General features: G+C 70.2%; 52 protein-coding genes and 1 tRNA gene (2 of these 53 cut by a window edge). 11 read left to right on the top strand and 42 right to left on the bottom strand.

Translation table 11 applies throughout. From position 1 onward, the window contains the following. The 5 genes from CU044_RS03850 to galT form a co-directional block, all read right to left on the bottom strand. On the bottom strand, positions 1-48 hold the 5' portion of the coding sequence (locus CU044_RS03850; protein ID WP_129766996.1) for a type II toxin-antitoxin system VapC family toxin. The gene continues 327 nt to the left of window position 1, outside the view; the window shows 48 of its 375 coding nt (coding positions 1-48); its start codon is at positions 46-48; its stop codon lies off the left edge, out of view. Continuing rightward, a complete protein-coding gene (locus CU044_RS03845) occupies positions 48-290 on the bottom strand; it encodes a type II toxin-antitoxin system prevent-host-death family antitoxin (protein ID WP_129766995.1) in 243 nt (80 codons plus the stop codon). The genes CU044_RS03850 and CU044_RS03845 overlap by 1 nt, the downstream gene beginning before the upstream one ends. Before the next feature lie 167 nt (positions 291-457). After that, positions 458-1,606: a galactokinase gene (galK, locus tag CU044_RS03840; RefSeq protein ID WP_129767037.1), complete on the bottom strand. Its 1,149-nt coding sequence runs from the start codon at positions 1,604-1,606 to the stop codon at positions 458-460. A 119-nt stretch (positions 1,607-1,725) separates the two neighbouring features. After that, entirely contained in the window at positions 1,726-2,718 is a 993-nt protein-coding gene (gene galE, locus CU044_RS03835; RefSeq protein ID WP_129767036.1) for a UDP-glucose 4-epimerase GalE, read from the bottom strand. Positions 2,719-2,726: 8 nt separating this feature from the next. Next, positions 2,727-3,770 (bottom strand): galactose-1-phosphate uridylyltransferase, encoded by a 1,044-nt coding sequence (galT, locus tag CU044_RS03830; protein WP_129766994.1) that lies wholly within the window; start codon positions 3,768-3,770, stop codon positions 2,727-2,729. Between the two features lie 248 nt (positions 3,771-4,018). Here galT and CU044_RS03825 point away from each other — a divergent pair, with 248 nt between their 5' ends. Together CU044_RS03825 and CU044_RS03820 are read left to right on the top strand one after the other, a co-directional pair. Then, positions 4,019-5,689 carry a sodium:solute symporter family protein gene (locus CU044_RS03825; protein ID WP_129766993.1) on the top strand — a complete coding sequence of 557 codons (1,671 nt, stop codon included), beginning with the start codon at positions 4,019-4,021 and terminating at the stop codon, positions 5,687-5,689. Between the two features lie 66 nt (positions 5,690-5,755). Next, on the top strand, positions 5,756-6,058 hold the full coding sequence (locus CU044_RS03820) for a hypothetical protein (protein ID WP_129766992.1): 303 nt from the start codon (positions 5,756-5,758) through the stop codon (positions 6,056-6,058). 22 nt (positions 6,059-6,080) lie between these two features. Here the strand turns inward: CU044_RS03820 and CU044_RS03815 are convergent, their stop codons facing one another. The 15 genes from CU044_RS03815 to rsmI form a co-directional block, all read right to left on the bottom strand. Further along, positions 6,081-6,800, bottom strand: coding sequence for a LuxR C-terminal-related transcriptional regulator (locus CU044_RS03815; protein ID WP_129766991.1), 720 nt, complete (start codon positions 6,798-6,800; stop codon positions 6,081-6,083). 264 nt (positions 6,801-7,064) lie between these two features. Then, positions 7,065-8,978 carry a PQQ-binding-like beta-propeller repeat protein gene (locus CU044_RS03810; RefSeq protein ID WP_129766990.1) on the bottom strand — a complete coding sequence of 638 codons (1,914 nt, stop codon included), beginning with the start codon at positions 8,976-8,978 and terminating at the stop codon, positions 7,065-7,067. A 130-nt stretch (positions 8,979-9,108) separates the two neighbouring features. Further along, a complete protein-coding gene (locus CU044_RS03805; RefSeq protein ID WP_129766989.1) occupies positions 9,109-11,016 on the bottom strand; it encodes a PQQ-binding-like beta-propeller repeat protein in 1,908 nt (635 codons plus the stop codon). Positions 11,017-11,255: 239 nt separating this feature from the next. Beyond that, positions 11,256-13,115, bottom strand: a complete 1,860-nt coding sequence (locus CU044_RS03800; protein WP_129766988.1) for an ABC-F family ATP-binding cassette domain-containing protein — start codon at positions 13,113-13,115, stop codon at positions 11,256-11,258. Positions 13,116-13,242: 127 nt separating this feature from the next. Continuing rightward, a complete protein-coding gene (locus CU044_RS03795; RefSeq protein ID WP_129766987.1) occupies positions 13,243-14,079 on the bottom strand; it encodes a formyltransferase family protein in 837 nt (278 codons plus the stop codon). Between the two features lie 37 nt (positions 14,080-14,116). After that, positions 14,117-14,740 carry a DUF6879 family protein gene (locus CU044_RS03790; RefSeq protein WP_129766986.1) on the bottom strand — a complete coding sequence of 208 codons (624 nt, stop codon included), beginning with the start codon at positions 14,738-14,740 and terminating at the stop codon, positions 14,117-14,119. Then, a complete protein-coding gene (locus CU044_RS03785; protein ID WP_129766985.1) occupies positions 14,709-15,002 on the bottom strand; it encodes a hypothetical protein in 294 nt (97 codons plus the stop codon). The genes CU044_RS03790 and CU044_RS03785 overlap by 32 nt, the downstream gene beginning before the upstream one ends. A 121-nt stretch (positions 15,003-15,123) precedes the next feature. Next, complete coding sequence (locus CU044_RS03780) at positions 15,124-17,265, bottom strand: tetratricopeptide repeat protein (protein WP_129766984.1); 2,142 nt, start codon at positions 17,263-17,265, stop codon at positions 15,124-15,126. After that, entirely contained in the window at positions 17,262-17,624 is a 363-nt protein-coding gene (locus CU044_RS03775; protein ID WP_345790113.1) for a hypothetical protein, read from the bottom strand. Before CU044_RS03775 ends, CU044_RS03780 begins: the two co-directional genes overlap by 4 nt. Before the next feature lie 150 nt (positions 17,625-17,774). Then, positions 17,775-18,746 carry a 4-(cytidine 5'-diphospho)-2-C-methyl-D-erythritol kinase gene (locus tag CU044_RS03770; RefSeq protein ID WP_129766982.1) on the bottom strand — a complete coding sequence of 324 codons (972 nt, stop codon included), beginning with the start codon at positions 18,744-18,746 and terminating at the stop codon, positions 17,775-17,777. A 41-nt stretch (positions 18,747-18,787) separates the two neighbouring features. Beyond that, positions 18,788-19,630 (bottom strand): 16S rRNA (adenine(1518)-N(6)/adenine(1519)-N(6))-dimethyltransferase RsmA, encoded by an 843-nt coding sequence (gene rsmA / locus CU044_RS03765; RefSeq protein WP_129767035.1) that lies wholly within the window; start codon positions 19,628-19,630, stop codon positions 18,788-18,790. 161 nt (positions 19,631-19,791) lie between these two features. Continuing rightward, positions 19,792-21,171 carry a resuscitation-promoting factor gene (locus tag CU044_RS03760; protein ID WP_240045319.1) on the bottom strand — a complete coding sequence of 460 codons (1,380 nt, stop codon included), beginning with the start codon at positions 21,169-21,171 and terminating at the stop codon, positions 19,792-19,794. 168 nt (positions 21,172-21,339) lie between these two features. Further along, positions 21,340-22,209 (bottom strand): TatD family hydrolase, encoded by an 870-nt coding sequence (locus CU044_RS03755; RefSeq protein ID WP_129766980.1) that lies wholly within the window; start codon positions 22,207-22,209, stop codon positions 21,340-21,342. 74 nt (positions 22,210-22,283) lie between these two features. After that, positions 22,284-22,682 carry a hypothetical protein gene (locus CU044_RS03750; RefSeq protein ID WP_345790112.1) on the bottom strand — a complete coding sequence of 133 codons (399 nt, stop codon included), beginning with the start codon at positions 22,680-22,682 and terminating at the stop codon, positions 22,284-22,286. A 186-nt stretch (positions 22,683-22,868) separates the two neighbouring features. Continuing rightward, positions 22,869-23,762: a 16S rRNA (cytidine(1402)-2'-O)-methyltransferase gene (gene rsmI, locus CU044_RS03745; RefSeq protein ID WP_129766978.1), complete on the bottom strand. Its 894-nt coding sequence runs from the start codon at positions 23,760-23,762 to the stop codon at positions 22,869-22,871. A gap of 62 nt (positions 23,763-23,824) precedes the next feature. Between rsmI and CU044_RS03740 the strand changes: the two genes are divergently transcribed. Together CU044_RS03740 and CU044_RS03735 are read left to right on the top strand one after the other, a co-directional pair. Beyond that, the gene (locus CU044_RS03740) at positions 23,825-25,543 is read left to right on the top strand and encodes a phospholipid carrier-dependent glycosyltransferase (RefSeq protein ID WP_129766977.1); all 1,719 of its coding nucleotides are present in this window, start codon (positions 23,825-23,827) and stop codon (positions 25,541-25,543) included. A 172-nt stretch (positions 25,544-25,715) separates the two neighbouring features. Continuing rightward, positions 25,716-27,359, top strand: a complete 1,644-nt coding sequence (locus CU044_RS03735) for a penicillin-binding transpeptidase domain-containing protein (RefSeq protein WP_129766976.1) — start codon at positions 25,716-25,718, stop codon at positions 27,357-27,359. 101 nt (positions 27,360-27,460) lie between these two features. Here the strand turns inward: CU044_RS03735 and CU044_RS03730 are convergent, their stop codons facing one another. From CU044_RS03730 to CU044_RS03720, 4 genes are all read right to left on the bottom strand, one after another. Further along, positions 27,461-28,600, bottom strand: coding sequence for a methyltransferase domain-containing protein (locus CU044_RS03730; RefSeq protein ID WP_129766975.1), 1,140 nt, complete (start codon positions 28,598-28,600; stop codon positions 27,461-27,463). Between the two features lie 19 nt (positions 28,601-28,619). Further along, positions 28,620-29,486: a radical SAM protein gene (locus CU044_RS03725; protein WP_129766974.1), complete on the bottom strand. Its 867-nt coding sequence runs from the start codon at positions 29,484-29,486 to the stop codon at positions 28,620-28,622. 125 nt (positions 29,487-29,611) lie between these two features. Beyond that, positions 29,612-29,697: transfer RNA gene (locus tag CU044_RS38325), tRNA-OTHER, on the bottom strand. Positions 29,698-29,913: 216 nt separating this feature from the next. After that, complete coding sequence (locus CU044_RS03720) at positions 29,914-30,171, bottom strand: helix-turn-helix domain-containing protein (protein WP_240045318.1); 258 nt, start codon at positions 30,169-30,171, stop codon at positions 29,914-29,916. Between the two features lie 1,084 nt (positions 30,172-31,255). On the opposite strand from CU044_RS03720, the gene CU044_RS03715 reads away from it, so the two are divergent. The 3 genes from CU044_RS03715 (at position 31,256) to CU044_RS03705 (ending at position 34,416) form a co-directional block, all read left to right on the top strand. Beyond that, positions 31,256-32,095, top strand: coding sequence for a helix-turn-helix transcriptional regulator (locus CU044_RS03715; protein ID WP_129766973.1), 840 nt, complete (start codon positions 31,256-31,258; stop codon positions 32,093-32,095). Beyond that, positions 32,092-32,301 carry a DUF397 domain-containing protein gene (locus tag CU044_RS03710; protein WP_129766972.1) on the top strand — a complete coding sequence of 70 codons (210 nt, stop codon included), beginning with the start codon at positions 32,092-32,094 and terminating at the stop codon, positions 32,299-32,301. The genes CU044_RS03715 and CU044_RS03710 overlap by 4 nt, the downstream gene beginning before the upstream one ends. Positions 32,302-33,279: 978 nt before the next feature. Then, on the top strand, positions 33,280-34,416 hold the full coding sequence (locus CU044_RS03705; RefSeq protein ID WP_129766971.1) for a DUF1259 domain-containing protein: 1,137 nt from the start codon (positions 33,280-33,282) through the stop codon (positions 34,414-34,416). A 142-nt stretch (positions 34,417-34,558) separates the two neighbouring features. Here CU044_RS03705 and CU044_RS03700 read toward each other — a convergent pair whose 3' ends face one another. From CU044_RS03700 to CU044_RS03680, 5 genes are all read right to left on the bottom strand, one after another. Next, complete coding sequence (locus CU044_RS03700; RefSeq protein ID WP_129766970.1) at positions 34,559-35,329, bottom strand: SDR family NAD(P)-dependent oxidoreductase; 771 nt, start codon at positions 35,327-35,329, stop codon at positions 34,559-34,561. Then, positions 35,316-36,554: a serine hydrolase domain-containing protein gene (locus tag CU044_RS03695; RefSeq protein ID WP_129766969.1), complete on the bottom strand. Its 1,239-nt coding sequence runs from the start codon at positions 36,552-36,554 to the stop codon at positions 35,316-35,318. Before CU044_RS03695 ends, CU044_RS03700 begins: the two co-directional genes overlap by 14 nt. Positions 36,555-36,630: 76 nt before the next feature. Beyond that, positions 36,631-37,413, bottom strand: a complete 783-nt coding sequence (locus CU044_RS03690) for an ABC transporter ATP-binding protein (protein ID WP_129766968.1) — start codon at positions 37,411-37,413, stop codon at positions 36,631-36,633. Then, positions 37,410-38,171, bottom strand: coding sequence for a cobalt ECF transporter T component CbiQ (cbiQ, locus tag CU044_RS03685; RefSeq protein ID WP_129766967.1), 762 nt, complete (start codon positions 38,169-38,171; stop codon positions 37,410-37,412). Before cbiQ ends, CU044_RS03690 begins: the two co-directional genes overlap by 4 nt. A gap of 1 nt (position 38,172) precedes the next feature. Then, the gene (locus CU044_RS03680) at positions 38,173-39,222 is read right to left on the bottom strand and encodes an energy-coupling factor ABC transporter permease (protein ID WP_129766966.1); all 1,050 of its coding nucleotides are present in this window, start codon (positions 39,220-39,222) and stop codon (positions 38,173-38,175) included. 275 nt (positions 39,223-39,497) lie between these two features. Here CU044_RS03680 and CU044_RS03675 point away from each other — a divergent pair, with 275 nt between their 5' ends. Next, positions 39,498-39,911, top strand: a complete 414-nt coding sequence (locus CU044_RS03675; RefSeq protein WP_129766965.1) for an SsgA family sporulation/cell division regulator — start codon at positions 39,498-39,500, stop codon at positions 39,909-39,911. A gap of 136 nt (positions 39,912-40,047) precedes the next feature. On the opposite strand, the gene CU044_RS03670 is transcribed toward CU044_RS03675, so the two are convergent. Further along, positions 40,048-42,285, bottom strand: coding sequence for an MMPL family transporter (locus CU044_RS03670; RefSeq protein ID WP_129766964.1), 2,238 nt, complete (start codon positions 42,283-42,285; stop codon positions 40,048-40,050). A 104-nt stretch (positions 42,286-42,389) separates the two neighbouring features. Next, positions 42,390-42,962: a TetR/AcrR family transcriptional regulator gene (locus CU044_RS03665; protein ID WP_129766963.1), complete on the bottom strand. Its 573-nt coding sequence runs from the start codon at positions 42,960-42,962 to the stop codon at positions 42,390-42,392. Positions 42,963-43,435: 473 nt separating this feature from the next. Here CU044_RS03665 and CU044_RS03660 point away from each other — a divergent pair, with 473 nt between their 5' ends. Then, positions 43,436-46,819, top strand: a complete 3,384-nt coding sequence (locus CU044_RS03660; RefSeq protein ID WP_129766962.1) for a S41 family peptidase — start codon at positions 43,436-43,438, stop codon at positions 46,817-46,819. A 111-nt stretch (positions 46,820-46,930) separates the two neighbouring features. Here the strand turns inward: CU044_RS03660 and CU044_RS03655 are convergent, their stop codons facing one another. The 4 genes from CU044_RS03655 to CU044_RS03640 form a co-directional block, all read right to left on the bottom strand. Further along, positions 46,931-47,260 carry a hypothetical protein gene (locus CU044_RS03655; RefSeq protein WP_129766961.1) on the bottom strand — a complete coding sequence of 110 codons (330 nt, stop codon included), beginning with the start codon at positions 47,258-47,260 and terminating at the stop codon, positions 46,931-46,933. 94 nt (positions 47,261-47,354) lie between these two features. Beyond that, positions 47,355-48,272 (bottom strand): SDR family oxidoreductase, encoded by a 918-nt coding sequence (locus CU044_RS03650; RefSeq protein WP_129766960.1) that lies wholly within the window; start codon positions 48,270-48,272, stop codon positions 47,355-47,357. Next, complete coding sequence (locus CU044_RS03645) at positions 48,269-49,222, bottom strand: alpha/beta hydrolase (protein WP_129766959.1); 954 nt, start codon at positions 49,220-49,222, stop codon at positions 48,269-48,271. The genes CU044_RS03650 and CU044_RS03645 overlap by 4 nt, the downstream gene beginning before the upstream one ends. Further along, positions 49,219-50,913: an NAD(P)/FAD-dependent oxidoreductase gene (locus CU044_RS03640; protein ID WP_129766958.1), complete on the bottom strand. Its 1,695-nt coding sequence runs from the start codon at positions 50,911-50,913 to the stop codon at positions 49,219-49,221. The genes CU044_RS03645 and CU044_RS03640 overlap by 4 nt, the downstream gene beginning before the upstream one ends. 276 nt (positions 50,914-51,189) lie before the next feature. Between CU044_RS03640 and CU044_RS03630 the strand changes: the two genes are divergently transcribed. After that, a complete protein-coding gene (locus CU044_RS03630; RefSeq protein WP_129767033.1) occupies positions 51,190-51,855 on the top strand; it encodes a MerR family transcriptional regulator in 666 nt (221 codons plus the stop codon). 37 nt (positions 51,856-51,892) lie between these two features. On the opposite strand, the gene CU044_RS03625 is transcribed toward CU044_RS03630, so the two are convergent. The 7 genes from CU044_RS03625 to CU044_RS03600 all read right to left on the bottom strand — a co-directional run bounded on the left by CU044_RS03625 (position 51,893) and on the right by CU044_RS03600 (position 57,012). Continuing rightward, the gene (locus tag CU044_RS03625; RefSeq protein WP_129766957.1) at positions 51,893-52,699 is read right to left on the bottom strand and encodes an exodeoxyribonuclease III; all 807 of its coding nucleotides are present in this window, start codon (positions 52,697-52,699) and stop codon (positions 51,893-51,895) included. A 304-nt stretch (positions 52,700-53,003) separates the two neighbouring features. Continuing rightward, the gene (locus CU044_RS38320) at positions 53,004-53,171 is read right to left on the bottom strand and encodes a hypothetical protein (RefSeq protein ID WP_165371769.1); all 168 of its coding nucleotides are present in this window, start codon (positions 53,169-53,171) and stop codon (positions 53,004-53,006) included. A gap of 165 nt (positions 53,172-53,336) precedes the next feature. After that, on the bottom strand, positions 53,337-54,788 hold the full coding sequence (locus CU044_RS03620) for a DUF2079 domain-containing protein (RefSeq protein ID WP_129766956.1): 1,452 nt from the start codon (positions 54,786-54,788) through the stop codon (positions 53,337-53,339). A gap of 54 nt (positions 54,789-54,842) precedes the next feature. After that, positions 54,843-55,358, bottom strand: a complete 516-nt coding sequence (locus CU044_RS03615; protein ID WP_129766955.1) for a hypothetical protein — start codon at positions 55,356-55,358, stop codon at positions 54,843-54,845. Continuing rightward, positions 55,351-55,857: a SigE family RNA polymerase sigma factor gene (locus CU044_RS03610; protein ID WP_129766954.1), complete on the bottom strand. Its 507-nt coding sequence runs from the start codon at positions 55,855-55,857 to the stop codon at positions 55,351-55,353. The genes CU044_RS03615 and CU044_RS03610 overlap by 8 nt, the downstream gene beginning before the upstream one ends. Before the next feature lie 162 nt (positions 55,858-56,019). Next, positions 56,020-56,427: a rodlin gene (locus CU044_RS03605; RefSeq protein WP_129766953.1), complete on the bottom strand. Its 408-nt coding sequence runs from the start codon at positions 56,425-56,427 to the stop codon at positions 56,020-56,022. Between the two features lie 174 nt (positions 56,428-56,601). Continuing rightward, positions 56,602-57,012, bottom strand: coding sequence for a rodlin (locus CU044_RS03600; protein WP_129766952.1), 411 nt, complete (start codon positions 57,010-57,012; stop codon positions 56,602-56,604). A gap of 255 nt (positions 57,013-57,267) precedes the next feature. Between CU044_RS03600 and CU044_RS03595 the strand changes: the two genes are divergently transcribed. Next, positions 57,268-57,671, top strand: the 5' portion of a protein-coding gene (locus CU044_RS03595) for a rodlin (protein WP_129767032.1). Its footprint extends 7 nt past the window's final position; only the first 404 of its 411 coding nucleotides appear in the window; it begins with the start codon at positions 57,268-57,270; its stop codon lies beyond the right edge, outside the window.

The following is a 57,671-nucleotide window of genomic DNA, read 5'->3' as shown; positions in this document are numbered from 1 at the left end:
GTCGGCCAGCCACCACAGGATGATGTGGGTGTCGAGCAGCAGCCTCATCAGCACATCCCGAAAGCGTCAGCGATGTCGTCGGGCAGTTCGTCGAAGTCGTCGTTGATACGGATCCGCCCTTTGAGGGAGCCGCGTCCCGTCCGCCTGACTTCCGGCCGCAGCGGTATGACCTTCGCGACCGGCACCCCGGCCTTGCTGATCACGACTTCCTCGCCGGTGGCCACCTGCTCCAGGATGCGTGAAAAGTGCGTCTTCGCCTCGTGCACGTTGTACTGACGGGCTGCTTCCATGGCTGCTGCCTCACAGGCGTTCAAGGGCGGACTAAGCACTGGACTAAGTTTAGCCGAGGCCCGACGTACATGGACGTACACAGACGTCACCCACCGTACGTGGAGGCCGGGGACTCGGCGCTCCCCTCTCGTCCCCGGACACCCCTCCCCGCCACCCGGCAGGGCTCTCAGACCAGCCGGTGCGCCCCCCGCGAGGGGATCGCCGGGAAGATCCGCGGGGCCGTGTGGCCCGCTGTCGTGAAGGCTTCCGTGACCGCCTTCGTCACGGATTCCGCGTCCGGCTCCTCGACCAGGACGACCGCCGAGCCGCCGAAGCCGCCGCCCGTCATCCGGGCGCCGAGCGCGCCGGCCGCCGTGGCCGTCTCGACCACCAGGTCCAGTTCGGCGCAGGAGACCCGCAGATCGTCGCGGAGCGAGGCGTGGCCCTCGACCAGGATCTCGCCGACGGCGCGGACATCGCCCGCGTCCAGCAGCGCGATGACCCGTTCGACACGGTGGTCGTCGCTCACGACATGGCGGACGTAGCGGCGTACGGTCTCGCTCTCGCCCGCCGCCGCCAGCCGGTCGAGCGCCCCGGGCAGGTCCTCGTACGCCACATCGCGCAGCGCGCGCACGCCGAGCGCCCGCGCGCCCGCCTCGCAGCCCGCGCGCCGTTCGGCGTACGCGCCGTCGCCGAGCGCGTGCTTGACGCGGGTGTCGACGACCAGCAGCCGCAGGCCGCGGGCCGCCAGGTCGAACGGCACCTGGCGCTGGGAGAGGTCGCGGGTGTCCAGATGGAGCGCGTGTCCTTCGGTGCAGCACGCCGAGGCCATCTGGTCCATGACCCCGCACGGCACGCCGACGAAGTCGTTCTCGGCGCGCTGCGCGAGCACCGCCAGCTCGGGTGCCGACAGGCCCAGTCCGTACAGGTCGTTCAGGGCGAGCGCGGTGACGACCTCCAGCGCGGCCGAGGACGAGAGGCCCGCGCCGGTCGGGACGGACGACGCCAGATGGATGTCGGCGCCGCCGACCGGGTGCCCGGCCTCGCGCAGCGCCCAGACGACACCGGCCGGATACGCGGCCCAGCCGGTGTCGGAGAGCGGTACGAGCGCGTCGGCGTCGAGCTGGACGACACCCTGCTGGACATCCGCGGAGTGCACGCGCAGGACCGAGTCCGTACGGCGGGACACCGCGGCGACCACCCGGTGCGGCAGCGCCAGCGGCATCACGAAGCCGTCGTTGAAGTCGGTGTACTCGCCGATCAGGTTCACCCGGCCGGGGGCCGCCCAGACGCCCTCGGGTTCGGCGCCGTACAGCCGCCGGAACTCCTCGGCCACCGTCTCACCGACGCCCGTCTCGACGGCGCCCGTCCCGCCGGCACCCGTGTCACGGTCACCCGTGCCACCGATACCCGTGTCACCGACGACTGTGCCGTCGACGCCCGTACCGCTCCGGCTCACCCTTGGTTCTCCTTCCGGCGTGCGAACGCCCACGCGTCCGCGACGATCCCCGCCAGGTCGGCGCGGCTCGGGGTCCAGCCGAGGCGGTCGCGGGCCGCTTCGGCTGAGGCGACCAGGACGGCGGGGTCGCCGCCCCGGCGCGGGGCCACGACCTCGGGGACGGGGTGCCCCGTGACCGCGCGTACGGTCTCGATGACCTCGCGGACCGAGAAGCCCGCGCCGTTGCCGAGGTTGCAGATCAGATGCTCGCCGGCGGTGGCCGCGGCCAGCGCGCGCAGATGGGCCTCGGCGAGATCGGCGACATGGATGTAGTCGCGTACGCAGGTGCCGTCCGGCGTCGGGTAGTCCTCGCCGAACACCGAGATCGCCTCCCGCCTGCCGAGGGCGACCTGGAGGACCAGCGGGATGAGATGCGACTCGGGGTCGTGCCGCTCGCCGCAACTGCCGTACGCCCCGGCCACGTTGAAGTACCGCAGCGAGACCGCCGCGAGACCGTGCGCCGCGCACTCGCCGCTGATCATGTGGTCGACGGCCAGCTTGGTGGCGCCGTACGGGCTGGTGGGCGCCGTCGGGTCGCTCTCCGTGATGGGGCTGGAGACCGGCTCCCCGTAGGTCGCGGCGGTGGACGAGAAGACGAGCGTGCGCACCCCGGCCGCGCGCATCGCGGCGAGCAGCGCCATCGAGCCGCCGACGTTGTTGTCCCAGTACTTCTCGGGCTTGGCGACGGACTCGCCGACCTGCGAGGACGCCGCGAAGTGCAGCACCGCGTCGTACGAGGGGTCGAGCCACTTCGCCGCATCCTGGATCCGGCCCTCGATGAAGTCGGCCCCCGCCGGGACGCCCTCGCGGAATCCGGTGGAGAGGTCGTCCAGCACGGTCACCTCGTGACCGGCCTCCAGCAGATGCGCCGCGACCACGCTGCCGACATACCCCGCACCGCCCGTGACGAAGTACTTCCGGGGTACGGGGGTCGTCTCCGGGGAAGACACAGTCTTGCTCACTCGCTCGCTACCTCTCGCAGTCGCTCGGCCGCGGCCTCCGGCGGCACGTCGTTGATGAACACACTCATGCCGGATTCGGAACCCGCGAGGAATTTCAGCTTGCCGGAAGTGCGGCGGATGGTGAAAAGCTCAAGGTGAAGCGCGAAGTCGTGGCGCCCCTCGGTACGGAAGGGCGCCTGGTGCCAGGCCGAGATGTACGGCGTCGGCGGTTCACCTTCGCCGAAGATCCGGTCGAAGCGCCTCAAGAGTTCCAGATAGATCTGTGGGAACTCCGTGCGCGCCGCGTCGTCGAGCCCCCGCAGGTCGGGGGTCCGCCGGACGGGGTAGAGGTGCACCTCGTACGGCCAGTGCGCCGCGTACGGCACGAACGCCACCCAGTGCCGCCCCTCCAGCACCACCCGTCCGCCCTCGGTCCGCTCGCGCGCGACGAGGTCGTCGAAGAGGTTGCGGCCGGTCGCGGCGCGGTGCTCCCGTACGGAGCGGAGCATCAGGGCGGTGCGCGGGGTGACGAAGGGGTACGCGTAGATCTGCCCGTGCGGATGGCCGAGTGTCACGCCGATCTCGGCGCCCCGGTTCTCGAACGGGAACACCTGCTCGACCTGGGGCAGTTCGGCCAGTTCGGCGGTGCGGTCGGTCCAGGCCTCCAGCACCAGACCGGCCTGCTCCTCGGTGAGGTCCGCGAACGAGGAGTCGTGGTCGGAGGTGAAGCAGACGACCTCGCAGCGTCCCGAGTCCCCGGCGAGGGAGGGGAAGCGGTTCTCGAAGACGGCGACGTCGTAGTCCGGCTCCGGGATCTCGCTGAACCGGCCGTCCCGCGAGGGGCAGAGCGGGCACTCGTCGGCGGGCGGGTGGTACGTACGGGCCTGGCGGTGCGAGGCGATGGCGACCGCGTCACCGAGCAGCGGGTCCCGGCGGATCTCCGAGGTGGTGGAGATGGGGCCGAGGGGCCTGCGGTCGGGGGCGTCGCGCACGGTGTCGTCCCGCAGGTCGTAATAGACCAGCTCACGACCGTCGGCGAGCCTCGTCACCGTCTTCTTCATCGGTTGCCTCCACGGCCCGCACCCACACACCACTCATCAACAGAATCGCACATAACAAATCACAAGTAAACAGATGCGTCAACGGCGGCAGGGTGGGCACACGAGATCACGCGCGGCGAGGCGCGTCCGACGCCTCGAACGTCTCGATCAAGATTAAACAAAGAAAATCAACAGAAGTGTTCATTTTCTGAACACAGGAGCGTAGGTTCCGGCGGAGTCATCTTCTTGCGACGAAGCGAGTACCCCCCATGCGATACCTGGCCGAAGGGCTCCGGCTCCCCACCAACGGGCTCGACTACACCATCCTGGCGATCTACTTCATAGTCGTCCTCGGCATCGGCTTCGCCGCCCGTGCCAGCGTGAAGACCAGCCTGGACTTCTTCCTCTCCGGGCGCTCCCTGCCCGCCTGGGTGACGGGCCTCGCGTTCGTCGCCGCCAACCTCGGCGCCACCGAGATCCTGGGCATGGCGGCCAACGGCGCGCAGTACGGCGTCTACACCGTGCACTGGTACTGGATCGGCGCCATCCCCGCCATGGTCTTCCTCGGCCTGGTGATGATGCCGTTCTACTACGGGTCGAAGGTGCGCTCCGTACCGGAGTTCCTGCTGCACCGCTTCGGACCCTCCTCCCATCTGCTCTCGTCGATCATCTTCGCGGTGTCGTCCGTGCTGATCGCGGGCGTCAACCTCTACGCGATGGCGATCGTGCTGGAGGCGCTGCTCGGCTGGCCCGAGTGGGTCGCGATCGTCGTCGCCGGTTTCTTCGTCCTCGCCTACATCACCATCGGCGGGCTCTCCTCGGCGATCTACAACGAGGTGCTCCAGTTCTTCGTCATCCTCGCCGCGCTGATCCCGCTGACCATCGTCGGTCTCAAGCGGGTCGGCGGCTGGGACGGGCTGACCGACTCCCTCACCAGCTCACACGGCGGCGCCTTCCTGAGCGCCTGGGAGGGCACCGGCGTCGGCTCGCCCAACCCGCTCGGCGCGAACTGGCTGACCATCGTCCTCGGCCTCGGCTTCGTGATGAGCTTCGGGTACTGGACCACCAACTTCGCCGAGGTGCAGCGCGCGCTGTCCGCGAAGAACCTCTCCGCCGCCAAGCGCACCCCGCTGATCGCGGCGTTCCCCAAGATCCTCATACCGATGGTCGTGATCATCCCCGGCCTGATCGCGCTGATCATGGAACCGACGCTGGGCAAGGCGGGCAGCGGCCTCCAGTACAACGACGCGATCCCGGTCCTCATGCGCGATCTGCTGCCGAACGGTGTGCTGGGCATCGCCGTGACCGGTCTGCTCGCCGCGTTCATGGCCGGTATGGCCGCCAACGTCTCGTCGTTCAACACCGTCTTCACGAACGACATCTGGGGCGCGTACCTCAAGAAGGACCGGGAGGACGCGTACTACCTGAAGACCGGACGGGTCGTCACGGCGGTCGGTGTGCTGATCGGCATGGGTACGGCGTTCATCGCCTCCAGCTTCAGCAACATCATGAACTACCTCCAGACGCTGTTCTCGTTCTTCAACGTCCCGCTGTTCGTGGTCTTCATCATCGGCATGTTCTGGAAGCGGACCACCCCGGCCGCCGGTTTCTGGGGGCTGCTCTCCGGCACGGTCGCCGCGATGGTGAACTACTTCTGGCTCTACAAGGGCGGGATCGTCGACATCCCGAGCGACCAGGGCGCGAACTTCGTCTCCTCCATCGTCGCGTTCGTCGTCGGCGCCGTGGTGATGGTCGTCGTCTCGTACGTGACGAGGCCGAAGCCGGCCGAGAAGCTCGCGGGGCTGGTGTACGGCACACGCTCGCCCGACATGGACGAGCCGCCGGCCGAGGGCGACGACGCCTGGTACCGCAGGCCGGCCCTGCTGGGCTGGGGCGCGATCATCCTCGCGGCCATCTGCTACGTGCCGTTCTCCTTCTGACGTTCTGACTGACGTTCTGACGTTCTGACGCCGAGGCGCCGACGGCGCCGAGAGGAACACATCACCATGAGCGACTACCGCAACGACGTCGAGGAACTGGAGGCCAAGTCCGCCACCGCGGCACGGCTCTTCGACATCCGCCGCATCATCGGCGGGCTCTTCGTGGTCTACGGGATCATCGTGACCATCGCCGGGATCACCGTGTCCGACGCCGATCTGAAGAAGGCGCAGGACATCAACATCAATCTGTGGACGGGGCTCGGGATGCTGGCCCTGGGGCTCTTCTTCCTCATATGGCTGAAGCTGCGCCCCACGGCGCCGCCCACGCCGCCCGCCTCGCCCGCCTCGCCCGCCTCGCCCGCCGAGTAACGGCCGTCACGGGGGCCGGACTTCACCCACGACGCGTGCGGTGGTCCGGCCCCTTGGCCAGGTCCGCGGACCCTCCGGGCGGCGCGGCCCGGTCCAGCAGCCCCGTACGCGCAGCCAGCGCCGCGGCCTCCAGCCGGGAGCCCACCCCCAGCTTCATCAGCACCCGCTGCACATGCGTCCTGGCCGTGCTCGGCGCGATGCCCATCCCGGCGGCGATCAGCCGGGTGTCCTCGCCCTCCGCGACCCGTATCAGCACCTCCACCTCGCGCGGGGTGAGCATCCGCAGCAGCCGCTGGCCCTCGTCGTCCGGCTGGACCACCGGATTGAGCAGTTCGGTGAACGCGCCCTGGAGCAGCTGGGGCGCCACCGCGGCCTCCCCGGCACGGGCCTTGACCATGGCCCGCTCCACGCCCTCGATGCGCTCGTCGTGCCGTACGTAACCGGAGGCGCCGGCCGCGAAGGCCGCGGCGATCCCGCGCGGGCTGGGCACCGGACCGAGCACCACCACCGCCACCTGCGGGCGTTCCCGCTTGATCCGTACGATCGGGTCGAACGTCCCCGGCTCCGCGGGCGCCGCCGTGCCCAGCAGACATACCTCGGGCGCCCTGCTCACCACCAGTTCGGCGACGCCCGCCGTGGGCGCCGCCGCCGCGAGCACCCGGTGCCCGCGGAGTTTCAGCGCCGAGGCGAGCGCCTCGGCGAGCAGTCTGTGATCGTCGACCACCATGATCCGCACACCCATGAGCAACCCTCCCCCCGTCCCCCGGTACCTGCCCGGCCCCCCGGCCCCCGGCCTCTAGACCCGGCAAGCTACACGCTTGTTCGACATCGCGCGCCCCCTACCGGTCAGAAGCCCCTCGGATTGCCGAATTCCCGGCCATTCGGGACTACTGACCGGCCGGAGCGGCTACGAAAGGGGCCCCGGCCCGTGGTGTCACCCACGGGCCGGGGCCCGAAATGCCGTGTCCTCAGGGTCAGTTGACCCGATCTCTACTTGGTCGTAGCGCTACTTGGTCGTGAAGGACACCGCGAGATACGACTTCTCGTCCAGCGACGAATTCGACGGCTCGCTCAGCGTGGTGTCGGACATGAAGAACCGGCCGTCCTGGTAGAGCAGTTCCGCGTAGTCCGGCAGGAAACTGGTCTCCGCGTCACGCACGGTCTCGTCGGCCGGGTTCTCCAACAGCACCGTCTGCTTGAACGTGCCGCCGTCGATGGAGACGATCTGGCCGCCCTTGTCGTACGGAGGCCGCTTGTACGCGATGATGTTGCCGCCGTCCATGCGCAGCGGCACCATCGTGTAGCGGTCGCCCGCGTCGGCGCGGTCCGAGGTGCCCTTGCCGGTGGCGAGGTCGAACGAGACGATCTCGTTGGTGTCGCCGTACTCCCCGCCGCCCTCGTGCTCCTCGGTCGGCAGATAGAGCCGGCCGTTGCCCACCGCCAGCATCTGGCAGGACTCGACCTCGGTGGAGCGGCACTTCGCCGCGTACTTGTCGGCGTCCGCCGGGATCTTGGCGATCAGCTTGCCGGTCTTCGCGTCGATCGAGAAGAAGTCCGAGATCCCGCTGCCGTCCCCGGCCGTGTCGCCGACGTCGGCGGCCACGACCAGCGGATCGGTCGAGATGACGCTCGCGTACTCGACACCGGTCGGCATCTGGAAGGTGGAGATCGGGGCGCCGGTCGAGGGGTTCAGGTTCTGGATGGAGACCTGCGGGTCGTCGTACGAGCCGCACTTGCGGGCCGCCACGAGCCCCGCGCCGCCGCCGTACCCCATGTCGTAGCAGCCCTCGGCGCTGACCTCGGGCTTCCACCGGATCGAGCCGTCTGCCAGGTCGAAGGCCGCCCCGCCGTCGGTGCCGCCGGCCGCGATGGTGTTCCCGCTGAGGGTGACCTCGCTGAACCGGACCTTCTCGTCACCCACGTTGGAGCCCTTGACGGACTTGGACCAGAGCAGCTTTCCGGCCGTCAGGTCGATCGCGCCGATCTCGGTGCACTGCTGGTAGTTCTTGTCGGCCGTGGTCCTGGCCGCCGCGAACGCGACCGCCGTCTTGTTGTCCCCGGAGGCGTGCGGCGACGCCGCGCAGACCTGGCCCGGGAGCGGGATCGACCACAGCTTGGTGCCCTTGTCCAGGTCGTAGCCGACGATCTCGTTGATGCCGGTCTTCACATACGTGGTGTCGGTCATCCAGGAGCCGGTGACGGTGGTGACGTCGGTGACCTTGGGCGTCGGCAGCTGGAAGGCCACCTTGGACCTGGTGTTGCCCGACGCCTTCTCCTTGCCCGCGCCGTCGGCCGCCTTCCCGCCGCCGGTGCCTCCCGTACCGCCCTCGGAGGAGCCGGACGAGTTGCCCTTGGCGTCGTCGCTCTTCCCGCTGTCGCCACCGGAGGAGGCGAACAGGATGCCGCCGCCGATGATCAGTACGACGGCGACGGACGCGGCGATGATGATCTGCATCTGACGGGTCAGCTTCTTGCCGCCACCGCCGCCGGCGCCTCCCTGCGGGGGCTGCGGATACGGGTACTGCTGCTGGGCCCCCGGCTGCATGGGCTGGGTCGGGTAACCGTACGGGGACGGCTGGCCGGGCTGGCCCGGCTGGCCCGGGTAGCCGTACCCGGGCGGCTGGTTCGGGTAGCCGTACCCCGGCTGCTGGTTCGGGTACCCGTATCCCGGCTGCTGGCCGGGCGGCGGCTGCGGCGGCTGGGCCGGGGGGCCCTGCGGCGGCGTCTGCGGATAGCCGTACGGAGGGTTCTGCGGGGGCGGCGTCGGAGCACCGAACCCACCGGGCGGCGGGTCCTGCGGAGCGCCGAACCCACCGGCGGGGGGCTCCTGCGGAGCGCCGAACCCGTCGGCCGGGGGTTCCTGCGGAGCGCCGAACCCTCCCTGCGGGGGCTCGTTGGGTGGCTGGGGCGGCTGCGTCATGACGTGCGTACCTCGGGAAAGTCGTCGGGGACGAAGAGAGCGGAGAGGACAGAGGGAACGGGGAGGACAGCGATGCCGGGGATGCCTGAGAGCCCTGAGAGCCCTGGGAGGCCTGGGAGGCCTGGGAGCGTCATTTCCCGAAGGCCATCATCGTCTTCGTCTTCAGTTCCTCTTCGTCGTTGCTCGCGCTGACCCGGCCGCTCATCACATAGAAACGACCGTCCACATAGGCGTACTTCGGCGAGTAGAAGGAGTTCTCGATCTGCGCCGTGGACGCCGGGTGCCGCAACAGCGTGGTCGGGGCGCCACCGGTCGGGGCCACGGTCGCGACCGCGCCGCCCGTGTCATACGTGGCGTCCAGATAGACCAGGACCTTCCCGCCCTCCATGCGCAGCGGCGTCATCGTGCGGCCCTCGGGCGCCTTGGCGCGCCATGTGGACTTTCCGGTGTCCAGGCTGAAGGCGACGATCTCGTTGGTACGGGAGGTGCCGCTGCTGTCGGGCGCGGTCGCCATGTAGAAGGTGTTCGCGTCGGCGGCGACACCGACGCAGCCCTCCAGGTTCTGGCCGAAGACGATGAAGCCGCCACCGCAGTTCGGTGCGAACTTGTCCGTGCCCCCCTGGATCTGCGAGCGCAGGGTGCCGTTCGCGTTGAGCGCGACGACGCTCCAGGTGTCCTTCTCGTCGTTCTTCAGGGAGACGACCAGCGGGTTGATCGAGTAGACCTTGTCGGTCTCCCAGTCGGCGGCCAGCTTGTAGGTCCACTTGGCCCGGCCGGTCGTCGGGTCCAGCTCCTGGATCTGTTTCGCGCCGGAGTTGCAGTTCTCGGCGGCGATCATCTTGGGGCCGCCCGTGAGCGCGTACGGCTGGCAGTCACCGGGGAGCTTGCCGAAGAGTTCCTTGCCGTCGCTCACCCGGAAGGCGTTGACGGCGCCGGTGCGGGCGGCGGTCACCGTGTCGCCGCTGATCGCGAGGGTGATGTCGGAGAGCAGGTCGAAGGCGCCCGTCTCGGGTATCTCCTTCTTCCAGCCGGTCTTGCCGGTCGTCAGATCGATCAGCTGGAGCTGGTTGCAGTCGGCCTTCTCCGTGGTGCCGTTCTTGACCCCGATGACCAGCTTGCCGGCGGCCGTGGACGCGACGGGCGCCGCGCAGATCTCGGCGGGCAGCGACAGCGTCCACTTCTTCTTGCCGTCGGCGGCGGAATACCCCACGACCTGCCGGTACATGGCCTTGACGACGGTGTCGCCGGCGAACCACGGGCCTTCCACATCCGCTCCGTTGCGCGGCAGGTCCACGTCGTTCGTCTGAAGCCACTCGATCTTGGCCTCGCCGTCCTTGCGCCCGGCGTTGAGGTCGTCCGCGGCCTCGCGGCCCGTGCCGCTGCCGTCGCCCTGGTCGACGCTCGGCGAACCGCTCGGCGTGGCGTCCCCGCTCTTGCTGACGTCCGGCTTGTCGCCGCTGTCGTCACCGCCGACGGCGAGCCATATCCCGCCGCCGATGACCAGCGCTCCCGCGACGGCCGCCGCGACGATCATGCCGGGCTTGCCCTTGAAGGGGTTCTTGCCGCTACCGCCGCCACCGCCGGGCGCGGTGGGCGGGCCGGGGAACTGCTGGGGCGGATAGCCGCCATAGGGGCCGGGCTGCTGACCGTAAGGACCGGACTGCTGACCGTAGGGGCCGGGCTGGTTGTACGGCCCCGGCTGGTTGTACGGGCCTGGCTGCTGCTGTCCGTACGGTCCCGGCTGGTTGTACGGGCCGGGCTGCTGGCCGTACGGACCGGGCTGGTTGTACGGACCGGGCTGAGGCTGCCCCTGCCCGGCCGGTCCCGCCTGCGGATAGCCGTAACCGGGCTGTGCGGCCGGCGGACCCGGCGGCGTCTGCGGACCCGGCGGCGTCTGCGGCGGCGGTGGCATCTGCGGCGGCTGCGCGGGCGGCGGCGGACTCTGCGGTCCCCCCTGTCCCGGCGGGCCACCGTGCGGCTGGTCCTGCGGAGCTCCGAAGCCGCCCTGCGGCGGTTGCTGACTGGGCGGTTGGCTCATCAGCGCTTTCCCCCTGTTAGTTCGGTCCGCGACCCGGTCGGACTCCCCCGCGATTCCGGTGGCTGATAATCACCGGCCACCGGAATGGAGCGAATCGGGCGCGGTTTCCGCATCGTCATATCAGTCGAGCGGCGCTTCTTTCTATCACTCGGGCATCCGTACGGGACGGGCCGGTCCGCCCCTGTTCCCAAGGGAGGACCGGCCCGTGATGTGCTCGTTACGCGCTCTGCACAGCGTCTCTACGCGTCCTCCGCGAGCTCCAGCCAGCGCATTTCCAACTCGTCGCGCTCACTCACCAGTTCGCGCAGCTCCGCATCCAATTTGGCCACTTTCTCGAAGTCTGTGGCATGGTCGGCGATCTGCTGATGGAGGGTCGTCTCACGGCTGGACATCTTGTCCAACTGCCGCTCGATCTTCTGCAGTTCCTTCTTCGCCGCACGGCCGTCCTTGGCCGATACCGCCCCTGTACCGGCACCCGTACCGGCGCCCGCTCCCGTACCTGTACCCGTACCCGCTGACCGCCCCTCGGCGGGAGCCTGCGCGGCGGCCGGAACCCCGGACGCGATCAACTGGCGGCGGCGTTCCAGATACTCGTCGATCCCGCGCGGCAGCATCCGCAGCTTCGCGTCACCGAGCAGCGCCATCACCTTGTCGGTGGTCCGCTCGATGAAGAACCGGTCGTGCGAGATGACGACCATCGAGCCCGGCCAGCCGTCGAGCAGGTCCTCCAGCTGGTTGAGCGTCTCGATGTCGAGATCGTTGGTGGGCTCGTCGAGGAAGAGGACGTTCGGCTCGTCCATCAGCAGCCGCAGCAGCTGAAGGCGGCGCCGCTCACCGCCGGAGAGATCGCCGACCGGCGTCCACTGCTTCTCCTTGGTGAAGCCGAACTGCTCGCACAGCTGGCCCGCCGTCATCTCCCGCCCCTTGCCGAGGTCGACACGGTCCCGCACCTGCTGCACGGCTTCGAGGACCCGCAGCGACGGCTTGAGTTCGGTGACCTCCTGGGACAGATACGCCAGCTTGACGGTCCTGCCGACCACGACCTTCCCGGCGGCGGGCTGGACATCGCCCTGCGAACGGGCGGCCTCGGCGAGCGCCCGCAGCAGCGAGGTCTTGCCCGCGCCGTTCACCCCGACCAGCCCGATCCGGTCCCCCGGGCCGAGCTGCCAGGTGAGACGGGTGAGCAGCACCTTGGGGCCGGCCTGGACGGTGACGTCCTCCATGTCGAAGACGGTCTTGCCGAGCCGGGCGTTGGCGAACTTCATCAGCTCGGAGGTGTCACGCGGCGGCGGTACGTCCGCGATCAGCTCATTGGCCGCCTCGACCCGGAAGCGCGGCTTCGACGTACGCGCGGGAGCCCCGCGCCGCAGCCAGGCCAGCTCCTTGCGGACCAGGTTCTGCCGCTTGGCCTCCTCGGTCGCCGCGATGCGCTCGCGCTCGGCGCGCGCGAAGACATAGTCGGAGTAGCCGCCCTCGTACTCGTGCACCGCACCGCGCTGGACGTCCCACATCCGCGTACAGACCTGGTCGAGGAACCACCGGTCGTGCGTCACACACACGAGCGCGGACCGCCGCGCCCGCAGATGCTCGGCCAGCCAGGCGATGCCCTCGACGTCGAGGTGGTTGGTGGGCTCGTCCAGCACGATCAGCTCGGGCTCGCCGATCAGCAGCTTCGCGAGCGCGATCCGCCGCCGCTCACCGCCGGAGAGCGGCGCGATGACGGTGTCGAGCCCCTGCGGGAACCCGGGCAGATCGAGCCCGCCGAAGAGCCCGGTGAGCACATCGCGGATCTTGGCGTTCCCGGCCCACTCATGATCGGCGAGATCGCCGATCACCTCGTGCCTGACCGTGGCGGCGGGATCGAGCGAATCGTGCTGCGTCAACACCCCGAGCCGCAGCCCGCCACTGTGCGTGACCCGCCCGGTATCGGCCTCCTCCAGCTTGCTGAGCAGCCGGATGAGGGTCGTCTTACCGTCGCCGTTCCGCCCGACGACGCCGATCCGGTCTCCCTCGGAGACGCCGAGAGAGACACCGTCGAGCAGCGCACGGGTGCCGTACACCTTGGTGACTGCCTCGACATTGACCAGATTGACGGCCATTTCACTCCTGTACGGGGGGACGGATCGACATCCCAGGGTAATCGCCACCACGACACCCCCGCCCTGGCGGACCACCCCGCGGTCATCCGGGGGTCCCGGCACTCCCCTCGCGGGCTCCCGCGCGAACTCAGGCAGGCATCGATTCCATGATCCACAGAGGACCGTCCGCGCACGTCACCTCTACGCCGTCGGCGGGTTCGAGCGAGGTCCGCACCACCCTGATCCATTCACCCGCCACCAACGCGGTCGGACCCGACCTGCCCGAACTGCCGAATCGCGTGGCGCGTACCTGATGGTGGATCCGGCCTCTGGGGTGCCCCCAGTCGATACGGGAGAAGCCGGGCTCCATCCACCCCGCGTAAGAGGCATGTGCGGCGCACTGTGCGGTACCGGGAAACCCGTCGGCCGCACGCTCAAGAGCCGTGGGGAGAAGGCGCGAGATGAATTCGTCGACGGCCCCCCAGATCCGCGCCGGCAGTACGTCGTCGTCCAGCGCGATTCCGGACTCCTGGATCAGGATTCCACCCGAATCGAATTCCTCGTCCATCCAGTGGATACTCACCCCGATGTCCGGGTCACCGTTCCTGATCGCCCAATTGACGGGGATGGGACCGCGATATTTCGGCAGCATCGACGTATGAACGTTGATGGCTCCCAGCGATGTGGCCCGCAGGGCCGAGGGCGGGAACTTCCAGGGAAACCCGTAACAGATCATGAGGTCCGCGTCATACCCGTGCAGGGTCTTCGCCAGCACCTTCTTGCTGCCGGGCAGAAGGAGATCGACCCCCTGCGGAATCCCGTCGGCGATCTCGCCGATCACCCGTCCCGCGCCGGGCCTGGTCGGCCCGCCGGGCCTCAGAGATCGTGCGTGCAGGTACGCCACGGGCGTGTGCCCGGCCCGTTCACAGACAGCCCGCAGGACAGCGAATCCCTGCGCCGAATAGGACACGAGGATGACACGCATCGACCCACCCAGTATTTCTCGAGACGAGACCCGGACTCTACGCTCGAAGATGGTGCATGGCAGGGGCAGGCAGAGAGGCAACGCGGCGCCCGAAGAAGCTGTCGAGCCGCTCTCCGGATCCATGCAGGTCACGAATGATTCGCCGGCACTCGGCGATCGCCCCGCTGTCGGTGTATCTGATGCCGCCGGCAAGGTTTCCTTCGCCGTCATAAACGATCTCGTACAGTACGGAGGATCCGATGATGGCGATTTCCGGTAATGCGCCATCGGGTTCGAGTAACGCGATGTCGTCCAACCCCACGACCCGCGTATCCTCTCCGCATTGCTCCTTCAGGCGCAGAAGGTGGAGTTCCCATTGCAGATAGGGGGAGATGGGCTCCTCGACCACACGGACACGGTGCAGGCCGAACCCATGGTCCGCGATCTTCCGGAAGTACCTCTCGTAATGACCCCGCTGCTCGGAGATCAGCGAGAGAGCCGTCCCCCACTCGCCACGGAAGAACGCTTCCCAGCTCTTCACCCCGGGCTCTCTGAAGGTCTGCTGACGTTCAAGCTTCCAGAAGCCCGCCCTGCCCGCGCGCCAGAAGTGCTGGTCGAAATCTTCCAGGTAAGCGTCCAACTCAAGCCGGTCACCGGTCGCATCCGCCAGAGCGCTGAGCATCCGGGATGTCCTCCTTCGCAGCCATTGCCGTCGTGCGCGGAATGATGACCAACCGCTCGTCCGGGGCGATTTTCACACCGTCGGGAAGGCCCGCCCGATAGGAGTCGGTGAGGTCTCTCCCGATCACCGCGATATCACCGTTCTCCAGCTCCCAGATATCCGGGCAGCCGGACTCACCGCCCGTCGTCCCCAATTCCTCGGGGCTTTTACCCAGACGACGGACCAGCGGCGAAGAGGGATCTGCTTCCCACGCACGAATCACGCGAATCCTCCAGGTGAGTTGGCGCGATTATGACCGAGCACGCATCACGGTGCAACGCTGAGTGACGAGTTCGCGCCAGAGGAGGCCCGCGGGCAGGTCCACTCGGCCCCCGAGCCCGTGGCTACGCGTTTCCCCGGAGGCCCTGGTACGTGGCGAGCTTCTCCCGGGCCACCAGCGTCCACGGGTGACTCGGGCCGAGTACCCGCTCTCTCCCCTCGATGACGGTCTCGATCTGTTCGACGGCCTCCGAGAGCTCACCCAGCGCGGCGAGGACACTGCCCAGCAGGCTCCGGGAGGCCATCGTGATCGGATACTCGGCTCCGTAACGCAGCTCATGAGCGGCCAGGGCCCTACGAGCCAGTGGCAGCGCCTCCGCCGGTTCACCGGTGTTGAACAAGGCGAGTGCGCAGTTGAGCTCGGCCGAGAGCGTGATCGGGTGATCGGGGCCGAGTGCGCGGCGGCAGGCGGCGACCACGCCGGGCCCTCCCGGGGCTTCCTCCTCCAGCTCCGCTCCCGGCGGCAGCTCCAGCAGGCACGCTCGCGCCTCCAGTGTCAGTGGGTGCCAAGGGCCCAGTTGCGCGGTCCTGCCCCTCGCCGCCCGGCGCATCAGCGCCACGGCCTCCGCCGTATCACCGAGCCAGGTGAGAGGGCGCGACAGATGCAGACAACTCGTCAGCGTGTCCGGTGAATCAGCACCGTGGGCGCGCTCCAGATCGGCGAGCACCCGGCGATGCAGGTCCGCCGCCTCGGCGAGGCGTCCCAGACGATCGACGGACTTCCCCACGCGTTGACGGAGCCTCAGCACGAGGAGGTGGTCCTCGCCCAGCAGGGGCCCGGCGAGTTCCACGGACCGGTTCGCGACGGCGAGCGCCGACGCGTAGTCACCGGCACGGTGCTGAGCCGTCACCAGCCGCAGAGCGCACGCGACCGCGGCCTCCGCAGTCGGCTGTCGCACGGTGGACCAGTCCCGCACGCGCCGAAGGAGCACAAGGACGTGCGAGGTGAGGAGGTTGAGCCGGGCGTCCCGTGTCCCGCGCTCGGGCATTTCGGGAAGGGCCGACGCCAGGAGACCGGCGGCCGTTGCGGCGAGCCGTTCGCGCTGGTCGTCGGGCATCCCCCGGGCAACGCTGTCGAGCAGCACCCCGTGGGTGCGCAGGCAGCGCACGGCACCGCCTGCCACGAGCTCGGTGAGCGAGTGGTCGAGGAGTCCACGCAGCGTCAGTTCGACGCGGTCGGAGGGCAGTTCCGGGCCGAGGTCGACGCCGCCGAGCAGCGAGAGCGGGAGCGGGTCGCTCGACCAGCAGGCCAGCAGCCTCAGCAGCGGGGTGGCGTCCGGCAGTCCCTGTCCGACGAGAGCGTTGAGCGACAGCTGCCAGGTGCCGCTGATCAGATGGCGGGAGTCGTTGGCGGCGGCTCCCGCGCCCTGGTCGATCAGTTCGATGGGGTCCCGGCGGTCTTCGAGGCGCCGGCCGTACTCGGCCATGGTCCAGGGCTCGATCACCTGGTGGGCCAGGAATCCGCCGGCGAGCGTCAGCGCGAGCGGAAGGCGGCCGAGCCGGTCGGCGACGGTGCCGGCCTCCTCGACGGTCCCGGTGCCCGGCGCGAGGTCGCACAGTACCTGGGCGGCTTCGGCACGTGGCAGTACACCGACGTGGAGCAGTTCGGCGGCGGGCCACCAGTGGTGCGCCGCCTGACGGGTGGTCACGAGAACGGTGCCGCGCGGACTCGTGCGCAGCCAGCCACCGTCGCGCAGCACAGCTGGATCGTCCGCGTTGTCCAGGACCAACAACCAGGGCCGGTCGGAATGGTCGAGCCGGTCCCAGACCAGGTCTGCCGCCGCGCGAAGACCGTTGCGCGCGGCCATGAGCTCGCCCTCGCCCGCTCCCCGGTCGGCGGCCACGGCGAGCATGCCGGCGCGCAAGGAGGCGTGGTCGGAGGCGTTGACCCAGAGACTCAGCCGATCGGCCTCGTTCACCGCGTACCGGAAGATCGTGTAGGCGACGGCCGTCTTTCCGCAGCCTCCGAGACCGTGGAGAACGAAGACCCCGTTTCCCGCGCCTGCGGTGACAGCGGCCCGCAAACGCTCCATGAGCTCATCGCGGTCACGGAGTATCGCGGGCGCCCGGCCCACGGCGGGGTGGCGTACCGAGTCCGGCCCGGACCACGACGGGCCGTGGTGATGGTGCTCGGTGATGTGCTGGTCGCCCGAAGCCTGGTAGACACGCCCATGGTCTTCGGCCCGGCCGTCGTTGCGACCGGTCACCGCTGATCGAGGCGGAGGTCACGGCCGGCCTGGTAGATCCGTGCCTCGCCGGAGGCAATGGCCTGCTGGGTCGGGACTGGCTGGGCGCCGGCACCCGGGGCCAGTTCGGCCAGGAGCGCGCTCAGATCCTCGGCCAGTTCGGGATGCGCGGTCAGCAACCGCCGCACCCGGCCCTGCCACTCCGCCCGGATCTCCGCCTCGGTCTCCCGGTCACCCGATGCCTGGGCGACGAGCAGTTCGTCCCGGGACGAGTCGAGTTCGCCGGCGATGGCCTGCGCCCGGTCGGGCCGTGCCCGTCGCCAGAGCAGCAGTAACCCCTCTCTCATGCTCTGCCAGGTATCGGTCGCCAGCAAGGTCACAAGTGTTGTTCCCGCGGTGCCCGCCAAAGCGGCCAGCTCCGGTTCCATACGCGTAGCCCTCCGTGAAAGCGCGGTGTGCCGCATCACAGTAGGTGCTGGTCAAGTCCACGTACAGTGAGCCGTTTTCACTCCGGTGCCGACGCTCCGACGTCAGGCGCCCGCCCGCTCCACCACCGTCGCGCCCCGCGCCGGGGACGGGGCCACCCGGGTCGTGCGGCAGGTGCCCGAGGCGAGCAGCGCCCGGGACACCTCCTCCGCCGTGTCCGCGTCCTTCGTCAGGAAGGCCGTCGTCGGGCCCGAGCCCGAGACCAGGGCCGCGAGGGCGCCCGCTGTCCTGCCCGCGGTGAGGGTGTCGGCGAGAGAGGGGCGCAGCGTGAGGGCCGCGGGCTGGAGGTCGTTGGACAGCGCGGCGGCCAGGGCGGTGGCGTCGCCCGCGCGGAGGGCGGCGAGCAGGGACGGGTCGGCGGACGGGGCGGGGACGGGGGTCCCCTCCGTCTGGCGGTCGAACTCGCGGAACACCGTCGGCGTGGACAGACCGCCGTCGGCGACCGCGAACACCCAGTGGAAGGAGCCGCCGACCTCCAGGGGCGTGAGCTGTTCGCCCCGCCCGGTGCCCAGCGCCGCCCCGCCGATCAGGCTGAACGGCACATCACTGCCCAACTCGGCGCAGATGGCGAGGAGTTCGTCCCGCGAGGAGCCCAGCGACCAGAGGGCGTCACAGGCCAGCAGGGCGCCCGCGCCGTCCGCGCTGCCGCCCGCCATGCCGCCCGCGACGGGGATGTCCTTGGCGATATGGATATGGACGCGCGGGTCGATGCCATGTCGTTCCGCCAGTGCCAGCGCCGCGCGGGCAGCGAGGTTGGTGCGGTCGAGGGGGACCTGCGCCGCGTCCGGGCCCGTGCAGGTGATCCGCAGTTCGTCGGCCGGGGTGACCGTGATCTCGTCGTACAGGCCCACGGCGAGGAAGACGTTCGCCAGGTCGTGGAAGCCGTCGGGGCGGGCCGCGCCCACCGCCAGTTGCACGTTCACCTTCGCGGGCACTCGTACGCGTACGCGCGCCCCCGCTGCCCCCGCTGCCCCGACTGCCTCCGCTGCCCCCGCTGCCCCGGCTGCCTCCGCCACCCCTGCCGCTCCTGCTGCCCCTGCTGCCCCTCCGCTGACGCTCACGCGCCCGCCCCCTTCGACTCCGCGATCCGCGCGAATTCCTCGACTGTCAGTGCCTCACCGCGCGCCTGCGGCGAGACGCCCGCCGCGACCAGCGCCGCCTCCGCCGCCGGGGCCGAACCCGCCCAGCCGGCCAGCGCCGCGCGCAGCGTCTTGCGGCGCTGCGCGAAGGCCGCGTCGACGACCGCGAAGACCTCGGTCCTGGAGGCCGTCGTCTTCACCGGCTCGGCCCTGCGCACCAGCGAGACCAGGCCCGAGTCCACATTGGGCGCGGGCCAGAAGACGGTACGGCCGATGGCGCCGGCCCGCTTGACGTCCGCGTACCAGTTGGCCTTCACGGACGGCACCCCGTACACCTTGTTGCCCGGCGCGGCGGCCAGCCGGTCGGCGACCTCCGCCTGCACCATCACCAGCGTCCGCTCGATCGTCGGGAAGCGCTCCAGCATGTGCAGCAGGACGGGCACGGCCACGTTGTACGGAAGGTTCGCGACCAGCGCGGTCGGCGCCGGGCCCGGCAGTTCCCGGACCCGCATCGCGTCGGAGTGCACGAGCGAGAAGCGCCCCGCGCGCGCCGGCATCCTCGCCTCGATCGTCGCGGGCAGCGCGCCCGCCAGGACGTCGTCGATCTCCACGGCCGTCACGCGGTCCGCCGCCTCCAGCAGCGCCAGCGTCAGCGAGCCGAGCCCGGGGCCGATCTCCACGACGACATCGTCCGGGCGCACCTCGGCGGTGCGGACGATCCTGCGGACGGTGTTGGCGTCGATGACGAAGTTCTGTCCGCGCTGTTTGGTCGGGCGTACGCCCAGCGCCGCGGCCAGATCGCGGATGTCCGCCGGGCCCAGGAGGCCATCATGGCCACCGAGGCCGCTGAGGCCACCAGGGGCGCGAGCGGAGTCAGCGGAGTCAGCGCCATCAAGGGCATCGGCGGCGTCAGCGCCATCAGGGGCATCCGGGGCGTCGGGCTCAGCGGCGTGGGGCTCAGGGGCATCGGGCTCAGTGGTGCTCACCCGGTCAGCCTACGGCCGCAGTGGGGCCAGGGGCTCGCCCCCCGCTGCACGTAGAGCTTCTTCGCGCGGTACGTCTGTTCCGCGGCCGGTGCGTCCTGCGGGCGTCCGCCGCCGCCGAGGGCGTGCCAGGTGCCGGTGTCGAACTGGTACAGCCCGCCGTAGTTCCCCGACGCGTCGACGGCCCCCGGGCGGCCCCCCGACTCGCAGGCGGCGAGCCCGGCCCAGTTGAGCCCGTCCGCGCCCGACACGGAGGCCGGCGCCGTCTTCGTCCCCACCCTCACCCGCTGGGTGACCGCACGGCGCACCACCTCTTCGTGGATCTTCCGCGGCTTCTCCTTGACGCCGTTGACCGTGCGCAGGGCGTACGTGACCCGGCGCGCGCCCGGCCTGCCCTGCTGGTCGACGACCTCGGTTCCCCGGAAGAGGCCGGGGTCCCCGGTCCGTACGGTGTCGTACGGGATGGGCTCGTCGCGTACCCGCTCACCCGCGGTGATCCGCATGACGGTGATCGTCGAGCCGTCGCGCGGGAAGGTGTCCGGCGGTACGGACGTGGTGTCCTGCCCGTGCAGCGCGAGGCCGGCCCGCGCCAGGGCCTCGGCGACGGTCGCCGCGTTGGTACGGATCGTGTGCTCGCGGCCGTCCGCCATGAACGTGACGGTGCGCTCGGTCCGTACGTCCAGGGCGAGTCCGGAACGGGAGATCGCGGCGGAGCGCGAGACGGAGAGGAACGCGCCCTCCGCGCGCACCCCGAGCCGGCGCAGCGCGCCCTCGACGGTGCGGGCCGTCGTCCACACCTGGCGCCGGTGTCCGTCGAGGGTGAGGAGTACGGGCCGCCCGTAGCGGACGACGACGTCGTCACCGTTGGCGAGCTCCGCGCCGGGCGCCGGGGCGACGATGTCGTGCGCGCCGACCGACACGCCCTCGTGCGCGAGCAGTTCCTCCACCTCTCCGGCGAAGGTGTGCAGGGTGCGCGGCCCGCCACCGTCGACGGTGAGTTTCACGGCCTTGTCGTGGACGACGAACGCCGAGGTGCCACCGGCGAGGAAGGCGACGACGAGCGCCTGCGGGACGAGCCGGCGCAGCGCCTCGGGCGACGCGGCGGGCCTGGGCAGGGAGACCTTGGGCGGAGCGACCTCGGGCGGAGCGGCCTCGGGCCGGGAGACCTCGGGCCGGGAGACCTCGGACAGAACGGCTCGGGGTGCCGGGACGACTCCCGACGTCGGGGCACCTCCTGCCGTCGCGCTCCCGGTCGGCGCGAACTCCGATGCCGCGCCCCCGGACGTCGGGACATCGGACGGCGCGACATCGGAGGGGGCGGGTTTACGGCGGCCGAACCCGCCCCGTACGGCACGGTGACTGCCCTGCGCATTGCTCACGACGCTCCACGGCATCCGGTCCGGTCCGGTCCACCACGGCCCGGACGCCCACGACCGCGGTGCCCCCGGAGACTAATGGAGCCGTCGTCACTCTCCAAAGCGACTCGACTACGCAGCGTGCCGACGCTACCCTGCCCTCTCCACCGACACCCTCCGGACCGTTATGCGTCAGTAACCGAACGCCCGCGCCGTATTGCCGGAAATCGCCTCGGCCATGGCATCCTCACCGATCCCCCGCACCTCCGCCATCGCCCGCAGCGTCACCGGAATGAGATAAGGCGCATTGGGCCGGCCGCGATAGGGCGCCGGCGTGAGAAAGGGCGCATCCGTCTCGACGAGAACAAGCTCCAATGGCGCTACTGTGAGCGCGTCACGCAACGGCTGAGCGTTTTTGAATGTGACATTGCCCGCGAAAGACATGTAATACCCGGCCGCCGCACATACCTCGGCCATTTCCGCGTCACCGGAATAACAATGGAACACCGTGCGTTCCGGAGCGCCTTCTTCCGCGAGGATGCGCAGCACATCGGCGTGCGCCTCGCGATCATGGATCATGAGCGCCTTGCCGTGGCGTTTGGCGATCTCGATATGGGCGCGGAAGGAGCGCTCCTGGGCGGCCATGCCCTCGGGGCCCGTGCGGAAGTGGTCGAGCCCCGTCTCGCCCACGGCCCGTACCCGCTCCAGCGCGGCCAGCCGGTCGATCTCGGCCAGCGCGTCGTCCAGCGCCTGGTCGCCGCCGCCCTCGCGGGCCCCCTGCCGCGACCAGCCGTCGGGGTCGCCGTGCACGATCCGGGGCGCCTCGTTGGGGTGCAGCGCGACCGCCGCGTGGACGTTCTCGTACGCCGCCGCCGTCTCCGCGGCCCAGCGCGAGCCCTTGATGTCGCACCCCACCTGGACCACGGTCGTCACACCGACCGAAGCGGCCCTGGCGAGACCGTCCTCGACCGTGCCGTCCTGCATGTCCAGGTGGGTGTGCGCGTCCGCGACCGGGACCCGAAGGGGCTCGGGCAGCGGTGGCGGGGCTTGTTTCGCACTCATGGGCGCGATCCTACGAGGGCCGCGCCCGGCCGGTCACACGCGGTGGTACAGGCGACTCGTCGCCGCGCGGTGCGTCAGGTGCGGTGGTGGTGCTGGAAGGGGTGCAGGAGATCGGAGAGGTGCCAGTGGTGCTGCCTCCCGGTCGCCCCGCCCTCCCCCGACGGGGCGGCCCCGGTGGCACCGCCGGCGCCGTCGGTTATCTCCTCGCCCGCCTGCGCCGGTATCCCCTTGCCCGCCGCCCCGCGCTTGCCCTTCGCCGGGTGGTGCTGCTCCGCCATGAGCGCCCGTACCGACGAGACCTGGCCGGAACGCATGATGCGGACGACGTGCCCCCCGCAGTTGACGCAATTCGGGCTGGACAGCGGGGAAGCCACCCGCACACCCTCGGACTTGTAGACGACGAAATTGTGGCCCGAGCCGTCGACGTGGTGCTCTATGTCGTACGCCTGCTCCCAGCCGTGCCCACAACGCATACAACAAAAGGCATATGCCTCGTGGGCAGCGGCTGTACCCGTGATCTCACTCATGCCAGCTCCTCTCCACTGACCAAGTGGACGCCTTTGACAGCGGGAGCGCATCAGGCCTGTCGATTAATGGATTGGTCTTGGCCTTCTCATGCCCAAAGAGCCCGGCACACGGTCTGCGCTTTGCATTTCACGCTATTCCTTTGCCGTCCGCGCGGCCCCCGGCCCCGTGCCGGGGGCCGCGCGCGCCGCGTTCTTCGCCGCGACCACCGCGTCGAACACCTCGCGCTTGGGCAGGCCCGCCTCGGCGGCGACGGCGGCGATCGCCTCCTTGCGCCGCTCCCCCGCCTCCTCCCGCACCCGCACCCGCCGCACCAGCTCCTCCGGCTCCAGATCGCCGGGCACCGGCTCCGGGGCGCCCTCCACGACCACGGTGATCTCTCCCCGTACGCCCTCGGCCGCCCAGGCCGCCAGCTCGCCGAGCCCGCCGCGCCGCACCTCTTCGTACGTCTTGGTCAGTTCGCGGCAGACGGCCGCCCTGCGGTCGGCGCCGAAGACCTCGGCCATCGCGGCGAGGGTGTCGTCCAGGCGGTGCGGCGCCTCGAAGTAGACGAGCGTGCGCCGCTCGTCCGCGGCCTCCCGCAGCCGGCCGAGCCGTTCGCCCGCCTTGCGGGGCAGGAAACCCTCGAAGCAGAAACGGTCCACCGGCAGCCCGGAGAGCGCCAGCGCGGTCAGTACGGCCGACGGGCCCGGCACGGCCGTGACCTTGATGTCCCGTTCGACGGCAGCCGCCACCAGCCGGTAGCCGGGGTCGGAGACGGACGGCATGCCCGCGTCCGTGACGAGCAGCACCCGCGCCCCGCCCGTCAGCGCCTCGACCAGCTCCGGCGTGCGCGCGGACTCATTGCCCTCGAAGTACGACACGACCCGGCCGCGGGTCCGCACCCCGAGCGCCTGGGTGAGCCTGCGCAGCCGCCGCGTGTCCTCCGCGGCGATCACATCGGCGGTCTCCAGCTCGGTGGAGAGCCGGGGCGGCGCGTCCGTGACATCACCGATGGGCGTCCCTGCGAGTACCAGCGTTCCAATCACATCCGCCATCCTCGCAGGGCGCGAGGCGCCCCACGCACAGCGGCGTTCCCTACGATGGCGCGGTGACCAGTACTGCGCCAGAAGCCCTCCACGGGCACGACGCCGGCGACAAGCCGCCCTCATGGCCTCAGCGGCTGCGCCGATTCGGCCATGTGCCCCGGCCGGTGACCGGGCTGCGCGAGCGGCTGGTGCCGCCGTACACCCGGCCCTCGGAGCGGCTGTGGGCCGTGCTCGGCGTGCCTCCCCGGCTCGCGGACCGGATGATCCGCTGGTCCGCGTGGGGCGGGCCGCTGCTCGTGGCGCTGGTCGCCGGGGTGCTGCGGTTCTGGAACCTGGGCAGCCCCAAGGCGGTGATATTCGATGAGACGTACTACGCGAAGGACGCCTGGGCGCTCATCAACCAGGGGTACGAGGGCAGCTGGCCCAAGGACATCGACAAGTCGATCCTGAAGGATCCGTCCTCGGTCCCGGTGCCCAGTGATCCCGGCTATGTGGTGCATCCGCCGGTGGGCAAGTGGGTCATCGGCCTCGGCGAGCACTTCTTCGGGTTCGACCCCTTCGGCTGGCGCTTCATGGTGGCGGTGCTCGGCACGCTCTCGGTGCTGATGCTGTGCCGGATCGGGCGGCGGCTGTTCCGTTCCACGTTCCTGGGGTGCCTGGCGGGCGCGCTGCTCGCGGTGGACGGCCTGCACTTCGTGATGAGCCGCACGGCCCTGCTCGACCTCGTGCTGATGTTCTTCGTACTGGCCGCCTTCGGCTGTCTGCTGATCGACCGCGACTGGGCACGGCGGAGACTGGCGGCGGCGCTCCCGGTGGACGAGGAGGGCGTACTGCGCCCTGACCGCGAGGTCGCGGAGAACCTGCGGCTCGGCCTCCGGCCGTGGCGGATCGCGGCAGGACTGATGCTGGGCCTGGCGTTCGCGACGAAGTGGAACGGGCTCTACATCCTGGCCGCCTTCGGGATCATGTGCGTGGTGTGGGACCTGGGCGCGCGCCGGACGGCGGGCGGAGGCCCGTTCTGGGGGGTGTTCCGGCGCGATCTGCTGCCGGCCTTCTTCTCGACGGTCCCGGTCGCGATCCTCACGTACATCGCCTCGTGGACCGGCTGGATCGTCAGCGACAAGGGCTACTTCAGGAACTGGGCCGAGACGGCGGGCAAGGGCGGCTCCTGGACCTGGCTGCCGGACTGGCTGCGCAGCCTCTGGCACTACGAGAACGAGGTCTACAGCTTCCACGTCAATCTGACGTCGGGCCACACCTACCAGTCGAACCCGTGGAGCTGGATCGTCCTGGGCCGTCCGGTCTCGTACTTCTACGAGGACCCGGAGGCCGGCACCGACGGCTGCCCGGCGTCCACGGCCGGCAAATGCGCCCGCGAGGTGCTGGCGATCGGCACCCCGCTGCTGTGGTGGGCGGGGGCCTTCGCGCTCTGCTACGTCCTGTACCGCTGGTTCTTCCGCCGCGACTGGCGCGCGGGCGCGATCGCCTGCGCGGTGGCGGCGGGCTGGGTGCCCTGGTTCCTGTACCAGGAGCGGACGATCTTCCTCTTCTACGCGGTCGTGTTCGTCCCGTTCCTCTGTCTCGCGGTGGCGATGATGATCGGCGCGATCGTGGGGCCCGCGGGCTCCGACGAGAGACGCAGGACGATCGGCGCGGTCGGTGCCGGGGTGCTGGTCCTGCTGATCATCTGGAACTTCATCTACTTCTGGCCGCTGTACACGGGGACGGCGATCCCGCTGGACTCGTGGCGCAACCGGATGTGGCTCGACACCTGGGTCTGACCACGACAGCGGGCCACGGCGGCGGACCACGGCGGCGGTCGGGGCGCGCGTCGGTCCGATAACACTCACCGGCACTCGCCCCCTGTGACGCACCGGTCCCGTAGGGTGCACGTGTCGTCCTCTTGAACGCGTTCAGAAGTTCGGGGGACTCCTGGGGAGGGGGACTGCACTCATGCGCAGTGGAGCCAAGATCGCCGTGATAGGCGGGGTGTTCGCCGTGGTCGCGGGCGGGGTCGGGTACGGCGCCTACAACGTGTACGACGGGCTCACCGGCGGCAGCGGATCATCGGGCGGCGACCTCGCCGCCACGACGCGCGAGGTCAGGACCGGGCCGCTGAGCGCCGCCGAGGTCGACAAGGCCGCGAAGGACTTCCTGACGGCGTGGGCGAAGGGGGGCGACCCCGCCGCGGTCGCCCAGCTGACCAACGACCCGGCCACCGCCGAGACCGTCATCGGCGGCTACCGCGACACGGCCGGGGTCACCACCGCGGTGATCACGCCGGGCCCGGCGGTCGGCGCCAAGGTCCCCTTCACCGTGAAGGCCACCGTCACGTTCGACGGGAAGACCAGGCCCTGGTCGTACACCTCGGAACTGACCGTGGTGCGCGGACTCAGCACCGGCCGGCCGCTGGTCGACTGGGCGCCCTCGGTGATCCATCCGAAGCTGACGAAGGACACCCGCCTCGTCGCCGGCGAGGCGTCCGCGCCCCCGATCAAGGCCGTCGACCGCAACGGCGCCGAGCTGACGAAGGAGAAGTACCCCTCGCTCCGGCCGGTCCTCGACGAGCTGCGCAAGCGGTACGGCGACGACGCGGGCGGCTCCGCCGGTGTCGAGCTGGTGCTGAGGAGCGACACCGAGAGCGTGCCGGACGAGACGCTGCTCACGCTCTCCAAGGGCACGGCCGGCCGGCTGACGACCACGCTGGACGCGAACGTGCAGGCCGCCGCCGAGCAGGCCGTGAAGAAGTACAGCGAGGCGTCGGTCGCCGCCGTCAAGCCGAGTACGGGCGAGATCCTGGCGGTCGCCAACAACCGCGAGGACGGCTGGAACGCGGCGATGCTCGGCAGGCAGGCGCCGGGCTCCACGATGAAGATCGTGACCGCGGCGATGCTGCTGGAGAAGGGCCTCGTGGGCGCCGACCGGCCGGCCGAGTGTCCCAAGGAAGCGCTGTACCAGGGCCGTACGTTCACGAACCTGGACGGTTTCTCCATCGTAGGCGGCACGTTCACGCAGAGCTTCGCCCGCTCCTGCAACACCGCCTTCATCAAGCTGATCGACGACGCCAAGGACGACGCCGCGCTGAAGGCCGAGACCGAGGAGGTCTTCGGCGTCGGCCTGGACAACTGGAAGACGGGCGTCGCGTCCTTCGACGGCAGTGTGCCGGCCGCGGCCGGCGGCGAGGCGGCGGCGCAGTACATCGGGCAGGGCACGGTCCAGATGAACGTCCTCACCATGGCGTCCATCACGGCCACCGCCAAGAACGGTTCGTTCAAACAGCCCGTCATCGTGCCGCGTTCGCTGGACGGCCGGGAACTGGCCACCGCCGCGCGCCCGCTGCCGGGCGACGTGGCGCGCCAGCTGCGCGCCATGATGCGGGTCACGGCCACGAGCGGTACGGCCGCGAACGCGATGTCCGGGCTGGGCGGCGACAAGGGCGCGAAGACCGGTTCCGCGGAGGTCGACGGCCAGGCCACCTCCAACAGCTGGTTCACGGGCTACCAGAACGACCTCGCCGCGGCGGCGGTCGTCCAGGCGGGCGGCCACGGCGGCGACGCGGCGGGCCCGGTGGTGGCGTCCGTACTGGCCGCGGGGTGACACCGCTCGTCGCCTCCGCGGAGAGCGGGACCCGCCGAGGACAGGAAAGCCCCGCCCGTCTGCCACGCGGAACAGACGGACGGGGCGGAGCACACGGATGGTTATCCCATGGACGCGCGCCAGTTGCCCCGCGACAGGTGAACGACTCCGTCCGGGGTGATGCGGACGTGTGCCCCCAGTAGCGGGAGCGAGCCTTCCGCGTTGAGCCGGTTACGGATACGCTCCAGCGCTGTCCAGAGCCGTTGCCGCCCGCCCTGGTGGACTTCCGGCGGATCGGTCCACTCAGCGGACGCTCGGGCCCATGACCCGTCCGGATGGACCAGGTAGGCGTTCCGGTGCCTGTCGTGAGTCTCATATCCGAGTTCCACGCCCGGTGTCGTGACCTCCAGCATCGATCGGAGTTCCCACGCTTCGGCGACGTCCACCACGGGATAGCGGCCCGTACTGCGCTCGTCCCCTTCCGCACTCCGAGCGAGTGCGAACAGTTCGGTCAGTGCCGGTGGGTAGTTGTCGCTGGTACGGGTCTTCATGAACCCGGCGGTGTCGCGTTCGATCAGCCCCCGCGCTTCCCCATCCGGTCCTTTCCACGCGGTGAGGATCAACGCGGTGTTGGCGAGGGTGGTCACCAGGCGTCCGCCCTCGCGGAGCGCGCCGAGGACGGTTCGGAGTGCAGAACCGGGCCTGAGTGCGACGGTTGCAATGATCCGGTCATACGTACCGGGAATCTCTGCGGTCGCGTCCAGTGCAACGAACCGAGGACGCAGTCCGAAGCGTGCGAGCCTTTCCGCTGCGGCGCTCGTCAAGTAGGGGTCCACGTCCACGCTCGTTACGCGCTGGTCCGCGAGCCGGGTAGCGGCGTACGCGGTGAGACCGCCCGCCCCGGTGCCAAGGTCCAACAGGTCAAGTCCGGGCCCGAGTCGACCATGCCTCAGCATGCGCACGACCAGACTCGGCAGAGTGGCGGACGACGTAGGTAACCCCTCGGGCCGGTCCCCAGGTTCGGCATGGTCGGCGTGCAGCCCGCCAACGCTGGTGATCAATGAGCGGTCGGTGTAGGCGGCTTTCCACCACGACTCGGGATCGGTTGCCCCATCCCGCAGCAACCAGCCCCCGGAGCCGTCACGTTCCCACCAGCGCGGCACCAGCTCATGCCGGGGCACAATGGACACCGGGGCGCGCCACCGGGAATCCGGGTCAGTCACACTGCCCGCGAGGCTTTCCGCGGCCTTCTGCCAATCCATGCCGAGCCCTTCCTAGTTCTTAGTACGCGGGATCACACGCTTCGGTACTCGCAGGGTCGCAGTCGCTCGAATCGTCCGGAGTACACGCGCTGCGTACCGGTTGCGGAATGCTCGCGGAGAGTGCCGTCCAGACCGGCCCTCCGAGCAAGTCCCGGAGCAGAGTTTCCCGGACGTTGCCCGCCGGGAAATCCCGCGCGAGCACGCAGCCGGCGAGGTCTCCGGTCGGAAGGATTGCGGCACGTCCTCGCGTGCACCGCCCGCACAGTTCGTCGAGCGCCGGGGACTCGCCCGGGAGCGCGGCACGGCCCACGGCCCGAACCCGATCCGTATTGATGTGCCGCACGCCCATGGACTCCAACTCGGCACGGGCTTCCGCGACGCGCTGTCCCGGCAGGACGTCCACGATTCCGGCCCGGATCGTTGCTCCTCGGTTGACCGCTTCCCGGATGTTGCACCGGGTACGGGTGTAGCTGCCCGTCCGGCCGGTGATCTTGTCGTGCTCCCCGGGATCGTCGCTGTAGTAGCTCGTACCGAGCGTCACCCCGTCCCGTGTGAACAGCTCCCACCATTCCTCACGCACGTGGAACAGGTTGCTGTAGATCTCGACCGCCAGGCCGAGCGAGAGCGCGAGACCGGCGAACTCCCGCCAATTCGGATGAACGGTGGGCTCGCCCCCAATCAGCTGGACTTTCGGGATGCCCAGTGCGGCAGCATCGGCGATGACTGTTCGCCAGTCAGCAGGGGTCATCTCACCGTGTGTTGCCTGCGGACTGGAGTCAGAAAGGCAGTGCGTACACATGAGTTGGCACTTGCCGGTGATCTCCAACTCAAGCGAGTTGATGCCAGCGAGCGGCTTACGGATCGGCGGTTCAGTGAGAGTGGTCATGGTGCGTGTGTCCTCTCCGTGAACGGATTCTGTTGAACTACCCATCACCGTGGGGCGGGTAGTACACGACACTTGCGGACCTGCCCCGATCAATGATCTCTCCTGATTTCCGGTCGGGGCAGGAGTCTCCTTGCCCGGAATCGAACCGGGGGGCCTGGATACGTGACACCGGCCACGGTGTCCCAGGGCTCTGCCACTGAGCTACAAGGAGTGGGGCGCGTCCCCGCCGCCGGGTTGCGACGGGGCGCGTTCGTGCTGGTTAGTTTCGCCGTGCGCTTTCGTTCTTGATGGTGTCCCGGACTCGCTGCATCTCCGCGTTGGAAGACGTGCCAGAGGCCAACCGCCTCACGACGTCGCCCAGTTCCTCATCAGGAATGTCGTCGCTGTCGGAAGGAGGAGGGGGATTGGTCATTCGTCGCTTCCTTTTCTAGTTCTTAGCTTTAGATTTCACACGCCGAGTCGAACGGAAATCGCCGCCACGGGAGCGGAAATCCACCCCCGCCTCTGACAGCATCCGGTGCACGAATCCGAAAGACCGTCCGGTCTCATCGCGTATCGCGCGGATGGAAAGGCCCTCTTCCAGGTACCAGCCCTTCAGTGTTTTGGCCGCCTTTTCCCGCTCAACGCCCTTGAGCGGCTTTCTTTTCTTCCACAGGTTTGCGATTTCGGGGTTCCGATCCCGCATCGGCTGAAGTGCTCCGTTGATTGTCAGAGTGATGTGATGAGAGATGGCCGTGCCCGCCCCTGCCGGAGTCCCTGTACCGCAAGCTGGGGAAGCTCGAATAACTGGCCCGGCAGGGGCGGAGATTGGAGGTAAGCCCCCTCCCCCTCCGGATCACCTGAAGCCGGGGGGAGCCTCTTCCGGTTTCCATCGGAGAGGGAGGGGGGTCTAGAGGTGGCCGTTGATGCCCGCGACGACGATGAAAACGCTCGCCGCTGTGACCATATTGGCGGCGAGTGCGCCAACGCACTGCTCCCCGTATTTCAGGGTGCCGCGCGTGATGCGGGATCTTATGAACACTCCAGGCATCCGGGGCAGTTGACGGCGCGGTGCCATTCGTCCCACTCACCCAGAGCCGCTTTTGCGAGTGACCACCTATCCAGCCCCGCGCCCGGAACGGCGCCACAATCGGGTGTTCCGCCGCGCCAGATATGCGACCCCTCTTGGGTACGAGTGCCGCCGCGCATTCGATGAACGGTCCTCACATCGCCCGGCAGGGTGCCCGGAATCCCGTCGTCTGCCTGAGTGGTCATTCGCTTACTCCTTCGCCGGATGAGGGCCCCCTGAAGGTCCGGTCAAAATCCTCCGGATTATCCAGTCGGGCCAACTGGCATTGGATTGAATTCGCTTCGAGGATCTGGAGCCGGGTCAATGTACGGCCCAGCTCTTTCAGTGCTGCCTTCCGGCACCGCCGGAGGGCCCGCCTCTGCCTGATCCCGCGCAGGTACTCCCACAGGCTCACGCTCACCACTCCTCACCGATCCTCGGAACGGATGCGATCAGGAGACCCGTCTCGACTCGTCGGAGGACAGAGCGAGTTGGCAGCGTGTATCCGCCACGGGGAACCCAGCGGGGTGCCAGGCCCCAGACTCCGCCGGCTGCTATCAGCGCGTGCAGCTGGTCGGCGTCACTGGGGGGCTTGGGGGACGGGCACGTCCGGGTCATGTCCGCTCCTCTCCGTAGCGGGATCACTACCAGGGCGGCCCAGCGTGGCCTAGAGTCAGATTCCCTTCAACTAGCCAGAATCGAAGGAGGGGTTGAAAGCAGCATGGTCAACCGCAGGGAGCTAAACCCTGAGAGCAGCCCGCGAGCGGCCTTTGGCGCCCGTGTGCGCAGGTTGCGGGAAGATCGCGGCTGGAGTCAGGAAGACCTAGCCGGGAAGGTGGAATATTCCAGCCAGCATATTTCGGCTATCGAAACTGCCCGGAAACCGCCAACCCTCTCCTTCTCGCGCAAGCTTGACCTTGTGTTCGGCACTGCTGGAACTGCCGACTCGTTCGAGCGCGAGTGGCGGGACATGCGGCACGGCTCGCTGCTGGAAGGTTTCCCTGAGTACGTGGGCCATGAGGGCCGGGCAGCTGAAGTCCGACTCTACGAAGTGGGCGTCATCCCCGGTCTGCTTCAGACACCGGAGTACGCGTCAGTGCTCGCCGGGAGCGCCGTCAAGCGTGGGGCGGTCACGTCCGATCAGGCCAGCGAGCGGGTGGCGCTGGTTGCGGAGCGACAAGCAGCGCTCACCCGGACGCCCCCGCCGTGGGTCTTCGTGGTGCTGGACGAAAGCTGTATCCGCCGCCCCGTCGGTGAGCCAGCCATCATGGAGGCCCAGTTGACGCGGCTGGTCGAGTTCGCGGAACTACCGAACACTGTCCTCCAGGTCGCCCCGTTCGGTATGGGGGAGTGCCGACCGTTCGACCTGCCGCTCTACATCCTGACCCTGTCGGACCGCTCTCTCATGTCGTACGCCGAGTCCGCCCACCGAGGCCATCTCGAACGGGAAAGCAAGTTCGTACTCCCCATACTGGGGGCCTACCATCAACTACAGGCGACAGCCATGTCGCAGGAGGCATCCGTAGCCTTGATCGAACAGTTACGAAAGGGCACTCCGTGACGACCGAATCCCCGCGTTGGTTCAAATCTTCATACAGCAACAACGGCGGCGCTTGCGTTGAGATCGCTCTCAACCTCGTTGCCTCGCGCAGCGTGGTCCCCGTCCGTGACAGCAAGTCCCCCGCCGGGCCCGTTCTTGACTTTCACGCCAGTTCGTTCGCCTCGTTCGTGGCGGGCATCAAGGACGGAGAGTTCGGCGCCGTGTGATGCGGCACCCCAGGGACTTCAGACCAGAGCCCCGCCCTCTTCCCCAAGAGTGGCGGGGCTTTGTCGTGATCAGGCTTCGTGATCAGGCAGTGGGCCCGAGCCGGCGAGCCAGTGTGCGCAGCGTGAGCCCGCGAGGCGGAGCCTGGCTCGGTGCCCTGTCGTCCAGGTACACACCCCACCCCGTGCTGCCGAAACTCCACAGCACCGGGTGGAGGCAGACCCCGTAACGGTCAGCCACTCCGGCCTGAACAACTTCGCCGGCGAGCCGGTGCAGCTCGTCAACGGCATCCGCGCGGTCCTCGCGCGCAACGATGAATGTCCGGCTCATGCTGCTGCCCGTGCTTCCTCGTCCACATGTGTCCAGGTTCCGCGGGCGGCCAGAGCCGGTACGCACGTAAATTTCTATCCTGAGTGAAACATTTGTTTGCATTCCCCCCCCACTACGTGCACTCAGGGGCGGACAGCGCTTAGGAAGTCGCTGCCCGCGCCCCTTACTGCTGTGTTTCTTCTATCCCCACTCAATGTCACCGGGGACCGGGCCCGGTGCTGCGTCAGTCACCACCGGCGCCGGCTCAACTGCCGCAGGGTCGGCGTGTGCCGCAGCCGTGCCCCCGAGTGCCACCAGGACCGCGCCTGCCATGGCGACTGCAACGCGCGTGAGTGTACGCATGGCAATTCCCCTACTCCTGAATTAGTGACTATCTGTGACCGGCACCCCCGGAAGCTGTACGGATGAGGGCGCCGTCCATGTGGGCATATTCGCTAGGCAATACCCGTATGACTTTCTACAGACCGCATGACCCCTAACGGTTACGGAAGCCCTTACCCCCTGAGGCCCTCCAGCTGCCCCTTGAGGGCCTCCACCCGGGCCTTTGGTCCGGACGGTGCCACTTTGGCAACACTCGCCGGGCGCCGCCCGACAGATCCTGGTTTATCCAGCCGCTCATGGTCTCCTCTCGTCACGGAGGTATCGATGTGATGAGCGGACAACCACACGAAGAAGCGGACCACCACGGCACACCTGACGGCGACCGGACCCAGGATCAGGACCGGGACACGGACCAGGACACGGACCGGGACGCGGACCGGGACCGGGACACGGACCACCGATCGGGGACGCCGCGGCGTCTTCTGCTGACCACCACCGCCGCCGCGCTGGCGCCGCTGCTGGCCGGGATCGGCGCCACCGCCGCCCGCGCCGAGGCCCAGGACCCGGCCCCCGCCGCAGTGGAGGGCGGCGGCCACGCGCACGAGCCGGTCCAGCCGGTGACCACCACCCCGGCCGACTGGGAGCAGGTCGCGCGGGCGCTGGGCCGGCGGGGTTTCATGGCGGGCGACATGGCGTACAACACGCACTTTCCGCGCCGGGACCTCCATGTCGTCTCCTACGGAGTCCCCGTCTCACCGGAACTCTCCCTGGGCTCCCATGTGGCCTTCGTCCGCTACGCCGACGGCAACGTGCTGGCCATGGGCGATCTCACGGTGACCGAGGGCGAGTTGCAGGAGGTGACGGACGTCCTCCAGGCGCACGGCATCGAGCAGACCGCGCTGCACAAGCACCTGCTCGCCCACTCCCCCGACGTCTGGTGGACCCATGTCCACGCGCACGGACGGGATCCGGTGGCCATCGCCCGAGGTCTGCGCGCGGCGCTCGACCGCACCGCGGCCCCGCCGGACGAGCCGCCGCGACCGCCGGGGCCCGTTGATCTGGACACCGACGCCATCGATGCCGCGCTGGGCATGAAGGGCTGGCAGGAAGGCCGGGTCTACAAGACCACCTTCGCGCGCCGGGAGGTCGTCGTCGACAGAGGTATGGCGCTGCCCCTCGGCCTGGGCACGATCTCGGCCTTCATCTTCCAGCCCCTGGGCGACGGCAGGGCCGCGCTCAACGGCGATGTCGTGATGGTCGCCGAGGAGGTCCAGGACGTCATCAAGATCCTGCGGCAGGGCGGGATCGGCCTGGTCGAGCTGCACAACCACGGGCTCAGGGAGGAGCCCCGGCTGTTCTTCATCCACCTCTGGGCCGTGGGCGACGCCATCGGTCTGGCCAGGACCCTGCGCAAGGCGGTGGACGCCACCAACGTCGTCGGGGTCGCGCGCGGGCGCGGGGTGTAGGGCGCGGGGTGCAGGCCGTTCGACCCGCCGGGCGGGAGGGGGTTCGTCGCGCCACAACAGCACGGGCGGCAACCCCGTCCCGCCGCGCCCGGCACCTCTCCTCACTCCTCGCCCTGCGGCACCCCGCCCACGGCTCCGCGCGCTACTCGTCGTCCGTGAACGCCCTCCGCAGCCCCAGATTGCTGGTCAGGATCCCGCCGTCGACCGGCAGCGTCACCCCCGTGATCCAGGAGGCGTCGGCGGACGCCAGGAACGCGACCGCCGCCGCGATATCGGCCGGCGTGCCCACCCGGCCCATCGGGTAGTGGGCCGCCGCGCGGTCCAGCACCGCCTCGCGGCCCGCCCAGGCGCCGGTGTGGATCGTGCCGGGTTCGACGAGGTTGACACGGACGCCGCGCGGGGCCGCGTGGCCCGCCAGCGTACGGGTCAGGCCCGCCAGGCCGGCCTTGGCCGCGCTGTAGGCGTGGTTGCCGAAGTCCTGTTCGCCGTTGACCGAGCCGATCGAGACGATCGCGCCCCGGCCCGAGGCCGCCAGATACGGCAGCGCCGCGCGGGCGCAGCGGAAGGCGCCGGTCAGGGTGATGTCGAGGTCCAGCGCCCAGACCTCGTCCGGCTCGTCCTCGAAGAGCGGGGCGTCCTTGGTGCACGAGTACGCGTTGTTCACCAGCACGTCCAGCGAGCCGAAGGTCTCGGCCGCGTACGCCACCGCCGCCTCCACCGACGCCCGGTCGGCCACGTCGCAGCCGAACGCGACCGCGCCCGGGATGGACTCGGCGGCCGTCACCGCCCGCTTCTCGTCCAGGTCCGTGACCAGGACGCGCGCGCCCTCCTCCGCCAGCCTGCGCGCGGTCGCCTCGCCGATGCCCCGGCCCGCTCCGGTGATCAGGACTCCGTATCCGTCAAATCGCTTCATCCGGCGATGATGTCGCCGTTCGCACCGCGCGCACCAGAGCCTGTGCGCGGGGGTCCGCCGTCACTCCCTTGCGCATCCCGTTCGTCACGTACCCCAGCGCGATGCCCGACTCCGGGTCGGCGAAGCCGAGCGAGCCGCCGCGCCCCGGGTGTCCGAAGGAGCCGGGGCCGAGCAGCGGGGCGGCCGGGCCGTGCAGCATGAAGCCCAGGCCGAAGCGGGTGGCGACGACCAGGACCCGGTCAGGGCCCGCGGATTCCTCCGTACGCGCGAGCGTCAGGGTCGCGGGGGCGAACAGCCGGTGGCCGTCGACGGGGCCGATCATCGCGGCGTAGCAGCGGGCCAGCGCGCGGGCGGTCGAGATGCCTCCGGAGGCGGGGAGTTCGGCGGCGCGGTAGGCCGGGTCGTTCTCGTCGGGCCGGGGTTCGATGACGCCGAACGCGCGCCGCGTCAGGGACTCCGCGTCGCGGTAGGCCTCCGACACGGACCGTTTGGGCCGCAGTCTGAGCGCGCCGCCGACCGCCGTCGGCTCCTCGACCGGTCCGATCCGGCCGACCCGGTGAGCCTCCTCGGCGGGCAGTCCGACCCAGAAGTCCAGCCCCAGCGGACGGGCGATCTCCTCGGCGATCCACCGGCCCACGCCGCGGCCGGTGACCCGCCTGACCAGTTCGGCGATCAGCCAGCTGTAGGTGTGCGCGTGGTAGCCGTGGTCGGTGCCCGGCTCCCACTCCGGCCGCTGGGCGGCCAGGGCCCGCGCGCCCGACTCCCCGTCGATGGCCTCGGCCGGGGTGAGCGGCCGGTCGAGCACCGGCACCCCGGCGCGGTGCGACAGGAGGTGGCGTACGAGCACCCGCTCCTTGCCCGCGGACTTGAACTCCGGCCAGTACGTGCCGACCGGGGCGTCGAGGTCGATCTGCCCGCGCTGGTACAGGAGCAGCGGTACGGCGGCGGCGACGCCCTTCGTGGCGGAGCGGACGATCTGCGCCGTGTCGACGGCCCACGGCGCCGCGTCCACGCCGTCCGTGCCGTCCGCGCCCCGGTCACCCGGCTCCTGCCCGGTGAGATCGCGTCCGGTGAGATCGCGGGTGCCCGCCCACAGATCGACGACCTTGCGCCCGTCCCGGTACACGGCGACGGCCGCGCCCTGTTCCCCGAGCCGCTCGAAGTTCCGTACGAACGCGTCCCTGACCGGCTCGAAGCCCGCCTCCACCGTGCCCTGGACGTCCACGCCCGCACTCCCGCCCGTCGGTACCCACGCCTCGTACCGCTCGTCGTCCCGCCACGCCCCGGCGGCGCGACCCCTTCTATGGTGCAACGTGTCCCGGCGACACGGAACGCGGGTCGAAACCGAACGGCAGCTCCAACCGGTGCGCGCCCATCAGCTTCCCGTCGCCGAGCAGTTGCCCCGTGGGCCCGTCCGCCACGATGACGCCTTCGCTGAGGATCACCGCACGCGGACAGAGTTCGAGAGCGTACGGCAGATCGTGCGTCACCATCAGTACGGTGATGTCCAGCGACCGCAGGATGTCGGCCAGTTCGCGCCGGGACGCCGGGTCGAGATTGGACGAGGGCTCGTCGAGGACGAGGATCTCCGGCTCCATGGCCAGGACGGTCGCCACCGCGACCCGGCGGCGCTGGCCGAAGGAGAGATGGTGCGGCGGCCGGTCCGCGTACTCCGCCATCCCGACCTGCCCGAGCGCGGCGGTGACCCGGGCCTCCAGCTCGGGGCCGCGCAGCCCGGAGGCCGCCGGGCCGAACGCCACGTCCTCGCGGACCGTCGGCATGAACAGCTGGTCGTCCGGGTCCTGGAAGACGATGCCGACCCTGCGGCGGATCTCGGCCAGATTCCGCTTCGCCACCGGCACCCCGGCGACCGCGACCGAACCGGCCCCGGCGGTCAGGATGCCGTTGAGATGCAGGACGAGCGTGGTCTTCCCGGCGCCGTTGGGCCCCAGCAGCGCCACCCGCTCACCGCGTCCGACGGTCAGATCGACGCCGAAGAGGGCCTGATGGCCGTCGGGATACGCGTACGCGAGCCCGCTGACATCGAGGGACGCGGGCACGGCGGGGGCGGAGGGCTCGGTCATAGGGTCCAGCCAAGCAGACAGACGGCGAGCGCCGACACGGGGAGGGCGGCGGCGTACGTCCACTGCGCCCGGGACGCGGTCACCTCGTCGATGACGGGCATGCTGCCCGCGTACCCCCTGCTGACCATCGCCAGGTGCACCCGCTCACCGCGCTCGTAGGAGCGGATGAAGAGCGCGCCGGCGGACTTGGCGAGGACGCCCCAGTGCCGGAGGCCCCGGGCCTCGAAGCCGCGCGAGCGCCGGGCGACCGACATCCGCCGCATCTCGTCGGTGATGACATCGCCGTAGCGGATCATGAAGGACGCGATCTGTACCAGCATCGGCGGCAGCCGCAGCCGCTGGAGACCGAGCAGCAGGGAGCGCAGCTCGGTCGTGGAGGCGAGGATCACGGACGCGGTGACGCCCAGCGTCCCCTTCGCGAGGACGTTCCAGGCGCCCCAGAGCCCGGGCACGCTCAACGACAGCCCCAGGAAAGGGACTTGATCGCCGGGGACCACGAAGGGCATGAGGAACGCGAAGGCCACGAACGGGATCTCGATCAGCAGCCGGCGCAGCAGGACGCCCGCGGGGATACGGGCCACGCGCGTGACGGCCGCGAGCAGCACGGCGTACAGCGCGAACGCCCAGACCGCCTCGCGCGGGGTGGAGACCACCACGAGCACGAAGCAGAAGACGGCGGCCAGTTTGCAGTGCGGGGGCAGTGCGTGGACCGGTGAGTCTCCGTGCCGGTAGAGCGTGTGGGCATGACCCGCGCCCATGTCAGACGTTCCCGCCGGCCGTGGCCGTGTCCGCCGTGGTACGGCGCCGCCGTACCACCCAGAAGACACCGCTGCCGACGGCCACCGTCGCGCCCACCCCGATCACCCCGGCGAGCCCGCCGGAGATCCGGGCGTCGTCGAGGTCCCTGACGCCGTAGTCGGCGAGCGGGGAGTCGGCGGTGTGGTGCGGCTCGGTCTTCCGGTCGATGCCCTGGTCGGCGGCGACCTTCTCCAGGCCGTCGGGGTTCGCGGAGGCGTAGAAGGAGACGAAACCGGCCAGGACGAGCGCCGTGACCAGCCCGGTCGCCCAGACCTTGCGGGTGGAGCGCGCGGCCACCGGTACGGGGCCGGACTCCGGGCCGGCGTCGACCAGTTCACCGTCCACCCGCAGCTTCAGCGGCGCGGACAGCCCCCGGGCGCCGTACACGAGGTCGGGCCGTACGGCGATGACCGCGCCGACCGTCAGCGCGGTGATCGCGGCCTCGCCGATACCGATGAGCACATGCACCCCGGCCATCCCGGTCAGCACCTTGCCGATCGGGATGTCGGTCGTCCCGCCGATCCAGTAGAAGAAGGTGAACGCGAGGGCCGCGGCCGGTACGGAGACCAGCGCCGCCACGAACGACGAGACGGTCACCGAACGGCGCGTGCGCGGCAGGAGCTTCACCAGGGCGCGGAAGAGCACGTACGAGACGACGGTCGTCACCACGGCCATGTCGGTGATGTTCACCCCGAGCGCGGTGAGCCCGCCGTCCGCGAAGAGGATGCCCTGCATCAGCAGGACGACGGAGATGCACAGGACCCCGGTGTAGGGACCGACGAGTATCGCCGCGAGCGCGCCGCCCAGCAGATGCCCGCTCGTCCCGGCGGCCACCGGGAAGTTGAGCATCTGCACGGCGAAGATGAACGCGGCGACGAGTCCGGCGAGCGGTGCGGTGCGCTCGTCCAGCTCCCGGCGCGCGCCGCGCAGGCTGACCGCGACGGCGCCCGCGGCGACGGCACCGGAGGCGGCCGAGACGGGCAGATCGATGAATCCGTCGGGGACATGCATGGCGGGGGCTCCGCTTCCTGCTCGTATGGCGCGGTGATGAGCCGTTCGATGATAGGGCCCTCTTGCGAACACCTCGCAAGAGCATGTGACATGCACGGTGACGGGAGGGTGTTCGACGGATATACGAACAGCAAAGCCATGGACAAATGCGGGAGGTTTTGTATGATTAAGAGCCAAATGTCCGGTTCTTCTGTTCAAGGAGTCGCGCTCCCGATCCCGCCCAGCCACCGGCCGCCACAAGCAGCCGTCGCAGCAGCCACCGAGGAGCCAGGTCGATGTCACCCATCGTCGTGCAGTCCGCCACAGCGCGTCTCATCACGGACGCCCCGCACCCCAAGACCGTTTCCGTCACACTCCGCTACGACGGCGCCGATCCGCTCGCCATACGTATCGTGTTCCCTCCCGAGGTCTCCCTCAACGACGACGAGGTCGTCTGGGCCTTCGCCCGCGACCTGCTCGAATCCGGCCTGCGGCTCCCCTCGGGCGAGGGCGACGTACAGGTGTGGCCCTGCGGACGGGCCCAGATCGTGGTGGAGTTCCACTCGCCGGACGGCGTGGCGGTGGTCCAGTTCGACACCGCGCCGCTGCGCCGGTTCCTGGACAGCTCGTACGCGATGGTCCCGGCCGGCCAGGAGCGGCACGACATCGAGGTCGAGACCGAGCTGAGCAAGCTCCTCCACCGGACCTGAGACGCACCGCGGCCCGGCCGCCGCCCCTCAGGGCATACGACCGGGCCGCGTATGACGCTCCGGCTCCCGTCCCCACGGCCGCCGGCGCGATCCGGGGCCACGCACCGCTCATGCGGTGGCCCCGGGGTATGTGGGATCAGACGCGCACCAGCTCACGGTCCTGACCGGGCCCGCCGTCCGGACCCTGCGACGCGTCGCCCCCGAGCCGGTGGCGCAGCGCCTCGCCCTCCACGTCCACGTTGGGCAGCGCCCTGTCCAGCCAGCGCGGCAGCCACCACGCCTTGTCGCCGAGCAGCGCGAGCACCGCGGGCACGATCGCCATCCGGACCACGAACGCGTCGAAGAAGACCGCGATGGCCAGCCCGAAGCCGATCATCTTGATCATCGACTCGCTGGAGCCGATGAAGCCGGCGAAGACCGCGATCATGATCACCGCGGCGGCCGAGACCACCCGCGCGCCGTGCCGGAACCCGGTGACGATCGCCTCGCCTGGCCGCTCCCCGTGGACATACGCCTCCCGCATCCGGGTGACGAGGAAGACCTCGTAGTCCATGGCGAGACCGAAGACCACACCCACCATGAAGATCGGCATCATCGACATCACGGGACCGGTCTGCTCGACCCCGAGCAGCCCCCCGAGCCAGCCCCACTGGAAGACCGCGACGACCGCGCCGAGGGCGGCGACCACGGAGAGCAGGAAGCCGAGAGCGGCCTTGAGCGGTACGAGCACGGACCGGAAGACGAGCATCAGCAGCAGGAACGCGAGCCCGACGACGAGCGCGAGATAGGGCAGCAGCGCGTCGTTCATCTTCTGCGAGAAGTCGATGTTCATCGCGGTGGAACCGGTGACCAGGACCTGGGCACCGTTGTCCGCCTCGATCTCCCCGCCGGTGTCCCGGATGGAGTGGACCAGGTCCTCCGTCGTGACCGAGGAGGGACGGTCCTCGGGGATCACCGTGATCGTCGCCGTGTCACCCGCCCTGTTGACGGTGGACGGGGTGACGACGGCGACGCCGTCCAGCTTCTTCACCGTGTCCGACAGCTCGGTGGCCGCCGCCTTGGCGTTGTCATTGGCCTTGCCGTCCACGACGACCATCAGCGGCCCGTTGAACCCGGGCCCGAAGCCGTCGGAGAGCAGGTCGTACGCCTTGCGCTGGGTGGTGCTCGGCGGCTGCGAACCGTCGTCGCCAAGACCCAGCTCCAGCGAGGTGGCCGGAATCGCGATGACCCCGAGCCCCAGCACGGCCGTGACCAGGACGGCGACCGGACGGCGCAGCACGAAGCGCGCCCAGCGGGTGCCCATGTTCGGCTTCCCGGTCTCCTCGCCGCCCGCCGCCTTGGCGTCCATGGCCTTGCGGTCCTTGCGCCCGTGCACCCGCTTGCCCGCGAAGCCCAGCGTCGCCGGAATGAGGGTGAGCGCGATGAGGACGGCGATCACGACCGTACCGGCGGCGGCGAGGCCCATCTTGGTGAGCATCGGGATATTGACGACGGCCAGCCCGGCGAGCGCGATCACCACGGTGAGACCGGCGAACACCACGGCCGACCCGGCGGTGCCGACGGCCCGGCCCGCCGCCTCCTCGCGCTCCCTGCCCTCGGCCAGTTCGGCCCGGTAGCGGGAGACGATGAACAGCGCGTAGTCGATCCCGACCGCCAGGCCGATCATCATCGCCAGGATGGAGGTGGTGGAGCCCAGGTCGAGGACGCTGGCCAGCGCGGTGATCGTGGAGACCCCGACACCGACCCCGATGAGCGCGGTCACCAGCGGCAGCCCCGCCGCGACCAGCGAACCGAACGTGATGACCAGCACCACCGCGGCCACGGCCACACCGATGATCTCCGTGGACCCCATCTCGGGGGTGGCCTGGAGCGCGTCCCCGCCGACCTCCACCGTCAGCCCCTGCGCCCTCGCCTCGGCGCCGGTCTCCTCAAGCGCGGTACGGGTCTCGTCGGTCAGCTCCATCGAGGTGACCTTGTAGGAGACCTGGACGTACGCCGTCGAGCCGTCCTTCGAGACGGCGTTCGCGGTGTACGGATCGGTCACGGAGCCGACCTGGTCGGACCCGCCCGACAGCTCGTCGACGATCTTGCCGACCTCGGCCTTGTGACCGGCGTCGGTCATCTTCTCGCCGGCCGGCGCCTTGAAGACGACCCGCGCGGTCGCACCGTCGGCACTGGCTCCTGGGAAGCGCTCTTCCAACAGGTCGAAGGCCTTCTGGGCCTCCGTCCCCGGTATCGAGAAGGAACTGGACGTGGGCGTGGACGCGGAGGCGGCTCCGACACCGGCGAGCGCGAGCAGTGCCACCCATACCAGGGCGACATAGTTGCGGCGCCGGAAAGCGAACCGTCCGAGTTTGTAGAGGAACGTGGCCACGAGGGCGTACTCCCGGGTCTGTGAACGGATCTGAGGGCATGGGGAGCCGGCCCGACGGCGAGAGAGCGGCACGCGTCAGGTACTGCGGGTGCTGAGGGGGACGGTCAGACGCCGAGGGCGGGGAGGACCACGGCGTCGAAATACGAGGTGAGGAAGTCCCGGTCGGGCGACTGGTCCTCGATCAGCTGCCGGGCGACGATGGCGCCGACCAGCATGTGGGTGACGTACTTCAGCGCGGGATTGTCCGGGGAGACCTCGCCCCGGTCCACAGCACGCTGGAGGACCTCCGCGAGCCCGTTGAGCTCGGGTTCGATCAGGAGCTCACGGAGCGCCTGATGGAGATCGGGGTTGTCGTGGACGGCATGGAAAAGACCGCGCATCAGCGCGCTGTCCTTCTCCATCTGGCAGTCGTCGGTGTGTGCCATCACGGCGTGGAAGTCACCGCTCAGCGAGCCGGTGTCCACGTCGACGAGCTTGATCGGCTTGTTGTGCCGCATCGCATGGGCGACCAGCTCGGGCTTGCTCCCCCACTGGCGGTAGAGGGTGGCCTTGCTGGAACGGGTGCGGGCGGCGATGGCGTCCATGGTGAGGGCGTCATAACCGACCTCGCGCAGCAGATCGAGCACGGCGGCGTACAGCTCTGCTTCACGCTCGGGGGTGAGCCTGCTGCGCGCCACGGTCTGCTCCTGCCAAACGAAACGGTTTCGTACAGTACGAAGATAACCCCACCCCCAACGAAACGAAACCGTTTCGCATGTGCGCTGCGACACCTTTTTTTGAGGGCTCGGTTCACCTCCGGGGCGCTTTGAGCCAACGTCGACGGTCGACCGTGCTCGATTCGCTCGTTCCTCACGAACCTCCGCGCGCTCTCCCTTACGACGTCGGCGCGCCCCTTCGGCTCACTCGCCGCCGGAAAGACGGCACCCGGGACGAAATCGGCACCCCACCCCAGCCCCCCCAGGCGTCCGCGAGGGCGAGCGTGCCCACCGAGGGAGGGGGCCGGGGTCGGAGGAGGTGCGTGTCCAACCACGCCCCCTCATCCCCGCCGGAGGCGCACCGCACCCCCGCCGGAGGCGCACCGCACCGCAGCCGCAAGCCACAACCCCCCGCCAGGAGGCGCCACGCCTGCGAAAAGTGCAGCATTGGGTGGGTGAGTGACGACGTCGCGTATCTCCGCTTCCCGCACCTTCACGACGACTCCCTGTGCTTCGCCGCCGAGGACGACCTCTGGGTCGCCCCCCTCGTCCCGGCCGGGCACCGCCCCGCCCGCGCCTGGCGGGTCACCGTCGACCGCACCAGGGTCGGCCACCCCCGCTTCTCCCCCGACGGCAGCCACCTCGCCTATACGACCTGGCGCAGCCTCGACCCCGAGATCCATCTCGTCCCGGTCGCGGGCGGGCCCGCCCGCCGGCTCACCTACTGGGGCGCCACCGACACCCGCGTCTGCGGCTGGACACCCCCCGACAAGAACGGCGAGTCCCAGATCCTCGCGGTCTCCTCGCACGGCCAGCCGTTCTCGTACTTCGCGTGGGCCTACAGCCTCCCCCTCGACGGCTCCCCCGGCGGCGCGCTGCCCTGGGGCCCGGTCAACGACATCGCCGTCGCGGACGTGGACGGCGCGCACCGTACGCTCCTGCTCACCGGAAAGCCGCCGCACGAGCCCGCCGCCTGGAAGCGGTACCGCGGCGGCGCGATGGGCCGGCTCTGGCTGCACGGCGAACGGCTGCTCGCGGATCTCGGGGGCCATCTCGACTGCCCGATGTTCGTCGACGGCAGGATCGCGTTCCTCTCCGACCACGAGGGCGTCGGCAACCTCTACTCCTGCCGTCCCGACGGCACCGATCTGCGCCGGCACACCGACCACGACGCCTTCTACGCCCGCCACGCCTCGTCCGACGGGCGCCGGGTCGTCTACCAGTGCGCGGGGGACCTCTGGCTGGTCGACGCGCTGACGCCCGACTCGGTGCCGCGCAAGCTGGACGTACGGCTGGGCGGTCAGCGCGCGGGGCGGCGCGGCTACCAGGTCCCGGCCAGCAGCCATGTCGCCGGGATCTCCGTGGACATGACGGGCCGGGCGAGCGCCGTGTCCGTACGCGGCAGCCTGTACTGGCTCACCCATCGCGACGGCCCGGCCCGCACGATCGCGGACACCCCCGGCGTCCGGGTCCGGTTCCCGGTGATGCTCGGCGACAGCGGCCAGGTCGCGTATGTCACCGACGCGGAGGGCGAGGACGCGATCGAGATCGCGTATCTGCCCAGGGCGAGCGGTGAGCGGCAGCCTCGGCGGCTGGCGTCCGGACAACTGGGCCGCGTACGGGAGATGGTGGCGGCCCCGGACGGGGAGCGGATCGCGATCGCCTCGCACGACGGCAGACTGCTGCTGATAGACACCGCGGAACCCGAACCGGAACCCGAACCGGAGTCGGACCCCGAACCGACCACGGACACCGCAGGCGCCACGGACTCCACGGAATCAACCGCCGACACCACAACGGCGGCAGACCCCGCCCCCACCCCGGAGCCCGTCACCGAACTCATCCGCTCCATCAACGGCGCCGTCACCGACCTCGCCTTCTCCCCCGACGGCGACTGGCTGACCTGGTCCCACCCCGGCATCGGCCGCTCCCTCCGGCAGATCAAGCTGGCCAAGATCGCCGGCAGCTTCGCCCGTACGGTCGTCGACGTCACCAACGGCCGCTTCGAGGACGAGAATCCGGTCTTCACCAGCGACGGCCGCTATCTCGCGTTCCTGTCCTGGCGCGGCTTCGACCCGGTGTACGACGTGCACACCGGCGACCTCTCCTTCCCGCTGGGCTGCCGCCCCTATCTCGTACCGCTCTCCTCCGCGACCCCGTCGCCCTTCGCGCTGTCGCCGGAGGGCCGCCCCGCGGCCGGCGGACTCGATCCGTCCGTCGGCGAGTCCGGCGACGGTACGGTCACCGTCGAGGTCGAGGGGCTGGCCGACCGCGTCACGCCGTTCCCCGTCACCGCGTCCAAGTACTCCGCGCTGTACCCGGTCAGCGGCGGCGGTCTGGTCTGGCTGCGCTGGCCGATCTCCGGCGCGCTCGGCGAGACCTTCGCCAACCCCGCCGACATGTCGGGCCGCCCCACCCTCGAACACTTCGACATCACGAAGGCGCGCAAGAGCGAACTCGTCGGCCATCTGGACTGGTTCGTACCGAGCGGCGACGGCTCCCGGCTGGTCGTCGTGGACGACGGCGAGCTGCGCGCCGTACCCGCCACCGAGCCCGGTGACGGCGACTCGACCGTCTATCTCGACATGCGCAGGATCCTGCACGACGTCGACCCGGGCGCGGAGTGGCGCCAGGCGTTCGACGAGGCGGGGCGCGTCATCCGCGCCTATTTCTGGGAGCCGGACATGTGCGGCATCGACTGGCGCGGGGTGCTCGACCAGTACCGTCCGCTGGTCGAACGGGTCAGCTCCCCCGACGAGTTCGCGGATCTGCTGCGCGAGGTCCTCGGCGAACTGGGCACCTCGCACGCGTATGTCACCCCGGCCCGCCGCAACGAGGGCCCGCCGCACTACCAGCGTCCGATCGGTCTGCTCGGCGCCAATCTGGTGTGCCGGGACGGCGAGTGGATGATCAAGCGGATCCTGCCCGGCGACTCCTCGGACTCCAAGGCGCGTTCACCGTTGGCCGGTACGGGGATCCGCGAGGGCGCGGTCCTGACCCATGTGGACGGCCGGCCGGTCGATCCGGTGGCCGGTCCCTATCCCCTGCTGTCCGCCGCGGGCGGCACGACCGTCGAGCTGACCTTCCGGCCCGCGGAGCGCAACCGTCCGTCCCGCCGCGTCGCGGTGGTCCCGCTCATCGACGAACGCCCGCTGCGCTACCAGGACTGGGTGGCCAAACGCCGTGAGGCCGTACGGGAGATCAGCGGCGGCCGGTGCGGCTATCTGCACATCCCCGACATGGGCGGCTCCGGCTGGGCCCAGTTCAACCGGGATCTGCGGCTAGAGGTCTCGCGCCCCGCGCTGATCGTGGACGTACGGGGCAACGCGGGCGGCCACATCAGCGAGCTGGTCGTCGAGAAGCTGACCCGCCGGATCATCGGCTGGGATCTGACGCGCGACGCCCAGCCCGTCTCGTACGCGTCGAACGCGCCGCGCGGCCCGGTCGTCGCGCTCGCCGACGAGGCGACCTCGTCCGACGGCGACATGATCACCGCGGCCTTCCGGCTGCTGAACCTCGGCCCCGTGGTCGGCCAGCGCACCTGGGGCGGGGTGGTCGGAATGACGGGACGGCACCGGCTCGGCGACGGCACGGTGATCACGGTGCCCATGAACGCCGCCTGGTTCGACGCGTACGGCTGGTCCATCGAGAACCACGGCGTGGAGCCGGACATCGAGGCACTGCGCACCCCGCTCGACTGGGCGGAGGGCCGGCACGCCCAGCTCGACGACGCGGTCTGGGTGGCGCTGGACCTGCTGGCCGGGCATCCGGCGTCGACACCGCCGGGATACGGAGCGGTCCCGGACCTGCGCCGCCCGCCGCTCCCGCCACGCGCCTGAGACCGCCAGGCGCGTAAGAAACGCTCACCCACACCCGCGAACACAAAGATGAACACAAAGAAGGCGCACCCGGCGGAACCGGGTGCGCCTCGCGATCATCAAGCCATTCACTCAGGCGTCAAAGCGGTCATCCAGCTCATCGCGCGCGTTCTGCGCCCTGTTCTGCGCGTTCTGCTGCGCGTTGGTGTGCTGAGCGTCGTGCTGGGCATCGTTCTGCGCGTTGTTGTGCTGCGCGTTGTTGTGCTGGGCATCGTTCTGCTGGGCATCGTGCTGCCCCTGGTTGCGGTCCCTGGCCGGCGAGCCGGGCTGCGAACCGCGGTCGGGCTGGCCGGGGCGGCCGGGCTGCTGCGTCCGGTCGTCCTTCTTGTCGCCCTGCCGCGACTTCGCCTGCTGAGCGGCGAGCTCTTCGGCCTTGTCCCTGAACTGATCGGCAATAGCCATGGAATGTCACTCCTGAAGGGGGTGTGGGGAGCTTGGGGGGACCCGAGTGGGGCCTCGACCAGACTTACATGGCCCGACATTCCGCGCATTTCGATCAGTGACGCTGTGTGCGTTCCTGTTCGTCGGCCGCCCCGCCCGCCCCGACCAGCCCCTTTCGCACGCCCGCCAGACGTGGTCCGAAGCGCCGCATCTCGCGTTGTCCGGCCGCCGCGATGACGGCCGGCAGATATCCGCGTACGGACTGCATCCCGCGCAGCCACCACTGCGCGTACACATGCGCCGAGCGCCGCTCGATCCCGGCGACGAGCCGGTCCACGGCGGGACCGAGCGGATAGGTACGGTTCGACGGCCACGGCAGCCGCCGCCGCAGCTCCCGCATCACCTCGTCCCGGTCCGCGCCGCGCACCATGTCGGTGTCCGTCCAGGACAGATAGCCGACCCCGACCCTGACCCCCTGGTGGGCGACCTCGGAGCGCAGGCTGTGCGCGAAGGCCTCGACCCCGGACTTGGACGCGCAGTACGCGGTCATCATCGGCGCCGGTGTGATCGCGGCCAGCGACGCTATCTGGAGGAAGTAGCCGCGGCTTTCGCGCAGGACGGGCAGGAACGCCCGCGCCGTCACCGCGCCTCCGATCAGATTGACCTCGATGACCCGCCGCCACGCGTCCGGGTCGGAGTCCGCGAAGGGACCGCCCGCCGCCACACCCGCGTTGGCGACGACGATGTCGACCTTGCCGAAGCGCGTCTTGACCTCCTGGGCGACCCGCGCCATCGCGGTGTCGTCGGTGACATCCGCGTACCACTGATCGCAGTCGGCGTGCAGCCGGGCGGCGACCCGCTTCAGCCCGTCCTCCTCCAGACCGACGAGGGCGACCTTCGCGCCGCGCGCCGAGAGCTTGCGCGCCAGCAGTTCGCCGACGCCGCGCGCCGCGCCCGTGACGACGGCGACCTGTCCGTCGAGATTCCGGAAACCCTGCCGGCCCGCCCCTGATCCTGCTCCTGCCCCGCTCATGCCGCGTCCTCCTTCGCGCCCATGACGCTCTTCGCGCCCCCGATGCTCTTCGCGCTCTCGGCGCTTTCGACGTCGAGGTACGTACCGACGAGGGACCGGATCGCGCCGGTGACGGCCTCCGGGGCCTCCACGGGCGTCATATGTCCCACCCCGGTGAGTTCGATGAGCCCGGCGCGGTCCGGCAGCGCGGCGGCCAGCGCCCGCGCCTGGACCGGTGGGGTCAGCCGGTCGTCGCGCCCCACGACGACGACGGCGGGCACCCTCAACTCCCGTACCTCCGCGTCGAGATCGAGCGCGCCGAGGACATGCGACCAGGCCACCCGGACGGGTCGCGGACACGCGTGCACGATCCGGGCGCACTCCGCGACCCGGTCGGGCGCGGCGCCGGGGCCCATCGTCCCGTAGCGCAGGATCCGCTTCGACAGCGGCGTGACCGGCCCCAGCGGGGCGCGTGCGCCGAGGATGTGCCGGCTGATCCGGGTACGGGTCCTGCCGGGCCGCATCGGTACGACGAGCGCCTCCTGGATCAGCCGTGAACTGCCCGTGCTGCACAGCAGTACGGCGGCGGCGTGCTCCCGGAAGACGGGCCGACGGGCGGCGGCCATCAGCGTCATCCCGCCCATGGAGTGTCCGGCGAGGACGGCTCGTTCCCCCGGCTCCAGCGTGGCGGCGAGCACGGCTTCCAGATCGTCGGCGAGGGCGTCGGTGGAGTAGCCCGCGGAGTGGCCGGCCGGCGGCGGCGTACGGCCGTGGCCGCGCTGGTCGTAGACGATCACCCGGTGGTCGGCGGCCAGGTCCGCGAGTTGCGCGGCCCAGAACCGGATCGAGCAGGTCCAGCCGTGCGCCAGGACGACGGCGGGCCGGCCGTCGTCGCCGTGGACCTCGACATGGATACGGGTGCCGTCGACGGAGACGGCGGTCAGTTCACGCTCTCCGTGCGGCTGCCTCATCGGACGCCCTCCTTCGCGGCCGGTGTCCCGGCCCGCGCTCCGGCCCGCGCCCCGGCGGGCCTCTCGGACGCCCTCGTCCCGGCCGCCCGCTCCTCCGGCGTCCGCGTCTCCGCGACCGGCTTCTCCGCCTGCCGCGGCACCCGTACGGTCGCGGCGGCGGCGCGGATCACCTCGTACTCCGCGAGATCGACCTCCCGGGTGACCCGGCGGAACTCCGCCGTCGTCCCCGGCCAGACGGTGGTGTTGCGGCCCTGCTCGTCCAGGTACCAGCTGGTGCAGCCGCCGGTGTTCCACACGGTCCGCTTCATGCGCTCCTGCACCCGGTGGTTCCAGGCGCGTACGGCGGCGGGCCGCGGTCCCAGCGCCACGCGCCCGCTCCCGCCCGCGCTCCTCGGGCCGCCCCCGCGGCCCCCGAGCCCGTCCAACTGCCGCAGATAGTCGGCCATGTAGTTCAGCTGGGACTCGATCATGAGGATCATGGAGGAGTTCCCGAGCCCGGTGTTGGGACCGATGATCGTCATCCAGTTGGGGAAGCCCGCCGCGGTCGCGCCGCGCAGCGACTGCATCCCGTCCTTCCACGCCTCCGCGAGCGTGATCCCGTCGGCGCCCACCACCCGCTCGGCGATCGGCATGTCCGTCACATGGAAACCGGTCCCGAAGACGATCGCGTCGGCCTCGGTCTCCGTACCGTCCGCCGCGACCAGCGTGGAGCCGCGCACTTCGGCCAGGCCCGAGGTCACCAGGTCCACATTGGGCCGGGCGAGCGCCGGATAGTACGTGCTGGAGAGCAGGATGCGCTTGCAGCCGATGCGGTACGAGGGCGTCAGTCCCGCGCGCAGCACCGGGTCCTTGATGGCTCTCGCCATATTGGCCTTGGCGAGGGACTCGACGAGCCCGAGTTCGTCCGGCCGCTTGGTGAAGGCCTGGACCTGCAACTCCCTTATGCCCCACAGGAACCGGCGCCGCAGGGTGCCGGTGAACGGCAGCGCCCTGTGCAGCCGGCGCTCGGCCCCGGATATCGCCCGGTCGACGCGCGGCATCACCCAGGGCGGGGTCCGCTGGAACAGCGTCAGCCTGCCCACTTCGGGCTGGATCGCCGGCACGATCTGTATGGCGGAGGCGCCCGTACCGATCACGGCGACGCGCTTGCCGCGCAGGTCGTAGCCGTGGTCCCAGCGGGCCGAGTGGAAGACCTTCCCCGGGAAACCGGCGAGCCCGGGTATCTCCGGGATCTTCGGATCGGAGAGCGGCCCGGTCGCGGAGACGATGACATCGGCGGTGAGCGTTCCGCGCGAGGTCTCGATCTCCCAGTGCAGGGCGTCGTTGTCCCAGCGCATCAGCCGTACCTCGTGGTTCAGCCGCAGATGCGGCCGGAGCCCGAAGGTGTCCGCGACATGCTCCAGGTACGCCCTGATGTGCCGCTGCCCGGAGAAGGTGCGCGGCCAGTCGGGGTTGGGCGCGAACGAGAACGAGTAGAGATGTGAGGGGACGTCACAGGCGCATCCCGGATAGCTGTTGTCCCGCCAGGTCCCGCCGACCGAGTCGGCGCGCTCCAGCACGACGAAGTCGGTCATCCCCTCCCGGCGCAGCCGGATGGCCGCCCCGAGCCCCCCGAAACCGGACCCGACCACCGCCACATGGACGTGCTCGGGCTCGTGGTCATGTTCGTGGTCATGTTCGTGCTGGCCCATACCGCCTCCTGACACCGGACGACACCCGCACAACTCCGCCAGTAATCACTGGCATGATTTGGAGGGTAGAGCAGTGCCGTACTCATGGGTAGGGGGCGGGAACGGGAAAGTCACCGCCGGGGCGAGCCGACGTCACGGGCGGTACGGGCGGTACGGGAGGGGCGTCGCGGGACGGGCGTGCCGGGCGTCGCGGACCAGGCGGGACTTTCCCAACCCGACCCGGCACGCCATAAGCTGGCGGGCATGGCAGAAGGCCCAGGACCCCGCGAGTACCGCATGGAGGAGCTGGCCCGCGAGGCGGGCATCACCGTCCGTACCGTGCGCTTCTACCGCGAGCGCGGTCTGATCCGGCCGCCGCGCCGGGAAGGCCGGATCGCCTGGTACGACGATCACCACCTGGCGCGGCTCCGTACGATCGCGGGGCTGCTGGAACGCGGCCACACCCTGACCGGCATCGCCCACCTCGCCACCGCCTTCGAGAGCGGCCGGGACGTGGGCGAGGTGCTCGGCCTCGGCGAACCCACCGAGGAGACCCCGGTCCGGCTCTCCCCCGAGGAACTCGCCGACTACTTCGAGGGCGAGGTCACCCCGGAGAACCTGCGGGCCGCCCTCGACCTCGGCTATCTGGCCACGGACGGCGACGAGATAGTCCACATCAGCCGCCGCCTGCTGGATGTGTCGGCGGCCCTGGTCCGCGAGGGCGTCCCCCTGGCGGCGGTCCTCGACGCGGCTCGCCGCGTCCGCGTCCACGCGGACGCCCTGGCCGGACTCTTCGCCGCGGTCCTGCGCGCCCACACCACCACCACGACGGACGCGGAGAAGCTCCGGCCGCTGGCGAAGAGCGTGGTGGAGGCGGAATTCTCACTGGCCCTGGACCGCCACCTGCGTACGGACCCGGAAGCCGCGACGCCCCCCGGCCCGCCCGAGCCCGCCGACGGTTGAGAACCGTCCTTCCGCGGCGCCGTGGCGCGGAAGGTCGTCAGCCGAGGTCGTAGGTGACCGTCACCGGCGCGTGGTCGCTCCACCGCTCCTCATGGCTCGCGGCCTTCTCGACGTACGCCTTGACCGCCCGTGCGGCCAGGCCCCGCGTCGCCACGTGGTAGTCGATACGCCAGCCCGCGTCGTTGTCGAAGGCACGGCCGCGGTACGACCACCACGAGTACGGGCCCTCCCGGTCCGGGTGCTGGGCGCGGACGACGTCCACGTAGTCCCCGTCGGTCTCCTCGAAGACGCGGGTCAGCCAGGCGCGTTCCTCGGGGAGGAAGCCCGAGGACTTGCGGTTGGCCCGCCAGTTCTTGAGGTCGGCCTCCTGGTGGGCGATGTTCCAGTCGCCGCACACCAGCACCTCGCGCCCGTCCGCCGCCGCGCGCTTCTTCAACCGCTCCAGGTACGGGAGGAACTCGTCCATGAACCGGATCTTCTCGTCCTGGCGCTCCGTGCCCACCTCGCCCGAGGGCAGATAGAGGCTGGCGACCGTGACACCGGGCAGATCGATCTCCGCGTACCGCCCGCTCCCGTCGAACTCCGCGCTGCCGAATCCGATCCGCGTGCCCTCCGGCTCCCGCCGCGCGTAGAGCGAGACACCCGCGCGCCCCTTCGCGGCGGCGGGCGCGTGCAGGACGTGCCAGCCCTCCGGAGTGCGGACCTCCTCGGGGAGCTGCTGGGGCTCGGCGCGTACCTCCTGGAGGCAGATCACATCGGCGGAGGTGCCGGCCAGCCACTCCACGAAACCCTTCTTCGCGGCGGCGCGCAGTCCATTCACATTCACGGAGGTCACAGTGAGCATTCCGACACACTACCCGCCGGTCCCAGGCGCCCCCGGGCCCGGTCACGGCTATTCCGCTTTCCCCCGTAACGGCCGGTAATCCCGGGAGAGGGAAATTCCCCGGGCGTTCACGCCCCTCACACCCCGCCGCGACCGCTCCATTTGTTCCGCTCCGCGACGCGCGCGGAGAGCGCCCCGGAACCGGCACCGCCGCGCGCCGCGCCCGATCCCTTGCCGTCGGGGCAAATCGACTGTCCGCACTCGCACTTGGGCCACCGGAGCCCGGACCCCGGCACCAGATCAGCGCCCTCAACTCCGCGTACGGTCATTCGGCCAGCCCCCGCAGTCCCACGGCGACGCGCTCCACCAACTCGCGCGTGGGCTCGGGAAAATCCGGCGGCACCCAATCCGGGTCCCATCGCGCATAGTCCCGGACCCCGCCCGACATCGCCGGCTTGCCGATCTCTTCGATCGAGAGTGAATCCCTAGCCATAGCTGCGAGTCCTCGCCTCTTCGCGTGCAATTCCTCGTTTCTACACCCGAAGTGACCTTTCCTCACTACTCCGCATGGGGAATTCTCCGCGACAACCCATATGGAACAGAGGGGAGTTGAACGCATGAGCGAGCCGAGCCCGCTCCGGCGCCCGCCGCGCCCGCGCTAACTTCGTGGGTTCGAGGCCCGTTCCAGCAGCAGATAGCCGCCCACCTCGCCCACGACCGTGTAAGTGGCCCGTGGATGCAGCCGCTTCGCGTACCCCACCGGGTCACCGACCCACCCGCTCGTGTTGTTGAGCGCGATGTAGTCCGGGGTGATGCCGCGCGTATCGCCCACCCAGAAGACCCGGCAGCGCGAGGCGAGAAGGCTGACCGGCCCCACGTTCGCCTCGACCGTCGCGTCGTCGGGGATACGGTCCAGCAGCCGCTGCGCCGCTCTCGTCTCGGGCCGGACACGGTAGGTGTCCGGTTCGGTCAGGGCCGACAGCGGCAGCGATGTCGTCAGCGCGAGCGCCGCGCCCGCGACCGCCGCCGGGAGATGGCGCGCGTACGAACGCAGCCAGGGGCGTGCGTCGCGCCGGATCCGATGGGCGGCGTCGACCAGCGCGAGTGCCACGACGGGCATCAGCACGGCGCTGTAATGCCAGCCCGTACCCCAGTAGTGGTCGTCCGACGACAGGAAGCGCCAGCCGAGCGTGGGCAGGGCGATCAGTATCAGCGGGGAGCGCAGCGCGAGGAGCCCCGTGGTCGGCAGCAGGAGCCACACGAGAGTACGGAACTTGGTGTCGAAGCCGTCCAGCGGGCCGTTCCCGCCGTCGACCTTGTCCCAGTAGTCGTACGTGTCGCCCGAGTTGAAGGCCGGTATGACGACCGTGAACGTGAGCACGGCGACCACCACCGCCACCGCCGCCACCGCCACCGCCTCACGGACGAACCGAGGTGCCGCGTGCCGCGCGCGCAGGGCCACGACCAGCGCGATCGCGGCGACGGTCAGCCCCAGGTCCTCCTTCACCAGCACCAGCGGCGACGCCCAGGCCAGCGCGGCCCGCAGGCGGCCGGTCAGCAGCGCTTCAAGGGAGAAGGCGATCAGCGGAACCGCGAAGGCGATCTCGTGGAAGTCGAACTCGACCGCCCGCTGCACCCCCCACGACAGGCCGTACGCCACACCGATCGCCAGGCCCGGCCACCGGCCCAGCAGACGCGCCGCGACGCGCGTGACGGGGACGGCGGAGAGCGCGAACAGCGCGGCCTGGGCGACCAGCAGCGTGACGGGCGTCGGGAACAGCCGGTACGCCGGGGCCAGCACCGCGGTGACGGGGCTGAAGTGGTCGCCGAGGATATTGACGCCCGGCCCCTTGATGTCGGCGACCGGCGCCCGCAGCTCCGCGTACGCGCGTATCACCTGCTCGAAGATGCCCAGGTCCCAGGACATCGTCCGCAGCTGCCAGAACCTGGATATGGACAGGGCGGCGTACGCGCAGAACAGGACCACGGCCACGACGTACGGATCGCGGACCCGGACAGCCCCCGCCGGGCTCGCGACCGGTTCGGGAAGCGACGCGGAAGGCGGGTTCGGCGTGCTGTTCTCGGGCAGGGCGAGGCTGACTCCGTGCATGGGTGTGAGGTCTCTCTGTGGGTACGCGCCGGTGGACCGGACAGAACCTGCCGTCTAGTCGGCCGGAGGCCGGAAGGTGCTCGCGCTGGAGCGGGGCGACACCGTGACCGAGGGTCCGAGGCCGGTCCCCTGGCCGAAGGGCGGCGGCGTGAGCGTCGGCGCGCCGCCGGCCGACCCCGCCCCCGGAGGTACGGGCGAAGACTCGCCCCCACCGAACGGTGAGCCGGTGGGCGCCACGGCGAACGTGCTCGGACCGGACGGCGTGGCGGACGCGGTGCGTGGAGGCGGCGGACTGGACGGCGACACGGACGGCGACGAGGGGACCGAGGGGACGGGACGGGCGGGCGGCTGCTCGGAGGTGAGGTTCAGCGCGGCGACCGCGCTCGCTCCGCTCAGCACACACACCGCGCACGCGGCGGCGAGGGCCAGCGTCGTACGCCGCCGCCGGATGCCCCGTGCCTCGATCTCCTCGACAGGCAGCGGCGATACCCGCCGCCCGCTCTGGTCCGCGGCGTCTTTGAGTGCGGCGGACAGGGGATCCTCGCCGCCACTTCGATGGAACTCAGGCACCGTGCTCCTCCTCGGAGGCGGGTGAGTCGTCGAGCCCGGCCGCGAGCGCGGCCCTGGCCCGGGACAGATGAGTCTTGACGGTTCCGGTCGAGATCCCGGCCTCTGCCGCCACCTGCTCCACCGTCAGGTCGCACACGTAGTGCAGCACCGCCACCAGACGCTGTCGCGCCGACAGCCGCTGGAGCGCGGAGACGAGGGCGACCGTGCCCGGCTCGGGCGCGGCCTGGATGTGCGCTTCGCTTCCGCTGTACCGCCGCCAGGCCTCCATGGCCCGGCCGCGCCGTCGCCACCGGCTGACCGCCAGCCGGAACGCGACGATACGGATCCACGCCTCGGGCCCCGCGTCCCTGTCCAGTTTCGCCCGGCGGCCCCAGGCACGTACGAAAGCCTCCTGCACGACGTCCTGAGCCTCATGAAGGTCTCCGGTCATCAGGTACACCTGTCCCACCAGCTGCTGAACGGAGTGAGCGTAGAACTCCTCAAACTCCTCGACGGTCATGCGGCTCCCAGGACGTGGCCAGATCTCAAGACGTATACGCATGGGGGCGGTGATCCGGTTGACACCGCTCCGGGAGTTTTTTCCGCACCCGTCGCCCACAGGGCCCGGACATGCCGAAGGCCCGGCCCCGCGCGGTGCGCGGGGCCGGGCCTTCGGGTGGGATCAGCGGTTGCCGACACCGTTCCCGGACAGGACCGGGATGTCGTCCAGGATGTGCGACAGCGGCTCGTCGCCCTTCGCCTGGGTGGAGTTCTCGACACACTGCTGGTTCTGCGGAGAGGACAGAACGTTGATGTCCTGGACCGTGACCGGCACGAGGCCGATGAGGGAGCCGACGTTCGCCTTGAGCGGCAGACCGACACAGGGCTTGTTCAGCGAGCCCTGGACCAGGCCCAGCTGCGGGCTCATGTCGCCCCTGGTCGACTGGTTGCCGAAGGCCTGCTTCGAACCGTTGCCGCTGAGCGAGGTGGTGCCGCCGTCATCGGCGATGGCGAGCGCCGGCGACGCGGCGGCGGCCGTGGCTCCGACGATCGACGCGGCCACAGCGGCGGTTGCCCACAGCTTCTTCATGTAAATGCCTTTCCGGAAAGTCGGACTCCACCGGTGGAGTCCGACTTGCTCAACTCGCTCACGGATGGATTAGTTGCGGCGCTTCCCCCGAATGGCGTAATGCATTATTCAGAGAAAAAGGCCGGTCCACCGCGGAATTCAGCGGTGGCCCGGCCCGGCGGCCCGGCCGATTTCTCAGCGGTTGGCCGTGCCGTTCCCGGACAGGATCGGGATGTTGTCCAGGATGTGCGACAGCGCCTCGTCGCCCTTCGCCTGCGTGGAGTTCTCCACACACTGCTGGTTCTGCGGAGAGGACAGGACATTGATGTCCTGGACCGAGATCGGCACGACGCCCAGCAGGGAACCGACGTTCGCCTTGGCCGGAAGTGCGATACAGGGCTTGTTCAGCGAGCCCTGGATGAGGGCGATCTGCGGGCTCATGTTGCCGTGGGTCGCCATGTTTCCGTACGCCTGCGTGGCGAAGTTCCCGCTGGCGGACGTGGTGCCACCGTCGTTGCCGACGGCGAGCGCGGTGGGCGCGGCGGCGGCGGAAACGCCGACCACGGAGGTGGTGACGGCCAGACCGGCCATGACCTTCTTGATCACGATGAGTCCCCTTCTGAAGGAAGCCCCAAAGTCCCCGGGGCTACTGGTGCAACTCCAGACCCCGGGTTTGGTTCCGGCCCTTCACTCCAACGGCGTATTACCGGGGATCAACAGGCCCGCCGCTCCCGGTGACACCACAGGACAATGCCGCGGTCACCGGCAAGCCGATCGAGTGAAGCAGCGGAACTAAACAGCTGGTGGCCGGTTGTGCAGGTCGCTCCGCATGCATTCTTTGAGAAAAGGAAACACATCGTGATCAAGAAGATTATGGCCGGCGCGGCCGTCGCCGTCTCGGTGGTCGGTGTCACGGCCGCGGCGGCGCCCTCGGCGTTCGCCACCGCCAACGACGGTGGGACCACCTCCCTGAGTGGAAACGGTGCCGAGGAGGCGTTCGGCAACCAGTCCACCAGGGGCGACCTGAGCCCGCAGGCGGAGCTGATCCAGGGCTCGCTGAACGACCTGTGCCTCGGCGTGCCGGTCAAGGCCAACGTCGGCTCGCTGATCGGCCTCCTCGTGCCGGTCACGGTCCAGGACGTCGACGTCCTGGCCTCCCCGCAGAACCAGCAGTGCGCGGAGAACTCCACCCAGGCGAAGGGCGACGAGCCGCTGTCGCACGTCCTGGACGACATCCCGGTCCTGTCCGGGAACGGCACGGGCAA

The organism is Streptomyces sp. L-9-10, from assembly GCF_004151105.1.
Classification (GTDB): domain Bacteria; phylum Actinomycetota; class Actinomycetes; order Streptomycetales; family Streptomycetaceae; genus Streptomyces.
The sequence above is the reverse complement of the archived record's forward strand: the minus strand, read 5'-3'. Positions and strand labels throughout refer to the sequence as shown.

Coding starts and splice junctions, on each gene's coding strand:
- CU044_RS03725 (WP_129766974.1), bottom strand. CDS start 29,486: ATGACCACTCTCACTGAACCGCCGATCCGTAAGCCGCTCGCTGGCATC.
- CU044_RS03815 (WP_129766991.1), bottom strand. CDS start 6,800: ATGGGTGTGCGGATCATGGTGGTCGACGATCACAGACTGCTCGCCGAG.
- CU044_RS03795 (WP_129766987.1), bottom strand. CDS start 14,079: ATGCGTGTCATCCTCGTGTCCTATTCGGCGCAGGGATTCGCTGTCCTG.
- cbiQ (WP_129766967.1), bottom strand. CDS start 38,171: ATGGGCGCGGGTCATGCCCACACGCTCTACCGGCACGGAGACTCACCG.
- CU044_RS03655 (WP_129766961.1), bottom strand. CDS start 47,260: ATGGCTATTGCCGATCAGTTCAGGGACAAGGCCGAAGAGCTCGCCGCT.
- galT (WP_129766994.1), bottom strand. CDS start 3,770: ATGAAGAAGACGGTGACGAGGCTCGCCGACGGTCGTGAGCTGGTCTAT.
- CU044_RS03755 (WP_129766980.1), bottom strand. CDS start 22,209: ATGAGTGCGAAACAAGCCCCGCCACCGCTGCCCGAGCCCCTTCGGGTC.
- CU044_RS03640 (WP_129766958.1), bottom strand. CDS start 50,913: ATGGGCCAGCACGAACATGACCACGAACATGACCACGAGCCCGAGCAC.
- CU044_RS03720 (WP_240045318.1), bottom strand. CDS start 30,171: ATGCGGGATCGGAACCCCGAAATCGCAAACCTGTGGAAGAAAAGAAAG.
- CU044_RS03620 (WP_129766956.1), bottom strand. CDS start 54,788: ATGCACGGAGTCAGCCTCGCCCTGCCCGAGAACAGCACGCCGAACCCG.
- CU044_RS03690 (WP_129766968.1), bottom strand. CDS start 37,413: ATGACCGAGCCCTCCGCCCCCGCCGTGCCCGCGTCCCTCGATGTCAGC.
- CU044_RS03645 (WP_129766959.1), bottom strand. CDS start 49,222: ATGAGGCAGCCGCACGGAGAGCGTGAACTGACCGCCGTCTCCGTCGAC.
- CU044_RS03845 (WP_129766995.1), bottom strand. CDS start 290: ATGGAAGCAGCCCGTCAGTACAACGTGCACGAGGCGAAGACGCACTTT.
- CU044_RS03700 (WP_129766970.1), bottom strand. CDS start 35,329: ATGAAGCGATTTGACGGATACGGAGTCCTGATCACCGGAGCGGGCCGG.
- CU044_RS03675 (WP_129766965.1), top strand. CDS start 39,498: ATGTCACCCATCGTCGTGCAGTCCGCCACAGCGCGTCTCATCACGGAC.
- CU044_RS03800 (WP_129766988.1), bottom strand. CDS start 13,115: ATGGCCGTCAATCTGGTCAATGTCGAGGCAGTCACCAAGGTGTACGGC.
- CU044_RS03630 (WP_129767033.1), top strand. CDS start 51,190: ATGGAGGAGCTGGCCCGCGAGGCGGGCATCACCGTCCGTACCGTGCGC.
- CU044_RS38320 (WP_165371769.1), bottom strand. CDS start 53,171: ATGGCTAGGGATTCACTCTCGATCGAAGAGATCGGCAAGCCGGCGATG.
- CU044_RS03805 (WP_129766989.1), bottom strand. CDS start 11,016: ATGAGCCAACCGCCCAGTCAGCAACCGCCGCAGGGCGGCTTCGGAGCT.
- CU044_RS03790 (WP_129766986.1), bottom strand. CDS start 14,740: ATGCTCAGCGCTCTGGCGGATGCGACCGGTGACCGGCTTGAGTTGGAC.
- CU044_RS03680 (WP_129766966.1), bottom strand. CDS start 39,222: ATGCATGTCCCCGACGGATTCATCGATCTGCCCGTCTCGGCCGCCTCC.
- CU044_RS03705 (WP_129766971.1), top strand. CDS start 33,280: ATGAGCGGACAACCACACGAAGAAGCGGACCACCACGGCACACCTGAC.
- CU044_RS03605 (WP_129766953.1), bottom strand. CDS start 56,427: ATGAAGAAGCTGTGGGCAACCGCCGCTGTGGCCGCGTCGATCGTCGGA.
- CU044_RS03825 (WP_129766993.1), top strand. CDS start 4,019: ATGCGATACCTGGCCGAAGGGCTCCGGCTCCCCACCAACGGGCTCGAC.
- CU044_RS03610 (WP_129766954.1), bottom strand. CDS start 55,857: ATGACCGTCGAGGAGTTTGAGGAGTTCTACGCTCACTCCGTTCAGCAG.
- CU044_RS03750 (WP_345790112.1), bottom strand. CDS start 22,682: ATGCGTTGTGGGCACGGCTGGGAGCAGGCGTACGACATAGAGCACCAC.
- CU044_RS03735 (WP_129766976.1), top strand. CDS start 25,716: ATGCGCAGTGGAGCCAAGATCGCCGTGATAGGCGGGGTGTTCGCCGTG.
- CU044_RS03715 (WP_129766973.1), top strand. CDS start 31,256: ATGGTCAACCGCAGGGAGCTAAACCCTGAGAGCAGCCCGCGAGCGGCC.
- CU044_RS03730 (WP_129766975.1), bottom strand. CDS start 28,600: ATGGATTGGCAGAAGGCCGCGGAAAGCCTCGCGGGCAGTGTGACTGAC.
- CU044_RS03625 (WP_129766957.1), bottom strand. CDS start 52,699: ATGCTCACTGTGACCTCCGTGAATGTGAATGGACTGCGCGCCGCCGCG.
- CU044_RS03820 (WP_129766992.1), top strand. CDS start 5,756: ATGAGCGACTACCGCAACGACGTCGAGGAACTGGAGGCCAAGTCCGCC.
- CU044_RS03810 (WP_129766990.1), bottom strand. CDS start 8,978: ATGACGCAGCCGCCCCAGCCACCCAACGAGCCCCCGCAGGGAGGGTTC.
- CU044_RS03650 (WP_129766960.1), bottom strand. CDS start 48,272: ATGAGCGGGGCAGGAGCAGGATCAGGGGCGGGCCGGCAGGGTTTCCGG.